Raw genomic sequence first — 55,735 nt, forward strand, 5'->3', positions numbered from 1 at the left:
ATCAGCCGGTTTTATAAGAGACTGCTGTGTTCCCAATATCAACCCGGTTACAGTGTGCTTGCCATTGAAAGTACGGTTGTAGTTGGCCTGATACTGCATGTTATAAAACGACTGAAATGAGGCAGAAACGCTGGTAGAAAGCGGCGTGTTATCAAAATCAGTGCGGGTTCTTTGATAATAAACCGAATCCCTGCCGTCCGCCGTTTGCGTATTGGGGTCGATTAGTTGTACCCAGTATTGGTACTGTTGGCTGGCATTCAGGCTGTGAATAGAACGTGTATCAAAAGAGAGCATAAACTTTGCAGAAAGCCCTTCCGTCAGAAATCCAAAGTCCTGTTCAAGCCCCCAGCTTGCTGTAACGTTACTCCGGCTCTCTCTCCGGTAACCACTTCTGTTCATTTCTGCCCAGGGCGACTCGCCGTAATTGCCACCTCCTACCATTACTTCACCACCTGGTGTTAGCGGTCCGGGAACGATGGAAGGAAAGTAATTTAAAATCCTGCTTATGATCTCTGTTGTAGCCGTACTGTTATTGAATCTGGCTTCCACAAAGGGGCCGTTTACTTTTTCCAGATATCCCGACACATTCAGAAAAGTTTTCAGGGTTTTATTTTTGTTGAGCGAAGCATCAATATTCGACCGGAAATTATAACGTCGCATGTACTGTGACGGATCGTAGGCTGTCACACCCGGATCGATATTCCATTGCCCGTTCTGATTAAGAAATCCGACATTTACAAAATATCCTATGTTAGCACCCTTTCCGTTCAGAGTAAGGTTATAGCGGGTTTGAGGTACCCACTTTTTCAGCAGGATATCTACCCAGTTATTGTTTGGATACCTTTCAGGATCATCCTGCAACCGGTAACGTTCCAAAGCATAGTCGGAATAGGGAGGCACGTTGTTAGCATCCGGATTAGGAAAATCATTTCTCCACGCCTCATTGCGAAGATTCGCCCACTCGTAAGAATTCAGCCGGGATGGCCGGCGTGTAAATGCCTGCATACCTGTTTCCACCGACAGACCAATGGTTGGAGTACTTTCGATTCCTCGCTTGGTCGTGACAAGGATAACCCCGTTGGCACCCCTCACCCCAAACAATGCCGTTGAGGAGGCATCCTTCAAAATTGTGACCGTCTCAACCTCATTGGGATCGATCGAAGTGAGTTCCCTTTCGACGCCATCGACCAATATGATCGGAGATGAGCCGTTAAGTGTACCTCTTCCACGCATGAAAAGTAAGGTTGCATCACGTCCCGGCTCCCCGGAGGTTTGCTGTGCAAAAAGTCCGGGAAGCCGTCCTGCCAGCGTAACTGCAAGGTTCGCCGCCGGACTTTGCTTAATTTCCCTGGTATTGATTGAAGCTACTGAGCCAGTCAACGTAACCTTCTTCTGCGTTCCAAAAGCAACCACAACCACTTCATTCAGTGTTCTTGTGTCAGCTGCAAGTGATATGTCAAAATAGGTTTGAGAACCGACTACAACTTCCTGAGACAGATAACCAACGAACGAAAAAACCAGCGTGGCGTCTCCCTCGGGGACTGTAAGGTTAAATGTCCCGTCTACATTTGTAGTGGTACCAGCTTGCGTTCCTTTAAGCACGACATTAACGCCCGGTAGCGCTTCCCCGGCCGTCGCGTCAACCACTTTTCCTGTAAGCGTTTGTTCTGCCGGTGCAAGTGGCACCTGGCTGCTTTCATAATCTTCCGTCTTCGTGTCGCCCCGTTGATTGTGTAGCAAAATCTGCCCGCCAATAATCCGGTAAGAAATGTTCAGAGGTTGCAGCACAATAGCAAGCACCTCAGATAGCTTTCTGGCACTCACGGAAACGTTGATGCGTCGATTGGCCTGTATGGTGTTTGAACTGTAGATAAATTTCACATTGGCCTGGCTCTCTACCATGGACAAAATTTTGTTAATTTCCGTATTTTCAACTTTTACGGTTACAGGTCTGTCGAGCAGGTCCTGGGTCCTGCCTTCGTGTGCGTATCCCAAAGAGATTCCCACACAGACGAATAGTGTTTGTAGAATCGTAATCCTCACAATATGCTGGATTAGAGAATGAAGTCGTACAGTTTTTTTCATTAGATTTGCACGTTTTGTTAACTTTTATAAAAATTTTGACAAAACCCCTCTCGCTCATCGATCTTCGATGAGAGCCATGCCAGGTTTCAAGAAAGGGCTAAAAGGGAGGCCGGAGGTGCTCGTAACACTTCCGGCTTATTTGCAAGCTTTATTTCATGCGTGATTATCGGTTTAGGTTATCGGAATTACAGCCATGACCGCTCACCAGTATACTTGTGCCGCGAACTTCATAACTGGCATCAATGGAGGAACACAAGAGATCCAGTTTGGTAAATAAAGGTTGTTTGGCAATGTCGCCGGTAAACAGGCACCCATTTAAACTTTCGTTATCAAGGACAATTTTTATCCCGTACGCCAATTCTAATTTTTCCACAATTTCGCTCAAGGGCTGATCTTCAAATTTGAAATCGGCATTTGTCAACACCGGTTGATTACCCGCTAAAACAGGAACCGGCATTTCTACCAGGCTTGTAATGAATGTGTGATTTTCCCGTAAATATTTAACACGCTGATTGGCTGTGATAACCACCCCGCTTTTTATATTCTCCCTGGCATAATCTCTATTGTTATCTTTCTGAAAAACAGACACTTTCCCCGTCACAACCGATACCTCTACCTGTTTCTTATTTCCGTGACCTTCTACCCAAAAGCTGGTGCCCAGAACCTTGGTAATTACATCTCCGGAGTGTACCAAAAATGGTTTGTCCGGATTACGCTCAATTTCGAAAAATGCCTTGCCGTTTAAGTAAACTTCTCTTTTATCACTGGCAAAATTTTCAGGAAACTCTACGCTGCTTTGAGGATTCAATACGATTTTACTACCGTCACCAAACTTATAACCAATGGGTTTAGACGTATTATTAATTTTCCTCACCATTTGGTTAGGAAGTTTTACTTCGGTGAGAACGGCAGCAGTTCCGGTACTGACTTGCTTTTGATACCTGTAAACACCCAAGAACATGACCAAGAACACAATGGCAGCAGCGGCTGCATACCATGTTTTCCAAAGGAACACTGGCTGTGTTAATGGTATTTCTTCCACATTTGCTTCTTCTTTCCGGTTGATGGCATTCCAGATCCGGTTTTCAATCTGATTATATTCCTCAGCCGAATGTGTGGGTTTATCTCCGTCGACCAGGTTGAGCCATTGCTCAATCAGCTGCCTTTCGCGCTCGTTACATTCACCATTACGGTATCTATTCAGTAAAGTATGGAAACTGGATCGGCTCATCATATCGGAGGTATAGATTAAATAGAAGACTGAAAAAACGGTTAACACCGCAAATCAAATTTACAATTCGCAAAACATTCATATAAACACACCAAAAACAAATATAAAATCTTTGTAAATTTACATTTCAAAAACAAGAAGAAGCAAAAGTGTGAAGTCTTTGAGCTGAAATTTGAGACTGCGAAGAGCCTGAGTAATGTGATATTCCACGGTCCGCACCGGTACATGAAGGCATGCGGAAATCTGACTGGCAGTCTTTCCTTCCATGCGATTTAATAGAAATATCTCCCTAGTTTTGTCAGGAAGACCGGTTATGCCATTTTGCAACGCAGTTTCCAGTTCGTCCAGAAAAATTGGGTAAGAAGTTTCATCCGATCTTTCCACGGCATCAAGATCCAGAAACACTTTCTGTTTGTAGTAATCAATTACCCGGTTCCGAACAGCGGTAAAGAGGTAACTTCTCAGATTCGATATGTGCAGGCTGTCGCGTTTTTCCCACAATGATGCAAAAAGGTCCTGAACTATTTCTTCCGCCACATGTTGATCATGTGTTTTTACGAAAGCAAAATCGTACAGAAGACGCCAATAATGTCGATAAATCGCTTCAAACTCCTGTTTGTCAATATGTTCGAAGCATTCTACTTGCCCAATTTTAGTCAAAATATTAGGTTCCACAATATTAGTGCATTAAGTGTATTGAATTGTGGTACAATTAGGATATTTTTTTGAAAAGAACCCAGTATTCCAATAGGTTGATAAAAAAATAAAATTCCTGGCTTCCACACCTGACAAACAATATGCCATTTGGATCACAAAGACCTTATTTATGCAGTTATAAAAGTAACCTCACACCAATACCTTGCCTGTTTAGCGAGAATTATGTTAGCGTGATCAGTCCGGAAAATCAATCTTAAACGCTCTATCTGATCCTGTGCCACAGATTTAGCTCATAATAAAACCAATACGCCCGCAGTCAAGGTTATGCTCCTAGAAGATCATATACTTGTAGCTGATGGATTTAGAGAAATACTGCTTAAAATCTTACCACCAGAATCGGTAATCAATGTGTTTTCATCTGTAGAACGCGCGACAAAGAGCCTCGAAACAGAAAACTATGCCATCATTACTACGGACCTGATCATACCAGTGCAAAATGTTTTGAGCTTTATTACCACCTGTAGAAGAGCTTACGATAGAATTATCATTTTGGTTATAAGCAGTGTAGTAGTAGATGCTAACCGCATCAAAGCGTACCTTGCGGCCCGCGCCAATGGCTATTTGAATAAAGCGGTTGATCCTGTGAAATTAAATATGCGTTTGATTGTACCCCAACGGTAAAAAATTCATTAGCGGAGATCTAACGGGCAGACTGGCAGACAACATTTTATTCATCGAGAATACTACGCTCACCAAGAAAGAAATGGAAGAAATACGACTGATAACAGCAGGGAAGAAAACAAAAAGTAGCGAAAATACTCTATGTAAGCCCGATCACCATCATGGGCTCATAAGAGAAACATCATGAGAAAGCTAAATCTGCAGTCCTCTACTGAATTGGTTAAATATGTCTATGAAAACAATACTAATTGAGTATAGGCTTAGACTCCCAATGGCCACTTCCAGAATTTAAAACCTCTCATGGTAAACCATCATCCGTTGCCATCTGGCGGGGGCCAAATGGGCGGTCCTGGAAAAACACAATATGGAATGAACTATTCGGATGGCTTGACCACTAGATTCCATGGCAGATTTGAGTAACACTTGCTACCAGTCAGTTATTTATACTGGTCAATTCGACCCAAAATAAAATGACTATAATTCTCGAATTGGGGTAGTCAAGGGCTCCGCATTCTCCGATATTTAGCGTTATAAGGGCTTGTTAGAGATTCCCGATTGGTAGGCATCCCATTGTTCAAATAGCCAATCGACCAGCTTATTAAGCTCCTCCTTCTCTTTTAGATCACTAGATACAGGCTTAATCAGTAGACCTTTTTCGGTTATCTCGATATCTTGGATTTCAATAAGAGCTGTACCGACCTCGTAATTTTTGTCCCAAAGCCAGTCTCGCGAGAAAAAACCCTCATCAATTTCTTTTTTACCAGTCTGTTTCTCTTGACCAGGATGTGAAAAAGGATATAAATTGTATTCCCCAGAATTGTCCCGAGGAAATCCTATAATATCAAGAACAATATCATAATTATTGACTCGAATATTTGTTAAATCAATTCCCAAACTTTTCAATTCCTTGAATACTGTTCTCTGTTTGTAGTCTTCAAGTAGCAAGTCGACTAGGTGAGGTTTTAGAAATTCAGTGCGTTTTGACATGTTTTAGGGAGTAAATCGCAAATTACTAACAAAGTCAAAATTAGACAATTTATTCATCCATGAGTTTCCTGTGTGACAATTGTTATTTCCTACGGTGTTACAATTCCTGCCGGGATCTTGTAACGTTATAGCAAGGTTGTTGAACAGGTATTCAGTTAATTATTGCTTATTACTAGTGATGCGTTAACTTTTTAAAATTACTTATAACACGTTGTATATAAATTAATTACAATCGCTCTTTGATTTTTTGATTTGATTTGACATTTAGCTTTGTGGCTTAACACGAGGCTATGAATTCAGGAAAGTACGTTTTTGCTCAGCTTTTGCATTTTATTGACCGATATGAGTTTGAAAAATGTGTATCAAAATACAATGTATCCGTCCGATAAACACCATATTTGAACGGATCTGGATATTGGGTAATCTTGCCTCATGAAGAATGAGACAGAAAGAATGCGTGAACTGTACGATCAGTGGCAGTCGCAAGGGATAAGCAAACAGGCTTTTTGCAAGCGGAATGGTATGGGATACCATAAATTCAATTACTGGGTTAAGAAATTCCGTAGCAAGAATGCGTCCATATCACCGCCCCGTGGGTTTAGTCAGATATCAGCTCCGCAACCGGAGTTGCTTTGTCAAGACCCACGGGCACTGGCAGCAATCACGTTTCCATCCGGAGCACGTATAGAACTATTCGGTTCTCTTGACGCATCATTTATCAGGAAGCTCGTTCTTTAGTATGCTTGCTTTGTCTCACAGCTGCCGGTACTTTTTGTATCGGAGCCCAACGGATATGCGTTTTGGTATTTACTCGCTTGCTGGCCTGGTCCGGAATGAATTGGGTTTTGATCCATCGAGCGGCGATGTTTTCGTTTTCTTAGGTAAACGACTTAATCAGATCCGGCTCTTGCAGTGGGACCGGGACGGGTTTGCGATGTATGTCAAAAAGCTTGAACAGGGTACTTTTGAATGGCCAAAGTCAGAAGATATAGCCATCACCAGCCATCAGTTGACACTTCTTTTACAGGGCGTAATGCTGGATTCTGTCCGCCTCAGAAAACGTTATCAGCACCCAAATCAGGTCACAAAGCAAGAAGGGGAATTCGCGAAAAAAGTGCCATATTGGCTTGTATAGGCCCATTTTAAGCCGTATCTTCGGGTTATGGAAGACACGGTGACGGACTATAAATTACTTTATGATCTAAAGGCCGAAGCGGCAGGCGATTGCTGCACATAAAAAGTCGCTGGAATTAATATCCGAAAAGGATCAGCAGATCCAGGCACTGAATTTTGAGCTTGATAAATATAAGCGGTATATATTTGGCAAAAAGAATGAAAGGTTAACTGGTGTACACAGAGATGCGAACCAAATCGACCTCTTTGAGCTGGGAACTAGCCAACAGCAGCAAGAAGGACTTTCAGAGCAAGCTGCCGACATTGTAAAGGAAAAAGCTCCCGCAAGAAAACGTGAAAAAGGAACAGGGAGAATGCTGCTTCCTGAGAACCTACGCCGTGAAATCATCATTATTGAACCAACAGAAGACGTTACCGGCTGCACTGTAATTGGAGAAGAAGTTACTGAAGTCCTGGACCTGATTCCTGCTGAGTTTTTTGTAAAGCGGTACATCCGCTATAAATATGCCCGTGCCAATGGCGAAGGTATTATAACCGGATCTCTTCCGGATCGTGTGATCCAAAAGGGTATCCCTTCCGAAGCTGTCATTGCCCAAATGGTTGTCGACAAATATGTTTTCGGCCTGCCGCTTCACCGTCAGATTGATAAATATAGGCGGTTAGGAGTAAATGTTCCTGCTTCTACCGCCTCTGATTGGATTATGAAGGGTTGGCAGCACCTGGCCCCCCTATGGGAGCTTTTAAAACTACTGGTTCTCAATCAGAAGTATTTGCAAGCCGACGAAACACCTCTAAAAGTGCTTGATAGAGATCACAAAAATGGTATCCATCAAGGCTTTATGTGGACATATAATGCCCCCTGTGACAAACTGACGCTGTTTGACTATCGGAAAGGCCGCGATCAAAGTGGGCCTAAGCAGATGCTGGAAGGGTACGCTGGTATACTCCTGGTTGATGGGTACGCCGTCTACGAAAAGCTCTTTGGTAATCATCCTGATGTTCTTTTGGTCTATTGCATGGCTCATTCCCGTCGATATGTAAAGAAGAATAATATGCAAAGTTTCCCTATTTAAGTTGCTGATATGCGGTCATTTACCTATGGAATTCTTTACATAATAAACTGGACTCTTCGTTTTGGTATTGGGTAATACTGCCCATATCATTTAAAAAGTTCAGCAATGCCAGAAGCTATTATAAAAATTCAGCCGCTGATAATCGCAGCGAATAGGCATCTGCGAGCGCAGGCCTTTTCGTCGAGCACAGCAAATAAGTACAACTCCTTATGGCGTAAGCTAGCCAAATTCATGGCTGCTTCGAATTTGGACAGCTATGACAAAGGAGTAGGCCAAGATTTTTTGGCACATCTTTACGGACAGTTTTCGTATTCCGGGCTTAGCCGTAATGAAAAATCGGTTGTCAGAAAGATCCAGTACCTTACCGAGTTTCAAGAGAAGGGCTCCGTACAAGTGAAGCGTAAAAGGCCAGGCCACCATTTTACGGGTGATATCGGCAATCTTATGGAAAGCTTCATTAAGTCCAGGCAGGAGTCGGGGTTTTCTCCAAGCACTTTGGCTTCCAACAAGCTTTATCTGCATGTTTTGCTTGTATTCCTGGAAGGGAACGGAGTCGGGCTGGCCGGTTCAATCACACCGGCCGATCTAGTGGCCTTCGTGGAATCGCAGAAAGACACGAGCGTAACTACTAAATACGGGATGTTCGGAGTGATAAGGAATTTTCTAAAGCATCTGCATAGCATTTATCCGGATACCCGCGACTTAGCGGCCATTATCCCGAAAGTCAATTATATCAGGCAGGCAAAATTACCATCTGTCTATTCTAGGGAGGAAATACAGTCCTTGCTGGCCGTTATCGACCGGGGGAATCCCAAAGGGAAAAGAGATTATGCCCTCATGCTGATTGGTGCACGGCTTGGCTTGAGGGCATCGGATATACTGGGTCTTACTTTTGCTAATCTGTGTTGGGATTCGTGTCAGATTGTACTCGACCAGAAAAAGACCGGACGGAATCTGGAGTTACCCCTAACCTCAGAAATCGGCGATGCGATCATCGACTACCTCAAACATGGCAGGCCGGTATCCCATCAGCCGTATGTCTTTCTGTGTCTGACTCCGCCATATGGCCAGTTGACCAATGTTACAGTAAGCACCATAACCAGCCATTACCTTACCCTTGCAGGGATAGATACGTCCACAAGAAAACATGGGGCGCACATACTACGGCACAGCCTGGTTGCGAAATTACTCGACCAAAAGACCCCGATCCATGTGATATCCGGGACATTGGGACACAGCTCGACGGATTCCACACGGCATTATCTGAGAATCGACACCAAGGCGATGGAACCCTGTGCATTACAGGTGCCCCTTGTATCTCCCACATTCTATGATAGGTAACCGACTTCTTTTTTTCAGGAAAGAAAAACCAGAAAAAACTATGAAAAGCTACCAAAGCATCTTCGCCCCGTTTATGGAGCGGTACATCAGCCTGAAAAAAGGACTTGGTTATAAATGCGTTGATATGGGATACAGCTATTCCCTCTTTGACCGCTTCGTCTTGATCGAAAGCGTATCTGCGGTCGGCATTACGAAGGAACTGGCAGACAAATGGGCGATGCCGCGTCCTAATGAATCCCCACGTACCAGATATGTCCGGATTGCACATGTTGCCCAACTCTGTGAGTTCCTATGTACGTTGGGATACAAATCCCATATCCCCAAGCTGCCAAGGGTCCAAAGCAGCCATGTACCTTATATATTTTCAAGGCAGCAGGCAGTAGCCATTTTTGCAGCATCCGAAAAGATGATGTTAAAATGCAGTCGCCATGAAACCTCGCTTAGCGCCATCCCTGCACTCTTCAGGGTGCTTTACGGTACCGGTATGCGTATAGGCGAGGCGTTGGCGCTTAGGGATATAGATGTAAACTTAAATGATAAAACCATTTTTATCAAAGGCGCCAAGAACGGATGTGACCGCCGTATACCGATTTCGGCTTCGCTTGCTGATGTGTGCAAAGGCTACCGTATCCATCGTGATCTATATGCATACCCAAAGCTGTCAGCACATACGTTTTTCCGTGCACACAATGGCGAAGTATGCCCCAGAAAGTCTGTTTACAATTGGTTCAGGAGAATCCTTTGTGAGTCTGAGATCCCCCATTGGGGAAGGGGAATGGGCCCTCGCGTGCATGATCTGCGCCATACCTACAGCGTCCATGCACTGGATACAATGGCCGGCGATGGACTAGATCTAAACTACGCACTGCCTATACTGTCGGCTTGCCTGGGACATCGGTCTTTGGATGCCACCGAGCAATACGTCAGGCTCACATCTGAAATGCATCCCGGACTTTTACAAGACTTAAATGCTGTTTGCAGCTATGTATTCCCTAAAAAAATAATGTTATGAAAAGTACTGGCTTTCCCAAATACCTGACCGACTTCCTGACCCGGTATCTCCCCGCAGAGCGTGGGGTTAGTTCCAATACGGTGCTATCATACAAGGACACCTTCATGTTGCTGATAACGTTTATGAAAAGCGAAAAGGGCATTACTGCCGAAAGGATTGAAATAAAGGATATAACCAAGAACAATATACTGGCTTTCCTTGATTGGCTCCACTCAGAAAGAGGGTGCAGCGATTCTACAAGGAATGCACGGTTAACAGCCCTGCACTCATTTTTCAAATATCTTCAATACGAAGATCCGATGTATTTACACGCATGTGGTCAGGTCCTCTCCATTCCGTTGAAAAAGACGGCATCACCAACAGTCACATATCTCGCGCTGGATACAATAAAGGCTATCCTGGATGGCCCTGATCTATCCCAGAAACGTGGCAGAAGGGATCTGGCACTACTCTCGATCATGTATGATACTGGTGCCCGGGTGCAGGAAATGATCGACCTGACGCCAGCCATGGTACGTCTTGACAGCCCGTGTACGGTAAGGTTGCGGGGCAAAGGAAATAAATCACGAATAGTTCCTCTGATGGACGCGCAGGTAGGGTTCCTTAGGGATTATATGGCGGAAAATGATCTTCTTGAACCTCGCGCAGCCCAATATCCGCTATTCAGTAACAGCAGAAGAGAAAAATTGACACGGGCTGGAATCAGCCATATCCTGTCAAAATATGTGTTGCTTGCTCAACAAAGAGTAAAAGACATGGTAAAAGGCGCTGTGACGCCTCATGTGATTCGCCACAGCAAGGCAATGCACTTACTGCAAGCTGGAGTAAATCTGGTATATATACGGGATATCCTTGGTCACGTTTCCGTAAAAACAACAGAAATATACGCGAGAGCTGATTCAAGGAAAAAGCGCCCTTGCATAAATTCTGATACAGAAGTTTAACAATCAGCAATGACAGCTCATTTGAGGTGTTTGATTACATTTGAAAATCATCAAAAACATACCGGATTATGGCAACTAGTACAGTGAAATTTCACAGAATAATAAAAGCACCTGTCAGTAAGGTATTCAGGGCATTTTCAAGCGCTGATGCTATGTCGTTCTGGCTACCTCCTTATGGATTTTTGTGTAGGGTACATGAAATCGACTTCAAGGTAGGTGGACGTTACAGAATGTCGTTTCACAATTTCACTACAGAGAAAAGCCACTCTTTTGGGGGTGAATATCTGGAAATCAAGCCCGATGAACTCCTGAAGTATTCTGACAAGTTTGAAGATCCTAATCTTCCCGGTGAAATGACAACCACCGTATGGCTGAAAGAAGTGATATGCGGTACAGAAATGCACATTGTTCAGGAAGGAATTCCGGAGCAGATCCCCGCAGAGTTTTGCTATTTGGGATGGCAGGAGTCATTAGAAAAGTTGATTAAACTTGTCGAACCGGTTATCAACGAATAACTCATTTCATAAACGCAACTCAGGATATGGTTACAACGCCAGAACACGACGCACGCATTGCAAAAATGACATTTTCCTCTGTATACCCGCACTATGTAACAAAAGTAGAGAGCAAGGGCAGAACCATAGAAGAACTGCATCAGGTCATGGAATGGCTGACAGGGTTTGACACTAAAAAACTACAGGAACTCATTGATGAAAAAGTCACTTTCAAAACATTCTTTGAGAGAGCCGAACTGAACCCCAAAGCCACACTGATAACAGGCTTAATTTGCGGTTACCGGATAGAAGAAATTGAAACCCCGCTCACCAGACAAGCCAGATACCTGGACAAGTTGATTGATGAGCTGGCAAAGGGGAAAAAGATGGAAAAGATACTCAGACAATAAGCCGGAGCAGAATTGTTTAAATGAGTATTGTAAAGGACTAAGACCTTCAAGGCCATTTATTGAGTTTAACCGAACGGCAACGTTTAAAATACAGAGTATATGAAAGTATCAGCAGCAACAGTAGAAGAAATGCTCGCCAATATACCCACGGATAGATCGGCGGCGTTTAACAGGCTACACGATGTTATTGTAAAGAACCTGCCGGATGGTTTTGAAGCGGCTATTAGTTATGGAGGATTGGGTTATGTCGTTCCACATACCCTTTATCCTGCCGGGTATCACTGTAAACCCAGTGAGCCGCTTCCTTTTGCCGGTATTGCTTCGCAAAAAAACTCTATCAATTTTTACCACATGGGTATCTACGCCAATCCTGAACTGCTGACATGGTTTCGCACCGAATATCCCCAACATTGCAAGCAAAAGCTGGACATGGGAAAAAGTTGTATCCGCTTTAGGAAACCAGATGATATCCCATATAATTTGATTGGTGAATTAATGAAAAAAATAAGTGTGAAAGAATGGGTCAATATCTATGAGACTCAGATGAAAAAATAACATCTAAACTCGGAATCAAGGAAAACACCCCATGGCATTAACTAACCTAAGTAAGGGAAATTAGCTATCTATTTTCGGATGCTTTTTATTTCATTGAACGAAATAATCAAAAGTGAAAGTGACCAGGCCTAGTTCATTATTAATTATACATCCCAAAACCATAACGATGTCCTTAACAAATCAATTTGCAAAAGCTGAAATGCTTATCCGAAAACCAGTTAGTGAAGTTTTTGAGGCTTTCATTAATCCGGAAATCACAACTAAATTCTGGTTTACAAAAAGTACGGGCCGGCTTGAAGTAGCCCAGCCCGTGGAATGGACCTGGGAGATGTATAATGTGACGATCCCGATTACTGTAAAGGCGATTGAACCCTTCAAAAGGATATTGATCGAATGGGGAAATCATAACGACCTAACTTCGGTGGAATGGACGTTTTCGGAACTGAGCGCAGATACTACATTTGTGTGCATAGTAAATACAATTATTGGTGATGATATAGAAAAAGCAATGGCTATGGTGAGAGATTCCACGGAAGGTTTTACGTTGGTCCTTGCGGGATTGAAAGCATTGCTGGAATACAATATTACCCTGAATCTTGTTGGAGACAGATTCCCAAAGGGTTTAAATTCGTAATTGTAAAAAATACTGACATGCAAAATGATATTGTCTGGAGCGAAGAGCTAAGAGTGGTGGCAAATATTCTTAATAAGGCTCCGTTGGAAAAGGCCATTAAATGGGGAGCACAGGTGTTCACATATGAGGGCAGGAACGTTGTGAGCTATGGAGGGTTTAAAAATTACTTTACAATCTGGTTTTACAACGGTGTCTTTTTGAAAGATCCATATCAGGTGTTGGTCAACGCCCAGGAAGGAAAAACAAAATCCCTTCGCCAGTGGCGCTTCGGTTCAATGGCTGAGGTTGATGAAAACAGAATATTGGAATATGTTTTGGAAGCTATCGAAATAGAAAAGCAAGGTTTAAAAATCATCCCTGAAAAATTTGCGCCGATGCCGCTGCCTGCTATACTGGAAGATGAACTGCAACGTGGTGCATCTTTAAGAGCCGCATACAAAAATTTAACTCCAGGCAAACAAAAAGAATATTGTATATATATCCAAGAGGCGAAACAGGAAAACACAAAAGCCAAGCGTGTACAAAAGATTAAGCCTATGATCCTTCAGGGGCTGGGGCTAAATGATAAATACAAATAGCAGTCAAAGTATTTTCTTCCAAATAAATCGGACATGGCAAAAACAGACTACCAGGATATCGACGAGTATCACAATTCATTTACGGAAGGTATACAGGCGAGAATGCAGCAAATTCGGGGAATTATCAAAACTGTTGCTCCGGAAGCCAATGAGGTGATCAGCTACCAGATTCCCGCTTTTAAAATCGGTAAAAATTTCCTGATTTACTATGCAGCATTTGCAAAGCACATTACACTCTCCAGTCCGTGGAGCGCGACATTTTTGAAGCTTTTTGAAACTGAATTAAAGGGATTTAAAGTAAGTAAATCGGTGATCCAGTTCCCTGAAACAGACGCACTTCCACTTGATTTCATCAGACGTATTGTGGAATTCAGAAAGGCAGAAATAAACTAAAAAAAATACAGACATGAGCGAATTACAACTCGGAGCATTCTCCATCAGTCTTACAGTGAAGGATATCCATGCATCCAAAGCATTTTACGAAAAACTGGGCTTTGAGCAAAGAGCCGGAAACATTGATCAAAATTAGGTCGTGTTGAAAAACGGCCAAACCGTTATCGGACTGTTTCAGGGCATGTTTGACAAAAACATGCTGACTTTCAACCCCGGCTGGAATCAGGACAAAGAGTCTCTGGACGAATTTACCGACGTCAGGAAAATTGCTAGTCAACTTTCGGTCGCTGGTATACCTTTAAATGAAACGCCAAAAGGTGAAAATGGACCGGCTTACATCATGCTCACGGATCTCGACGGCAATCCCATTCTGATTGACCAGCATAGATGAATTTTTAAGGAGTGGTGGGAGGCAATTTGCCGACGAACTTGACTTATAAAGTGACTTATAAAGTGACTTATAAAGTCTACAGGACAAATTCGGGTCCTGTAGATTTAGTATCAAAAATCCTTCTTTCAAAGTGTAATCACTCAATAATAAGCCTGGTTGTTTTCAGTATGGCTCCGATTTGCTCAACTCTGACAGTATAGACTCCGCCGGGAAGTTTTTTTACGTTTATTCCGGATTCGGATAAATAACGGGAGTTCAGTACCACCTGACCATTAGCATTGATTATTGATATCCCGATCGGAATTACGGTATTCAGACCTTTTACATACAACGCGTCAACGGCCGGGTTTGGATAAAGAGTCACGCCTATATTCTCAAACTCTACATGCTGTATATGGCTAAATGAGAAACTGCCGTCCTGATCAACCATTTTTAATCTGTAATAATTCAAGCCCAGCAGGGGTGAGACGTCCGTAGTCAAATAAGTAATGCTTCCTCTATTATTTCCTACCGCCAATTTACTTCCGATCTGGTTCCAGGTTTGACCATTTCCACTTCGTTGGATGTCAAAATGACTCGCGTTTGCCTCCTCGGTTGTCGTCCAGGTCAGAACAGTTTGATTTGCTTCTTTTAATGCACTGAACTTTTCGAGAATAACGGGAAGTGCATCGGTCTCGTCGAGGGAAATACCTATCAAAGTCACATCGTTGGATATTCCGTTGATGCTGACCCCGTACCGGGCATACTGACCCCCTTTAATTTAGGTTTTGATCTGAGAGATTCTGATGGGCTGACAATTTTACCGTTTTTTTCTTAAACTTTCACCTTTTAGTTCGATCCGGTATGAAGTATGGACTAATCGATCTAATATCGCATCAGCATTATGCTAATGTTTACATAATGCCGACGCAATTTTAGATCGAATTGTTTTTTCTTCCCACCGCATTGAGCTAGAAGGAGATTCATTAAGAAAGAAAAAACAGTTGAGTACTTAAATTTAAACTACTATATTGTAAACGGAAAGTGGCCCAATGATTCCCGAAACGCTTGGCCCTATATGCTCCGAAACGCCTGCCCCCTTATCTCCGAAATAGACAGGCTATGTGAGATACTGGTAGAACAGGGTGCCGCATTTTCACTTGTGAAAAACAACTGGAAGTACATCGAACCCGCCAAAGGACCCAAAGTCCAGGGTCTTACCAATATTGAATCCGGCACGGATGAAGCGCCTCAATTGTATGATCTCAAAAGTGACATCGGCGAGAAAAACAACCTGGCCGGTAAACATCCCGAGATTGTAAAAGAGCTGGCCGCCCTGCAAAAAATCCGGGATGACGGACAGAGTAAGTAGGTTTTAAAATATCTGATACCGTCCACCAGCAGGAATAAGTTGCGGTGGACGGTAATGAATATTGAAGTTCAGCCCAAAATTATTTTTTTGATTTCGTTGAACAAAAAAACTGATTTGTAGCATCTAAAAAAAATCCGGCAGATTCTTTAACTCTCCCTCGCCTAAAAGCATCTTGAAAGTATCCAAAACCCAATTCGGCTCAGGAACAGGTAATGTTTGGTTGTAATATTTGGAAGCGACATGGCTGATAATTGCATTTCGGCTTTGTAAATGTTTTGGTACAGAATAAGGAAGGATTTCGTGTTCACTTTTCCAGGGCGTATGTTGCGGATTGGTTTGTGCGTAGAGCACAACAATGGGAGTTTGAGTGGCTGCTGCTACGTGAATTGTGCCAGTATTGACAGAAACAACGCCATGAGCGCCATCAATCAAACAGACAAACTCGCCGACCGTAAATGCACCCGCAGTGCATATTGCCCGTTGTCCAATTGCTTTCGAAATGGTTTCAGCCAGTGCAATTTCTTTGGCTGAACCGGATATCAGCACCGGCATATCGTATTCGGCAACGATCATTTTTCCAATTTCAATCCAATGCGAAACCGGATATTCACGCTTCGCCTCTGAAACGCCTGGGTGTAAAACGATGTAAGATGTACCGGGAGGATCAGGCAATAAATCATATAGCTTTTGATAAAACAAGTGTTTACACGAAAGCTGCAAATTCAGTAGCAAATGGTCATTGCTGGTTACTGCTCCAAGCTGGTTCACCAGATTTAAATCCCGCTGAACCTGGTGCAAAATACATTCGTACGGTTCTCTGTCGGGAATCCAGTGAGTGAGTAAGTCGTATGGATTCTCCCTTGCATACGCGACCCGCACCGGAATTCCTGCCATATATAAAAGCATGGCGGTTGGCAACGCACTTTGGCTGTAAACGGTAAATATGACGGCCGCATCGAAATTCCTGCTTCTGATTTCCTCTGTAAGTTTTAACAATCCCTCTTTATCCAAACCTCCCGATCCTACCCATGGCAAATCGGTGATCATCACATCGTCCACGCAATCCAGATAGGGTGTAATTACTGCTCCTGCTGCGGATGTGAGTAATGTAATGTGGCTGCCGAAGGTTTCTTTTAGCGCCCGCATTGCCGGAGAGGACATGATCACATCGCCCATGTTGTCGGCTCTCACGCAGAGCACATTTCTGTAAGCGTTGTGTTCATGCATAGCAGCGGACCGTTTGCGAAACAATATATCTGGTGGCTTCTAAAAAATCCTTTGCAGCAAAGTCTGGCTCCCGATTAATTCCTGATAACCATTCCGATTCATTTCCGTTGTCGATTAATATGGTACGGCAACCTGCTTTGTTTCCTGCTTCAACGTCGTTCAGTATATCGCCGACCATCCAGGAATTAGACAGGTCAATGTTTAGATCGGAAGCAGCTTTATGAATAAGTCCGGGCTTCGGTTTCCGGCAAGAACATGCATTGCTACTTGTATCCGGCAAATGTGGGCAATAGTAAAAACCTGACAGAAGCAAATCATTTTCAGCAAATTTCTCTTCAAAATACCGGATCAATAAAGCCAGGTCTGGCTCGGAAAAATATCCCAGTGCAATGCCCGGCTGGTTTGAAATAATGATCAGTTTAAAATCTTCATCCTGCATCCGGCGAAGCCCGTCGAATACGCCCGACTCAAAAACCACCAGTTTTGGATCGACATTATATGGTACATCCTTGATGAGCGTACCGTCTTTGTCAAGGAAAATTGCTTTATGAAGCTGCTGATCAGGGTGTGACATAGCTAGCGCTGGTTGTTCTGCGGTGTCTTGATCGTTGTTCGGAGCGTTTCAATTGCAGCAGGTAACGCGGCAAGACATGGTGGGGGTGAATCATCCGTACGTAGAGCCTGCTCATTTCACAGGCGACCGATTCCCAGGTAAAGTTTTCATTCACCCAATGCAATGCATTTTCGCAAAGCAGCCGGTATTTGTCAGGACAGGATATTCCTTCGCGCACGGCACCAGCAAGGGCCTGCGGATCATGCGGCGGAACCAGAAAACCTGTTTCACGATGCCGGACCGTGTATTTAATACCTCCCACATTTGCTCCGATCACCGGCGTGCCGCAAGCCATGGCCTCCAAAGGAGTAATGCCAAATGGTTCATACCAGGGAGTTGAAATGAAAAAGTCCGCCGCCTGGTAGTAATATTTCAATTGCTCACGATCACGCCGACCGGTGAATTCAACGAGATCGGTAACGCCCGATTCGTCAGCAACTTCCCAAAGTCGTTTAAGCTCACTATCATTTTCAAAATCAGGAACATCAGAACATCCGCCCACAACCAGCAACCGTAGCCTGGGGATGTCTTTTAGATATTTTAATGATCTGATTACGTTGTCAATACCTTTTCGTGGCACCATCCGTCCAAGCTGCAATAATACCGTTTCGCGCTGCGCCAAGCCTAGTTTGCGTCGTGCTTCTGCCTTTGCATGCGGGTAAAATTCTTCCGCACTGAAACCGCAGGGTATAATCGTTATTTTTTCAGCATCGGCCTGATAATGTTCGATCAGATCCTGCTTGTCCTGTGGGCATTCTGCGATAATGCTATCGGCGTCATCCACAATCATTTGCTCAATATCCAGTCGTGCAGCCGGGAATGCGTCCTTATCTTTTTGATGCAACATCCTGATTTTGCCCAGAGCATGAAAAGTGATAACATATGGAATACCCAGCTGCATTTTGATACGTGAAGCCACCAATCCTGACATGAAAAAGTTGGCATGTACCAGATCATAATGAGTTCCGGATTCGACTATAAAATGCAGCATCACATTCGTGAATTCATCCATGTAATCAAGCAAAAGCTCCTTCGGAACTTCGTCGGCAGGACCGGCTTGAATGTGAACAACACGAATGTCGAGAAGCCAGTTTACGATGCGCGGCTGGTCGTGCCGGTCCATTCTTGTGAAAATATCAATGGTATAACCCTGTTTGGCAAGTGCTTTACAGATCTCGGCCACATACACATTTTGACCTCCTGCATCTACTCCGCCCAAAACGGCCAGTGGAGACGCATGCTCACTAATGAATGCTATTTTCCTTTTCATAATTGTGAAAGTTTCCCTGAACCGTTTGTTGAATAATGTCTTTCCATTCTCTGGTAAACCGGCCAATATCGAATTTATCAAGTGCAATCTGTCTTGCATTTTCACCCAATGCTTTCGCCAGCGCAGGATCTTCAATCAGCTTTTGCATGTTGTCGATCAGTTTGGAAATATTGGTATCAATAAATCCCGATTCACCGTTTTTGATCACAGTGACATACTCCGTGGTGGCCAGCGCAACCACGGGCATACCCGTAAGCATGGCTTCGCACACGGCCAGACCAAAACTGGTATGTCGGATGGGATTGAAGAAAAAGCGGTAGTGGCTGATAAACTCGGGCAATTGCGGATTGAGCACCTCTCCCAGCCCGCCGGACTGCAATGTTCCCATACCCACCAGATCCAGCGGAACGTGTTTTCGTACTTCGTCAAAAACGTCCCAGCCGGTAATTCTTCCCCGCTGTTCAATGTGGTTGATCACAACAATACCTCTCGGAATATCGCCCTGATAGGCCACCAGAGGAATGCAAACACCATGTTCGATCACATGAATATTCCTGATCGCACCATTATCCCACATCAGTTTGTTGAAATGCGTGACATGTACCATAGTGACGGCCGGATCGGTCATCACATGAAGTGAATTTGTCGGGTGCCTTTCGGGTGTATTGTGCTCTACGTACACACGCGGGAGTTGCTTTTGCCAGTCGGCCAGAATATCGTGCTGATCAATCAGGTAATTCCGCTCCGATTGGAAAAGTATACAGTCGAACTCTGCATTCCTTACCTCCTCAGCGGGTATTTCGATCACGTTCGGACCAAATGGAAAGGTTTCTCCTCGACCAAAATAACCCTCGGATTTTTCTCTTTTTACCGGGATAAAAATGTCATAATCACCTTGCGACAGGTAGTACAGATAACTTCCATGTACGTGCCAGGTCAGTATTTTAAGCCGAGGTTTTTCGTTGCGATTTACATTCATAATTTTCCACATTTGCGCTGAACAGACGCGCACTTGTAAAAAAAATATGCCATACATACAGAAACGCTCTCCTGATTACCAGACTTTTACGGTTATTTATTGAAAAGAATATGGAAACGTCTCTATCTCAGCGCATAGCCCATTTTTTTTTGGTCTAATTATGAAAGAGAAAATACCCAAAAGCTACACGAGATGATTTGGTGGCCAAAAATATTTCAATATCCCATATCCCGGTTTTTAAGATCTTTTTCACTATATGTAAACGCCCTCTCATTCACATCCCGTTTTAATAAAACTCCCATGTGGATCTAATCTGCGACTGGCATGATACTTGTGTAACTGCACGCCTGCAATTCAAACAGATACTCGCTTATGTACATCCTGGGAATAAACGCCGCGTTTCACGATACCGCTGCTGCTTTGGTCAAAGACGGAAAAATTATCGCTGCCGCCGAAGAAGAAAGATTTACGCACATCAAACATGGAAAGCGGCCGGTCCCATTTTCAACCTGGGAACTTCCTTTTCACGCGATTGATTACTGCCTGAAAACGGCGGGCATCACATTGAAGGACGTGGACAGGATCGCTTATTCATTTGCTCCGGATGGAGTGCAGGAATCTACTATTTTTGAGGAAGCACTTTTCGAAGAATCTGATACCGCTATCGCCGTTGGTGCGCGTAACAGCTGGGATACACTTTTTCTCAATTACATACGAAAAGCGCCTGATCAACTTCGGGACGGTTATCCGCATCATTTGCAAAAACGATTTGTGAATGCCGGTAACGTTGCTAACAAATGGGAATTTGTAAACCATCACATTGCGCATGCTGCAAGTGCATTTTTTCCTTCGCCATTCACCAAAGCTGCCGTGCTGACGCTTGATGGTCGCGGAGAACTGGCCACTACCGGATATTTCATTGGAGATACAAACGAGCTGAAACAAATTGACGCTGTGAACATGCCTCATTCGCTGGGCATGCTGTATGAAAAAATAACGACATACCTCGGTTTTCTGCATTCGTCGGATGAATATAAAGTAATGGCGCTCGCATCTTACGGCAAGCCCGTTTACCTGGAAGATTTCCGGTCCGTGATACATGTTGCAAACGATGGACAATACACCATTGACGATTTTGATCCGGCTGCGTTTTGGGGGCCGGGCAGAACAAAGGACGATCCGTTTGACGCGCTTCATTTCGACATTGCGCATTCGTTACAGAAAGCTTTGGAAGAAACCGTATTGAAACTGGTTCACTGGCTGTATGATCAAACCCACGCAGAAAACCTGTGCATGGCGGGTGGTGTCGCGCTAAACTGTGTGATGAATGCCGTCATTCGTGACCATGGGCCTTTTAAAAATGTATGGGTTCAACCGGCAGCAGGTGATTCCGGCACAGCACTTGGTGCAGCACAATGGATTGATGTACAACAAAATGCACTGAATCCGGATCAGCGATATACTTCCCCGATGGAGCACGTTTACTGGGGACCTGAGTACACCGACGGGGAAATAGAAAAGTTTATGATTTGGGCCAAAAATGCCATACAAACGACTTTACAATGTGGCAAAGGAAACAGCCGCAATTCTTGCTCAAGACAAGATCATTGCCTGGTACCAGGGGCGGATGGAATTTGGTCCGCGTTCGCTTGGATCAAGGTCCATTCTGGCATCGCCGATTCACCCGGACATGCAGGCGAGACTCAATGATATCAAGGACCGGGAGGATTTTCGTCCGGTTGCTCCGGTAGCGTTGGAAGAAGATGTTTCCGACTGGTTTGAAAATGCAGGCGTATCGCCGTTTATGCTTTTTGTTTTTCCGGTTAAAGACGAAAAGGCGAACGAAATTCCAGCTGTACGACATACGGATGGCACTGCCCGTGTGCAGACGATCAACAAGGATCAGCACCCTTTATACCACGAATTGATCAAAGAATTTAAAGCAATTACCGGCGTTCCGGTTCTTGTCAATACTTCTTTCAATACCCGTGGAGAACCGATTGTGTGCTCACCGCGCGACGCCATTGAATGTTTCTGGACTTCACCATTTGATGCATTGATCATTAATTCATTCATTCTTCAAAAGTGATGCATCCGCCAAAACTGAGTATTGTAATTCCGACCTACCGGCGCGTAACATTGCTGCGCCGAGTATTGGAAGCTATCCAGGCTCAAACATTTCCTTTACAAGATTATGAAGTGATCATCGTGTCCGACGGGCCGGATGAACTGACGGAAGCTCTGGCAAAGGAAATGATGCAAAACGATTTTGGCCCTCACACCCGGTTTTACAGTTTACCAAAAAAGCAAGGTCCGGCTGCTGCCAGGAATGCTGGCTGGCGAATGAGTGAAGGTGAATTGATTGTATTTACCGATGACGACTGCATTCCTGAATCAGACTGGTTGCAAGCATATCACAACGCTTATAATCTGCATGAGAAAGACTCACCTGTTTGTTTTACCGGAAAAGTATATGTTCCCGTTCGCCCATTCCCTACGGATTACGAAAAGAATGTAGCCAACCTGTCAACCGCTGAATTTATTACGGCTAATTGCGCCTGCAACCGCGAAGCTCTTACAATGGTTAATGGTTTCGATGAAGAATTTCCCATTGCCTGGCGGGAAGATTCCGATTTGCAGTTCAAATTTTTACGTAGCGGCATTTACATTATCCATGTGCCCGATGCCATTACATGTCATCCGGTGAGGGAAGCCCATTGGGGCGTGAGCATCACCGATCAGCGGAAAAGCATGTTTAACGCGCTGCTTTTTAAAAAACATCCGGACCTTTACAAAAAACGAATTTCATCCGGTCCGGTCTGGAGTTATTATCTTATCATTTTTTTGAGCCTTGTCTCCGTTTGTGCATTGCTGATTGGTGCGACAACGATATTTCTGATCAGCCTGGCAGGTTGGGCTTTATTGATCGCTTCATTCATAGTTCACCGCCTTCGTGGCACCGACAGTTCCTTTTCTCACCGACTCGAAATGGTGGTAACCTCGCTGGTTATCCCCTACTTATCGGTGTACTGGACGCTTCGTGGTTCGTGGAAGTATAAAGTATTTTTTCTATGAAATTTTCTCCTGTAACAACCCGACGGATTGCCATTTTCAGAGCATTACAACTGGGTGACATGCTGTGCGCTGTACCTGCGTTCAGGGCATTGCGGGCTGCTTATCCAGACGCGGAAATTACATTGTTAGGATTGCCGTGGGCAGCTTCCTTTTGCAGTCGGTTTTCGATGTATATAAACCGTTTCATTCATTTTCCCGGATTTCCCGGATTGCCTGAACAACCATTTAACGAAGTTGAATGGGCAAAATTCGTGAGGCAAATGCGATCTGAAAAATTTGACCTGATATTGCAGATGCAGGGAAACGGAAACATCGTAAACGCCATGCTGGAAGATTTGCAGGCGGGTTCGGTTGCAGGCTTTCATTCAGAAGGAAATTACCGGAATGACGACCTGTTTCTTGAATATCCAACAGGAATATCTGAAATAGACAGGCATTTACGACTGATTTCACACCTAGGCATTCCAGTGCTTGGTAATGAACTTGAATATCCCATTATGGATATTGAAAAGGAGAATTTATATAGCAAACATCCATTTCTACTTGATGGGGATTGTGTGTGCGTGCATCCGGGATCACGCGGTGCATGGAGACAATGGCCGCCATCGCACTTTGCACTTCTGGCCGATTATTGCGCGGGCATGGGTTTCAAGGTGGTCGTTACCGGAACTTATGAAGAAGCTTCACTTACAAATCATGTAATTGGATTGATGAAATACCCTGCGATTGATCTCACCGGGCAAACGAATTTAGGCGAAATTGGTCAGCTTATTAAGACGGCAAGTTTGCTGATCAGCAATTGTACAGGCGTCTCCCATATCGCCTCTGCCGTACGCACGCCAAGTATTGTCATCAGCATGGACGGTGAACCGGAACGTTGGGGACCGCTGAATACGGATTTGCATAAGACAATAGACTGGACTGTGGAGCAGGATTTTGAGCAGGTACTATCATTGACGCAGCATTTACTGGGCTTAAAGGGGATGGCAATTTGTAGTTAAAATTGATAGCAATAATTTGATTAATCTTTATAGTACTTAAAAATACAAAAACAATACTTGGACATTATGAGGCAAATTTTCTACTGTCACATAAAACTATTATTCACTCCAACGAGAATTGGATTTGAATGTGTAACGTTTAATCAGAATATAAGTGAAAACCAGCCCTGATTGTCTAAATCCGCCAAATTGACAATGTCAGGCACAACTTTTTAGAATATTTTCCGTGTACATCACTCCACGTTAAATATGTGTATTTAATGAAAACGATCTACCCGGCAGATGACGACAAGGATGACCGGATGTTTATTCGAATGGCAATGGAACAGGAAATCTCCGATGTGCGGATTTTGGAACTTAGCTCCGGAGACTTGCTTATTGATGCATTAGAGCAGGAAAAAGCAACTAACACACCGGCAGTCATCATCATGGACATGAACATGCCACGTATGAATGGCCTTGAAACACTTTCTTACTTAAAATCAAATACGTCATACAAACACATTCCGGTGGTGATGTTATCTACCACCTCTGACGAATATTTGGTCCGGGATTCTTACAATCGTGGGGTAAACGCATTTATTGAAAAACCGATTTTCCATCAGGATTTTGCGCGCCTTGTACAGGCTATCGATGTCTGTTTTTTGAATGCAAGCCACCCGGCAGAAAATTCACCTCAACAGTTAAAACGATCAGGAGGTATCATTATCATCGAAGATGACGAAGATCAGCTTTACTTTCTTAGGCTGGCCATTCGTGAAAGTATGCCGTTTACTAACATTTATGAATACACCCATATTCGCGATGTTTTGCTTGACATCAGTCATCATTGGTCAAAATTTACTCCGCCCCCAAAATTAATTCTTATGGATCTATACCTGCCAACCAGTAATAAAGGTCTTGATCTATTGATACAAATTCAACAGCTATTGGTTTTGAAAGGTATGGGCTCATTGCCGGTGGTGGTGTTTACCAATTCAGAAGATCCTGACGATATGAAGGCAAGCTATGCTTCCAACGCCAACACTTTCATGACTAAAAATAGTAATATGATGCACTGGAAAAATGATTTCAAAAATCTTCACCGCTTTTGGTAGAATACTGTTTTGTTTAAATAAAATTGTTAAAACCGAAAACCTGTTCACAAGATGCAAAAGGAAATTTTCATAGTCGAAGACTCTTCCGATTTCCGTCAAATCGTTAGAATGATTTTTACCCGGTTCTTGCCAGACTACCACGTAAGATTTTTTCAGGGTGTGGCAGAACTTTACAAATACATGGTATTACAGTCTGATGAAAATTACAAAGGCAGAAGACCTGCGTTGATAATTATGGATTTGAAAATGCCAACGATTAATGGATTTGAAGCTGTTAAAATGTTACGTCAGACACCATCCAATGTCGTTACTCACTGGCAAACTATTCCGGTAGTGATGTTAAGCAGCATGGCCAGCCAGGAAGATATCAACAAATGCTACCAAATTGGCGCTACATCGTTTTTTATTAAACCCGTCGATTTTGACGAATTAAAACAATTGTTGGTACACATGTGTCACTACTGGGTTGACCACAACAAACTTGCAATAACCTATACCAACACTCGTCCGTCAACAGACCGGCAGAAGGATCAGTCTACTGGTGCGGCACCGCATCTGAACTATCAATAAGTACCAATTGCTTTTCTTCCAGCGACCTGCGTTTTGAACCTTCAACCATGAAATATATTTTTTTACCAAATGCTTCCAGGTCGGAGGTGTACGGGCGCCGGTCCTGATATTTGTTCGCATCCGAAGGCAAATATCCGTATTCGGCATTAAACTCCCGGATAAAAACTGTTAAAGCATAATACATACACTCCCACCATTTTACGTCCTCCGCCCGGCTACCCATTCCCTTCACCTGGGTTCCGATGTAAACGTGCTTTGGAATATGAACACGATAGTTGTACAGTTGACCAGTTTCGAGGTGAAGCATTTTAAATATACCGGAGAAGCCGACAGGCAAGCCATCCAGCACAACCCGCGACGAAAATGTAAGTGTTTTCATTAGATGGACGATGAGTATTGTATTCAGATAGAAAATTTTCGATGAGGATTTTACAATAAATGCATGCCAGAAATCACAATAAAAAACAAAAAAGCGACTTTCGGTCGCCTTTTTGTCATGAATGATACTTTCTATAATACTATTATCAGAGTTACTGACTTTGATGCTTATTAGGCTTATCCTTAGAAGATCCTTTTGTGGTTGTGTCAATATCATGTTTTGTTCTTGTAGAATCGCTGTTCAGATTCGATTGATTTGAAGGATAACCTGACACTTCATTCTGATTATCTTCCCCAACACCCATTGCTTTTCTGCTGTCTGCTCCCGAACTGTCGTTCGGTGTAGTCTGCGATTCCGATCCGCTGCCGCTGGAATTTGTTTCAGAACCTTCTTTCATTCCGCACGACAGCAGAACGACTACCGAAAATGCGAGTATTATATTTTTAAGATTTTTCATGTTATAGATTCGTTAAGTTGGCTCGTAGGGCCAAAGAATTGTGCCTGCATAATAAATAAATTCCAATTGAAAATACCTTAGGTATCTAATCGCAACACGGAGCGCCTGTCTGGTAGCGCTCCGTATTATCATTCATTATCCTCCCAATTACTTAATTGACTCCCGCATCATAACAGCCATATCCAAATGGTGTTTTAAAGTCGGGAGTTTGCCAGATGCAAATGATTTGATCTCATTGTCGTCGCCAATGCTGGATTCTGCCTCGAACAAAGCGATTGTTTCCTGATGAGAAACCACCATCATTTTTGTGTACATGGTGTTAAATGCAGCTCCACTTGCAGAAGAAAGACTGTCGATTTTCTGTTGCTTGGCAGCACTCAATGTGGCAGGAATAGCTACCTGCTTGCGATCTGCAAGTGTCTTCAATTCCTCATTTGCTTTTGTATGATCAGTAATCATCATTTGGCCGTATGTCCGCACGCTCGTTGGGGAGGCGTGAATTACGTATCTGGCAGTATCACCTTTTGTAACGGCAAGTTCACCGGCTTTTACCTCAAACATTCCCCCGTCGGCCGCGTTTAGAATAAATGTTCTATCAGTTGCGGAAACTGCATCGGGTATGTCATTGTCGTTATCCTTCATGCAGGAGCTGGTGACAAACAGAACCCATGCAACGCAGATTATTAGATTTAACTTTTTCATGATTTTCTTATTTATGTTAATTGAAATTATTTCCTTCTCAGCAGTACTACCACCAAGGCAACTACTGCAATGCCGCAAGCTGCTTTTTTAGCTAAACCCAACGGATTATGTTTTAACTCGGCATGTCCACCCAGCTCGGTAAAAAGGTCCAGCACATGTCCTGATTTGAAATCATCAGCTACGCCTTCGAACATTTGTACGCGGTCAGCAAGCAGCAACGCAAGCCAATGCATGGCATGGGATTCACTGTATTTAAAGGCGTAACGACGGATTTTTCCGCTCACTCCCGAAGGCGGAACCGGCGTTCCAAACACAGCTGAAAGTGTGGGTCGTTCATTTGATTGCAGGATTTCCACCATCGCCGGCTGCTGGGCTGGTCTTTCCCAAATCATGCCTTTGTTGTCGTTCTCAGTCCGGTGTTTCATTGGGTAAGCCGGTACGTCACTGGGGTTTTGGTCAATCCCCCACCCTTTTATATGGCTGTAATCTTCAAGTATTTTTTTCATAATAATTTTGGTTTCCGGATGATTATGGAATCAGGACTGTTTTGATACAATTATCTAGTTTGGCAGAAAAAATGTGATACGCATCGGCGACTTCTTCCAATGGAACACGATGCGTAATAATCCCTTTCGGATCAATCCGGCCAGCTCTTACATGCTCAATCAATCTCGGTAAAAGGCGTTTGACAGAAGCTTGATTAGCTCTGATTGTGATTCCCTTGTTTACTACATTGCCAATAGGAATGATATTTCCGGTTGGCCCGTAAACACCTACAATCGAAACGATTCCTCCTTTTTTTACAGAATTTATTGCCCAGTGCAAGGCAGTTGCTGACCCTGCCTGTAACATTAATTTTCGTCCGGTAATGGTTTGAATTGCACTTCCGGCAGCTTCACAGCCTACGGCATCAATACAGACATCGGCACCCAACCAATCGGTCGTTTTTTTGATAAAAAGCACAGGATCTTCCAACGACCTGAAATTGTAGGCCTCACATTGCGCATACTTCCTGACGAATTCCAGACGGTATTCTATGTGATCGATAACGATGACACGACCAGCTCCAAAAAGCCACGCACATTTCGCTGCCATAATCCCGATTGGTCCAGCTCCAAACACCACCACCGTGTCGCCAGGTTTAATGCCGGCCATTTCTGCTGCCTGATAACCAGTTGGTACCACGTCGGTTAATAGCACCGCATCATCATGACCCAGGTCATCAGGAATGACCATCGGACCCACATCCGCATACGGAACCCGTACGTACTCTGCTTGTCCGCCATTGTATCCTCCGGCAGTGTGGGAATACCCAAAAATACCGCCGACAGCCGTTGCCTGTGAATTGGATTCGTGGCAGTTTCCGTAAAGTTCCTGCTCGCAAAACACGCATTTACCACAAGAAATATTAAATGGAACAAGTACGTTATCACCAACTTTCAGGTTACGGACATCAGCGCCAACTTCTTCTACCACGCCGATAAACTCATGTCCAAATGTAGATCCAACACGCGTATCCGGCACCAGACCATGATACAAATGAAGATCCGACCCGCAGATACAGGAACGGGTAACCTTCACAATTGCATCGCCGGAATGTTCGATCTCCGGCATAGGACTGTCGCGATCTGCGCGGATGCGATAGGGGCCGCGGTAATTCATTGCTAACATAATTCAGTATTTAAAATTGATGTTGAAAGAAATCAGATGGCGCGCTCACTTAAAAATCATGCCAATTCATTACCCAACAGGTGCAATAAATTGTTTTGGAAATACTGGATACTTGCAATCCATTTTCTACGGTGGCTACTTCATGGCACACGTTTTTTACAAGCGGACGAATTGAGCAAATTCGACCTTTCACCTTTATAAAAAAAACAATGAAACCATTCCGGAACACCCTGATATCAGCCGTAACAGCTACGTCTACAATGACACTGTTCAGCTATATCGTTTCAAAAAAAGAAGGAGAGAATTTTAAGGAGCCGAAATTGCTTGGGGATTTTGTCAAAAAATCATTTAATACCAGCGAGAAGGCATCAAAGTCTTTGGGATGGGGATTGCATTTTCTGACCGGAGTCGGCTTTGCCGGTGCTTACAAAGTACTATTGAGCCTTGGTAAAAAGCGCTCAACCGTTAAAAACGGACTTTTGTATGGCTTACTTGCAGGAGGAGCAGGAGTTGTGACATGGAGTCTTTTATTTAAAAACCATCACAATCCACCTAAAACACATCGCACAGGTTTTTACACACAACTCGTGATTGCACACGTCATTTTTGGGTTGACGCTATCAGCCTTTAAAGGTGAAAAAAAGTCGCGAAAGATATCCAAAAGCATTTAATATGACCAACGGATGAGCGACAGCTATTTTCCCACGATCCGGGAAAAGCTACATCCTGTTTAAATTTTGCCCTTCCGATCCCAATAATCTTTGAGAACTGCTCCATTTTTATCTTTGATCAAAATTCTGGAAAAGTATTCACCTCTGATCTTGCCGTCTTCTTTTCGGGTACCAATAAACAGTAAAATGGGATTTCCATCTGCGTCCGTTTTGAAACTGATGTCGTAACGCTCGAACTCATGGTGGATCATTTCTTCCGGAACGTACTTTTTACTTAACTTTTTAACCAGCTTCTCCCCAATTTTCATAAGTAAGGTGTAAATGTGTCTTCAACTTTATTTTCCAGACTACGAGAAATCAATTGCTGCCCAATATGAAGTGCGTCGGCCGATTCCTGATGTAATATGCGGCTGTATTTATCCAAAAAATCATGATCCCAAAGGCCCGAATGATGCCAGATTTCGGGATGATCCCAGTCGGGCCGATCTATGATGGGATACAAACAAACTCCGAGCAAAGGCAAATCACGCTCAATGAGTTTCACACATTCCGACGAGATCATGCTAATCCAGCGAGGCCGGTCCTCTTTTGGATGGCTTGTTTCGGATAAAATAAATGGCTTCTCATATCTGAGGTAAGCACTTTCCAGCAAGTCGGCCAGGTCACGCCAACGCGGATCGGGAATGGGGTCCGTCCAGCATAAAAACTCGTAACCGCCTATGATCCACTGGTTGTTATAGTAATAATTAAAACCTAGAATATCCACAAGATCCTCACTACCACCCAATTCCGGACACAGGCGACCACAAAGCATATCTACGGTTTGATACTGCTGCGCGTTTTCAACTTCTGCCTGAAACAGTTCTTCGGTTGTCGGATTCAGACCTGGCACCATATTCACCAGCGGCTCTGTTGTCACAATCCTGACCTGCTTGCTGATCGATTTCATTGCTTTAATCCCTGCAATGTATGCACGCACAAGTGCGTATTTTACCTTCCAGCCAGAGTCCGTGCAGTATGGTACGGTAGCGCCCGCTTCGCCGCCAAGCCACGAAATAAAACTCACTTCATTGATTGGCGTAACATACAGGATTTCGCCCGGATTATGATTTACATAAAAATGAACGAAGGCCTCACAAAGCGCCACGAATCGGGACGTAAAATGCGGATGGAAGGGGCTAAGATCAGTGGGATAACCAAAATGGCAAATGTCCCAAATCTGCTGAACACCCGTTTCTTTACCGGCCATCATCATACTCAAAACCGTGTTGAAGTTGTATTGATACGGTAAATATTCAACCACACTCCACCTGATTCCTTCCCGCACTGTCCGTATTCCCAGGGAACCGATGCGCGCGTAATCCTCCCGTATAATATCCAGATGACCGGTAATTTGAAGCAGATCCACCCTATCCCCACTTGCATTCAACTGATCGGTGCACTCAAAGCCGGCCATCCAAAAGCTTTTAAATTTTATGTTCATCTCTCCGGCTGTTTGATTCAACATAATCAACTGACGTTTTTTAAGCTTCTGACCAAAACGACTGGTTTGGATTCTTTCCAGACCTTTTGCATCAATTGCAGCATGGATGAGAATGTATCTTCCCACGATTTATCCGCAAGAAATTCATCTACACTTTTCAGCCACTGCCTATCTGCCGAATTAGTCAGTTCGTACTCGATCGCCGCTATAAATAATTCGACATCGCTGCCAATGCTTACCAACCCCATTTCCTCATAAGGGGCAACTACATCCCTGATCGCGCTGGAAACAACCGGCTTTCCGGCAGCAAGATATTCGGGTGTTTTTGTTGGGCTGATAAAACGGGTGGATTCATTGAGCAGGAATGGAATCATTGCCACGTCCCAACCAGAAAGATACGCAGGCAATTCGTTGTAACTTTTGGCTCCGAGATAATGAATGTTATCCGCAGTTGGCAACTTCGATGGGTTTATCTTAACAACAGGTCCGATTAGAATAATGTGCCAGTCGGGACGCCGATTCGCAATTTCCCGGATCAATTCCTGATCAAAACGTTCATCTATAACACCGTAAAAGCCAAGTTTTATTCCCGAAATAGCAGCCTGGTCTGCCGGTGGCGTAATGTTGTTCCTCGCCGCTCCAAAATGTACCTTATCTATACTGCTTGGAAACGCATGGATATTGTGGTGGCTATTCTTTTTTGCTTCGTAAAGACTCACTCCGCCAGTAAAAACAAGGTCGGCTTTTTGAAGAAGTTTTTGTTCCACATATTTGATGTTCGGAGGTGCAAAAGCGAATGCAGCCAGCTCGTCCATGCAGTCGTATACGGTTATTGCCGGAGCAAACATGCCTGAAAACTCATAGGCCATTGGTGTGTAATACCAAAAGATAAAGTTGCTGCAATCACGCTTCTCAAAAAAGGTAACGAGCAGTATATTCATCATTTTAATGATATCATCTGGTGTGGAACCGACAGGCAAATGAGGCAGGCAAACCCATAATCCGGCCTGTTTTTTCTTAAATGAAAGGTAAGGTTTGTCCGGGTTGTCAAACACGGGTTCTTCCAGGAAATAAACATTTCCTCTTTCAGCGAACCGTGTCATAAGGTGTTGCGGGCGCTGGAATACAAAATCCCACCTGAGGTGGGAAAAACATAGCAGGTCTTTTGGCGTGTTGGTGATCATATTTAAAACAGATTAAGTAGTAAAAAGCTGACGCCCCATTGATAAGAATTATGCCAGAACCTCATCAAATATTTCCCAATAGCGAACACGCTGTGCCACAGCATGATTAGATATAACCATCCGAAATTTTCCACAGGATATTACAACCAATAATGACCACACCTCAATTAATTCCCCAATATGTGCAGGTACGATTTTTAACAACAAGGCGCCTCACTAAAAAGTTAAACGATATGGAAAATCTGACAGATGGTACACATGGCGAGGGCAAGGTGGCCGAGGCAATTGAAGAACAAACAGCAAAATTACCATCGGATATATTCCTTTGGGCTGCCCTGGGCTCCATGGCCACATCGCTGGCATTGAAAATCGCAGGAAGAAAACATACAGCTTTGTTTGTTGGGCAATGGGCCGCACCTTTTTTATTACTTGGAGTATATAACAAGATCGTGAAAACCCAGGGACACGACAAAGATGATGAGTAAATCGTGCAGGAGATTTTGATTAATAAAATAGTTACCAGTCAAACTCCTCAATTCGCAATCTGCCTGCCGTAACGGTTCAACTGAAACATCAGTTCCGGTACTGTGGGCAGATTTTTGCTATAAGTTTTTCCCGAGATCTATTTGCACTCATAATTTATGACACGCGAAATATTTGTTGTTGACGACAATGCCGACTTTCAGTTTATTTTTTTCAAACTGCTGAAAGAATTGAAAAGGCCATATGCTGTGACGTTCTTCGAAAACGCCAAAGCCTGCCATCAGCACATGCTGACCTTACAATTGAAGAATGCGCCGGTAAGACCGTCTCTCATCCTAACTGACCTGCACATGCCTGGAATGAATGGACTGCAATTACTGAGAATGCTTAAAAGCAGTCTACCAGCTAACGATACCTCAGTATACGAACCAGCCGTAGTGGTCATGAGTAGCTATATGCCCGATGGACAGGTGTTGCAGTGCTACGAGGCAGGTGCAGATGCTGTGATCATGAAGCCGGCTGATTTTGCATTGTTAAAGATGACCGTCGAGTCCATTTGCAACTTTTGGCTCGAAAGAAAGATTTGAATTAAAATCGTCACGTTTTGATTCACAATTTTTATTTCTTCCGATGCATATCCGCCGCAGAATCTGATTTATTCGAAATAATCAGCTGCCTCACTTCCCTTTTTTGCCATGCATTGGCATCGGGATCCGGCTTTGGCATCGGAATATTCCGACGATTTTCTTTTATTTTTTGTGTTGAAATTCCAAACCGTTTGTCCCGATCTGCAAGCAATTCCGGATGCAATTGTCCTTCTTTTGTGAATCCCATCATAATCATGGGTATACCTATTGGCAACGTCCGCTCCTGATCGGTATGCCAGGTGTGAATCGTTTTCCCATAGGTTGAAACCAACTTTTCCATCAGTTCGTGTTCGACAACGAGAGGAATTCCGGGCGCGATAAGCGTGCCTGAACTCACCTCAAAACTGTGACTGTGCCATAACTTCTTTTCTTCCGAATCAAGTTTTTCAAACATCCGCGCTGTGATGATGTATTCAACTCCCATAATCTTTGCATCTTCTTCATTTCCGTCAAAAATAATTGCCTGATACAAATCCTCATTCAGCTGACTTACATAATGGTGCGCCTCCATCTGGGCGTTGATGTTACCATTGAAAAAGTGAATCCGTCAAGATAAGTACTAAATTTTTTAAGAGGCGTTTTGGATTGCAACATGTCAGCACCCGCAGTAAGCACCTTATCTTTTCCGGTTTTTCCATCTCCCGGCGCTTCTACATTAGACGAAGTATTTCCTCCACCACAGCCGAAGGAAATTGCAACGAGTATAAACAGATAAATGGCATCAGACTTTTTCATCCCAAAGCTTAATTGTAAACCGAATTGAAAAAAATTACTCAATGTCCTGAGCCTTTTGTCTTATTTGGAAACAACTCCTGAGCCATTTTCAAATGATGTTTTAATGCTGGAATTTTTGAACCTGCCCACTTTTTGAAGTCCGGATCATTACCACCACTCGATTCAGTCTGGAAAAGTCCGACTGTTTCTTCATGTGAGGCAATCATTATATTCATGTAAAGCATGTCGAATTGCTCACCAGTTGTAGCAGCGAGGCTGTCGTACACCTGCAGTTTTGCCGTGCTAAGCGACGATGGAATGGTGATCTGTTTCTTGCCAGCCAGCGCTTTTAATTCACCATTCACCTTCGTGTGGTCCGTAATCATCCTTTTAGCAAAATCCTTAAATTTTGGCATCGTCGCATTTTTGGTGGCAAGTTCACCAAGCTTTACTTCCAGCATGCCGCCATCTGCGGCAGCCAATACGAATTCCTTGTCAGGTGAATCGCTTTGGAAACGATCAGAAAAAGCCAATACCCCGGCTAGCACAATACAGGAAATAATAAGTACACTCGTTTTCATAAGATGAGTTGGTTAACTTGAAAAATTCGCAGTGGGCTAGTAAAAACTATGCCAAAGAGGAATGCCCGCTAATGCAGATTTATTGATAAATGGGGAAATTGGAATCTGTATAAAATACTTGAAGACCGTACTACGCCAACCTGCTTCTGGCACAGGAATTTACAAGTGCCCAAGCATTTTTTCTATCCTTAATTCCTGATTTTATGAAATCCAATAAATGGTTGATCGTGATAGCTGTACCGCTGCTTTTGGTTGGAGCGGGTTTTTGATGGTGGAAGTCGCCGGGATCTGACAAGGCGAAAGATAAAGCAGTAAACAAGGTGATGCCAACAATTGGGGTTGCTTCTGCTCAAATTACAGATAGCGATGCGGACCGAATTAAAGTAATTAGTAAAAACACGGTCTTCAATCCGTTGACATTGAAACAGAAAAACTGAACTACACGATTTACATAGATTCTGTGAAGGTGATTGAAGGTGCCTACGAAAAGCCGATCAGCATTCGTTCTTCCGGCAGCTCAACTTTGACGCTGCCAATGCAATTACTGTCCAAACCGATGGCAGAGGTCTTGAAATACTTTGAGGACAAGAAATAGATAGTGCGAATTACAGCATTGAAGCATCTTTCGAAGTGGACGTGCCCATTGCCGGCGAGCGTAGGTTCACAATGAACGTCACCAAAAGACTCCCTGCTTTCAGAATTCCAAGATCAAGGTAAAATATGAGCGGAGTTTTGGAAAAGATTATAAACATCCTCGCCAAGGAAGTCAGGATGTTTCCATGCATGCGAGGGTTACGGACGGAAACATGCTAAAAACGGGCTGGAAAATGCTGACGGATAAAAAGGATACGAAATTCACAGGGGCGCTGGATTCTGAGAATAAAATGTTAAGCAAAAGCAAAATGTCTACAATAATCACCGGCACGCTTGATGAAATTGTAAATGCCGTTAAGAAAGTGAAGTGATAGCTTTAATAAAAACCAAATTCCTTACCTGCCGACATCATCTCATTATTCGTCAATTGATCGTTTGTGGTAAGGTTTATATCTTCTCTACCTAAAACACTGTAGTCCAGTAGCGTACTAAATATCCTGCCGGTTCTTGAAAGAAATGCGCCAAGGTATCTTCTGCGGCTTAAATCTCCTTGTTTAAGTAATTCTTCTGACTTATCAATTTTCTCCATTGCTCTGTAAATCACGTAAATTTTTGTCTTCTTATACTCTGCGGAGTCATCGGGTAGCTGCACATCAGATATAATCCTTTTGAAAAATACCGGTTGCCAGTTGGCAACCCAGGCATCGTCCGGCAGGTGTTCAACCACTTGCGGCTGGCAAAATGTCAGGGCGTATGTGAAAGCAAGTAAACCTGCTGCAAATCTGATACATGTGCACATTTCATAATTGTTCGTTTTTTTAAAATCGCCGTGCACCAATAAAAATCCTGCCAGAAGCGCCCTGAAAATTACTTCATACTAGAACTTGTTCAATTCCCCACAAGTGTAGAATAAGTATTCTCACCAGGCCGCGATTCCAATGGCACAAGTTTTTACAAGGGGCGGGATTCTCATTTGAAAAACCAAACCAATTACACCATGTTTTATCACGTAAAGGAATTACAATTCAATGCGCGGGTCTCGAAGCCGGACCCGAAATTTGCACGTTTGCTACTCGAACAATTTGGAGGAGCTAACGGAGAGCTCAAAGCAGCAATGCAGTATTTTGTACAGGCATTCAGCGTCAAAAATCCGTATCCGGACAAGTATGATTTGTTGATGGACATTGCTACTGAAGAGTTCAGTCACCTGGAAATTGTTGGCGCTACCATTCAAATGTTGTTGAGCGGCGTGAACGGTGAGCTCAAAAATGCTTCCGACGAATCAGAGATTATGAAACTGCTGGACGGACAGGAGGCGAAAGAAGACTTCATTCACGAAGCAATTATCAACCCGCATTTTGGAGTACTTACCGGTGGCGGTCCTGCGCTGACGGACAGCAACGGAATTCCCTGGACGGCGGCTTACGTTACTGCAAACGGTGATCTGACGGTGGATTTGAGGTCTAACATCGCTTCGGAATCCCGTGCCAAAATCGTCTATGAATATCTGATGAAGTTCACGGATGACGAGTATGTAAAAGAAACACTTCGCTTCCTGATGACTCGTGAAATTGCACATTATCAGATGTTTGAGGCGGCACTAGCCACGATTCAACCTAATTTCCCTCCCGGCATTTTGCAAGGAGATCCGCGTTACAGCAATACTTACTACAACATGTCGAGCGGTCAGGATGCGACTGGTCCGTGGAATCAGGGCATCAGCACACAACTTGGCGAAACCTGGCAGTATATCGAAGATCCATTGCAGCAGGTATTGGAAACGGAAGGATTGACCAATCTGGCGCCAACCGGGACCGACCGTACTCAAAAAACTATAAAAGAGCTGGAAAAAGAATTGAGCAAGCTGCGTAGTGAAGAAATCATAAGTGCAACTGCCGAAATCGACCAGCAGTGGAGTACTTACGACAAATTCGGCGGCATAGCCACGGAACTTTAACCAACACTAAATTGGATTTATCGTCACATCAGGCGGATCGGGTAAAAATTGTTTTTTACACCGATCCGCTTTGTTGCTGGAGTTGGGCATTGCAGCCTCACTGGCAACGTTTCATCGAAAATTATAAACATCAAATCACCTACTTTTACTGCATGGGTGGGATGATTCCGGATTGGAAGAAATTCAACGATCCGTTCAATTCTGTAAGCCGACCTGCACAAATGGGACCGATATGGATGGAAGCGCAGCACAAAACGGGAGCCGAAATCAACGATTTGATCTGGATTGAAAATCCGCCTGCTTCCTCCTACCCTGCCTGCATTGCTGTAAAAACGGCAGGTTTGCAAAGTTTTGAAGCATCGGAAATGTATCTACGGGCAGTTTGGAAAGCTGTGATGGTCGATTCGCTGGATATATCGAAAAAGGAAATTTTACTGAAAATCGCAGGTGATTTAAATATAAGTAAATCCGTAGCTTTTGATTTTGACCGGTTTGAAAATGAATACAACAATGAGCTGAGCCGGGATGCATTCCGTAATGATCTGAGGCAGATTAGCTACAACAAAATCGGACGCTTCCCGACAATGACTTTAACAAAAGCAGGCAAAGGATTGATCATGACCGGTTACCGGCCGTACGAAGCACTGGTGGAAGCATTTGATCAGTTACAGCTGATTTGTGAAGAGCAGGTGGTATAAAATGGAAAAGAGTGAAGCACCTTCCGGTTGGTTGGGTGCTTCACTCTTTTCTCAATGTCTCTCATCCGAATTTATCGTATCACGCCCTGGGGTTGCCCGCTTTTGCTCATCGCTTTGCTCAATGTGGTCGCGCACATCCGCAGAAGTTGTGTCTTTACCAATCACTGTTGAATCGATCGGTGTGCCTTGGTCAGCTCATTCTGACTCTTCTCGTTTTGGGAACATCCCAGCTGTAAAATGGCTGCGATGCCAAGGACTGCGAAAGTTTTCGATTTCATAATCTTTTGTTTTAGGTGAAAGTTTTGCTACTGGCTCAACGTGCGCCTGTCTTATAAAAGTTGTTTCAAAACCGCGTTCAGTTGGCACGAAAATTATTACTGCACCCATCCGATTGACAAACTCAACACATTAAAAATTTAAAAAAATCAATGTTATGGAAAGGCGTATAGAAAATGAATTGCTGGAATCACCGGTAGACGACCAGGTGCTGACATTACCCGGCAAGCCGTATCCTTTGGGTGCAACGTGGGATGGAAAAGGAATTAATTTCGCTGTTTTTTCCGAGAATGCGGATGGTATAGAACTTTGCCTTTTTGAAGAAGAAAATGAGTCCGACGAATATATTAAAATCAAGATTGAGGAAGTAACACACCACATCTGGCACGTGTATGTTCCCGGACTTAAACCCGGACAGCTTTTTGGATATCGGGCTTATGGTCCATATGAACCTGAAAACGGGCATCGCTTCAACGGAAATAAGCTATTGCTTGATCCTTACGCAAAAGCCATTAATGGGACCATAAATTGGGGAAATGCGGTTTTTGGTTATCAGATCGGAAGTGAAAAGGAAGATCTCAGTTTCAGTGACACTGACAGCGCGGGATTTATGCCAAAAGCTGTGGTTATCAATCCGGAATTTGACTGGCAGGACGATAAACGTCACGATATTCTTTATCATAATACAGTTATTTACGAGCTTCACGTAAAGGGATTTTCGAAACTGAATGAAGAAATTCCGGAGGAAATACGCGGTACCTACGCAGCCATTGCGCATCCTATCTCAATTAAATATTTGAAAGACCTGGGCGTTTCCGCTGTTGAACTGATGCCCATACATCATTTTGTGGAGGATCAGCATTTGCTGGAAAAAGGGCTAACCAATTATTGGGGTTACAATTCTTTGGGTTTCTTTGCCCCTGATCCAAGATATAGCAGCAACCGGGAGCCAGGCGCACAGGTTACCGAATTCAAAGAAATGGTTCGGGAGCTACACAAAGCGGGAATTGAGGTAATTCTGGATGTGGTATACAACCACACGGCGGAAGGAAATCATCAGGGACCAACTTTGTCTTTCAAAGGATTGGATAATGCGTCTTATTACCGGCTGGTGGAAGACGATAAGCGACACTACATGGACTACACCGGTACGGGCAACACACTGAATGTGCAGCTTCCGAATGTACTGGCATTGATCATGGACAGTCTCCGCTATTGGATCACGGAAATGCATGTCGATGGTTTCCGCTTCGACCTTGCAGCTTCCCTTGCACGTACGCTGCATGAAACTGATACCCTGAGTTCATTTTTTAGTATTATTTATCAGGACCCGATTATTTCCCAGGTCAAAATTATTGCTGAGCCCTGGGATATTGGTGATGGTGGTTATATGGTTGGTAAATTCCCTCCTGGCTGGGGTGAATGGAATGGTATGTTCCGGGATCAGGTTCGAAACTTCTGGCGCGGGCGCGATATTAAAATGACTGCTTTCGCGCATCGATTTACAGGAAGTCCCGATTTATACCAAAACGATTACCGTAGACCAACGGCCAGTGTGAACTTCATTACTGCGCACGACGGCTTCACGCTCAACGACCTTGTGAGCTACGATGAGAAACACAATGAAGCGAATGGCGAAGACAATAAGGATGGTGAAAATAATAACCATTCGTGGAATTGCGGTGTGGAGGGGCCAACCGACGACCCGGATATCAAGGCTCTTCGTGAAAGACAAAAAAGAAATTTGCTGACCACCATGTTCCTATCACAAGGTGTACCGATGCTGGTTGCCGGTGACGAGTTCGGCAGGACGCAAAATGGAAATAACAATGCCTATTGTCACGATGATAAAATATCGTGGCTCGACTGGCAAAATGCGGATTGGAACCTGTTCGAGTTCACCAAATCCCTCATTCACTTTTGCGAGGAGCATCCTACTTTCAGGCGCCGCCGCTGGTTTCAGGACTTGCCGGTTGCCGGTTCGGATGTTAAAGACATCATGTGGTTTCGGCCGGATGGACATCAGATTCCCGATCAGCAGTGGGACGAGGATATTGCGAGATCTTTTGGAGTGTTTCTTAACGGAAGAGGTATAAGGTGTGTAGATCTAGAAGGAAAGAGAATTCAGGATGACCACTTTTACATCATTTTTCATACCGGCGGAGATCACACCGACTTCGTACTTCCAAGCGAAGAATGCGGATCTGAGTGGCGCATTGTGATCAATACAGCAGAAAATTTTATCGGGGAGGGCGATCAAATCATTGGAACTGCTGATACCGTAAATGTGATAGGCCACGCTGTGGTTGTATTGAAATGCCTTGCCGCAACTTCACCTTAATGATTAAAATATGGAATTCATAGACGGATTCGGTTTGGTTGCCGTTATTTGCACTTCCTCCGCAGTGATACCGCAGCTGGTAACAACAATCAAAAAGAAAAAGGCAAGTGAGGTTTCCATGGCCATGTTCATTGTGTTGCTCACCGGTAAGGCGCTGTGGGTTTATTATGGTTTTGAAAAAAAGACATTCCCATCATCCCCACCAACATTTTCACAATATGTTTAAACATAGCCATGCCGTTTTTAAAGTATAAATACAAAGACAATAAATAAAGCTGTGAAAAATGCGATTGCCCGGAAAGAGTAATCCTTCGGGTAATATCGCGACATCATCTAAGACACTATCCCAACTTCTTAATGCTGCCGGCTATCGCGGACGACCAGTCGAAGGCCGAAAGCCGACTGCAAAAGGCAACCACCATATCAACTACGCTAAAAATTGAACTTCTATGGAAAAAAATCAAAACACCCGCGACGGACGAAACGAAAGTTTGTGGCAAAAAAATACCTCTGCATTAACTCCTGCTTCAGAATTTAATCCATCTAAAATTTATGATGTACTCATCGTCGGAGCCGGCATTACGGGCATTACAACTGCTTTATTGGTTCAAAAAGCAGGCTTACACTGTGTGATCGCAGAAGCTCACAATCCCGGGTATGGCACCACGGGAGGCACAAGTGCTCACATCAACACCTTTGCAGACACGACTTTTGCCGAGGTTGAAAGCGCGTTTAGCAAAGATGCAGCAAAACAGTTTGCCAACTCCATCGTCGAATCTGTGGAGCTGATCCACGAGCTGGTGGAGACCTATAAAATTGACTGTGATTTCGAATGGAAAAAAGGATATGTGTATTCACAAACCGACGATGAAACCAAGGAGCTTGACGATATTCTTGAAAGTTCTATCCGGGTTGGCGTTGAAGTTGTCGTAACCACTCAGGTTCCGGTGAATGTAGCTTACCAGAAAGCAATTGTTTTTAACGGGCAGGCGCAGTTTCATCCATTGAAATACATTTACGCACTGCAAGCTGAGTTTATAAATCTCGGTGGAGTGCTGATCGAAAATATACTTATTCAGGATATAGAATCCGAACAGGATGTGCACACTGCCACATCGGATTCCACACAAATTAAGGCAAAAGCTGTGGTGTATGCGACGCATATTCCTCCGGGTGGCGTGAACGTACTGCATTTCAGAAATGCCCCATATCGCAGTTATGTTATTGCCGCAACTTTGACAAACGATGCATATCCGGAAGGCTTGGTTTACGACATGCAGGAGCCTTATCATTATTTCAGAACGCATGTTATTGACGGGCAAAAATACCTTGTTGCGGGGGGACATGATCATAAAACGGGACATGGAGATCCGGAACAGTCTTTCGCAGATTTGATTGAGTTTACTAAAAAATGTTATCCCGTTAAGGAAGTTTTCACCCAATGGTCGGCGCAGTATTTCGTCCCGGCAGACGGCCTGCCCTACATTGGCAAATTACCCGGAGCACCGGACGGAATTTACGCCGCTACAGGTTTTAACGGAAACGGAATGATTCTTGGCACCGTTTCTGCAATGGTTTTGAGCGACTTGATACTTCAAGGCGAAAGCGAATATGAGGCACTGTTCAATCCTGGCCGCATCAAGCCGATTGCAGGTTTTACTGAAATCGTTAAAGAGAATGCGGATGTTGTTGCGCGTTTTATTGGTGACCGTTTTGGGGTGGAAAAAATCGAATCTGTTTTCCAGTTACCGACCGACTCGGGTGATATTGTGGAATATCATGGACAAAAACTTGCAATTTACAAGGACTCCACCGGCAATGTGCAAGCACTTGATCCTGTATGTACACATGCGAAGTGTATTGTGAACTGGAACAATGCTGAAAAAAGCTGGGATTGTCCCTGTCACGGTGCGCGTTTTGATACTGACGGAACTGTTCTGACCGGACCGGCACGAGAGAATCTCAGGGAGATAAATCTGAATGTTTTAACTGAAAATTGATTCTTCAAACACGCATCAGCTACACATTTTTTCTGGCCTCCACTGGCATGATATTTTGTAAAGTATGCTGCGATAAATCAACGCTTACCATTTAAAAACTCATTTTATGAAAACGACTAAAAGCAAAACCACCGCCAAAAAACAGATCACAGAACAAGACGGTGAAAAATTAAAAGAATTGTTCGTAGACGGTCTTAAAGACATTTACTGGGCAGAGAAAAATCTGGCAAAAGCACTTTCCAAAATGTCAAAAAACGCAACTTCGGAAGAATTGAAATCAGCTTTTGATCTTCACAAAACGCAAACTGAGGAGCATGCTGCCACACTTGAGCAAGTATTCGAAATCATCGGAGAAAAAGCGCAGGCAAAAAAATGTGCGGCAATGGAGGGACTGATTGAAGAAGCCAATGAAATCATCGAAAGCACAGAAAAAGGAACTTTGGTTCGTGATTGCGGCTTGATCATGGCTGCCCAAAAAGTAGAGCATTATGAAATCGCTTCTTACGGCACACTTCGTAACATCGCCAGAACACTGGGTCACGAGGACGTTGCTTCGCTGTTACAGCAAACGCTGGATCAGGAAGGAGAAACGGATCACCTGCTAACCGAACTTGCCGAATCGTATGTAAACGAGCAGGCAAGCGTAGAGTAAAACAAATCGGGAATGAGTAAAAAAGCTGACTAAAATTTGGTCAGCTTTTTTTGTTTTACATGACATCTTATTTACCAGTTTCTGAATGGGGCGCGTCAACCGGTTTTGACTCGGGAGAACCCTTCTGCCTCAGAAAAATGGTGAGCAGAACGATGCTTGCAATTGAAAGAAATTCACTCTGCCAGTTCTGAAAAGTTTCAAACCAAAAATTAGCCTGCGTCAGGTAATTTGCCACACTATCCTGCGGATTCCCATTGAGTACATTTTGCTCATTGTGGTCAACCCAACTTCCATAAAGATGCAATCCCCAGCTGATCAGGAAGAGAATCATGAATGCTGTAAAAAGTGAATTTTCATACAATTTGAGAATAAAACCACCCTTCCTCACAGGCCACGGCGCATCAGGACGAGCCACTGGTTCCCGATCCACATCCTCGGGCTCATCCAGCGACTTGGACTCCGCGGAGCCTTGCTGGCGAAGGCCTACCGTAAGCACCACATACAGCGCCATTTGCAAAAATTCACTTTCGAAATTTTCGAATGTAGCTGAGATAAAATGCCCGCTGTGCAGGTAATTCCACATTCCCACAGCCTCTACTCCATCCTGTTCCAATCCCGAATTGTACTCATGCCATCCAGTAAAGATCTGGCCTACTAGCGCGATCCCAAACAGGGAAAGGACGACAATTCCCAAGCCGTTTTTATAGAAAAATGAATGATGTTTAGTCGTTGCATTCATAGATATCTGTTCTAAATTATTGGTGAACCTAACCCAAGACAGTTTTGCTATCGCCTGTCGGCAGACTGTCCGAAATTTCTCTGTTGAATAGACCTGATAGCCGAAGGTCGGGCAGCCCCACCGATAGCCGATTGCCAATAGCTGATTGCACTAGACAAGAATCAGAAAGCTTCGTCAAACTATGGAATGTGCAGGAATGTCTTTAACAATCAATTGCGGAATAACCTTCTGCCCAAAATCCTCAATAAATTTCACCTGATTCAAATTCACATTATGAAGATAAAGCTGGGAAACCCCGGCTTCAATATCCCGGGACAGCCACTCCACATGTTGATCGGCACTATCGGAAATTCTGACACCAGACTTCATATCCTCCGGTCTTACCATCGCTCCCGCAGCGTCAAAGCCGATCGGGGAACGGATATCAGATAATAGTGATGATGAAAATACATTGTTTTTCCACTGCTGGTGAGCACCTTCCACAGCTTTTCCCATGGTCATGTCGTACGACAACTGCACTTTCAAGTACACAGGTTTGCCTTCTCCTCCACCCTCTCTGAATGCATCCACCATTTGTTTCAGTTCCTCCTGCGGGCGCGAAGTAGTGATCATGGCATCTGCCCAGCTTCCCACCCATTTGGCCGTTTGCGTGGTAAGTGCTGCACCAACGATTGAAGGAATATAATTAGGTAACGTATATAGTTTTACGTCGTAAACATCCACCAGCCCATTGTGCGTAACAGCCTCACCAGCCCAAAGTGCACGCATGATATCGACACATTCTTTGAGCCGCTGGTTTCGCTCCGTTTTGGATGGCCATTTTTCCGCCGTAATGTGTTCATTAAGAAATTGTCCGCTTCCCACCGCGATCCAGAAGCGTTGCGGGAACATTTCACAAAGGGTAGCAACTGCCTGAGCGATAATAGCAGGATGATAACGCTGGCCGGGCGCATTTACAATTCCGTAATGCATGTTTGTGGCCTGCATGGCCGCACCAAGCCAGCTCCATGCAAAGCCGCTTTCCCCCTGGGTTTCTCCCCAGGGAAAAAAGTGGTCAGAACTAAGCGCATTTGTAAAACCCGCCTGCTGTGCTAATTTCACATAGTTGGTAAGTTCACTTGGCTTGAACTGCTCATGAGAAGCATGGTAACCGATTTCAACTTTTGTCATATCGTTTAAGAATTCAGTTCATTGATAATGGTTTTGGCAACAAGGTCCGCGGTGAGCAGCACAATTTCCTCAGGCGCACCTTCAAATACTTCCCTGACTGCAACCGAACGATCCTTAATCACTATGTGAATAAAGATTGTCCCCACAGGTTTTTCAGGAGTTTCGCTACCACCCGGTGTGGTAAGGCCAGTTATGGCAGCTTGTACGTCGGACTTGATCAGGTTTTTCAATCGTATGGCGAGCTCTTCTGTTACTTCCTCAGACTCAGCGGTGTATTTTTCAATAAAATCCGCGTCAATACCAAGAACGTCTGTTTTTACCTCGGCATCATAGCAGACAAGCCCTCCTTTCAGTACGCTTCCCGAGTTTTCGGTTAGTGAAAATTCCGCAGCAAGCCGTCCCGCGGTAGCGCTCTCCGCAAAGGCAATAGTCAACCCCTTTTCTTTCAATGTTTGGCTACATTCGGTGATGAGTTTTGATGGCATATTTGTGAACATATAGTGATGTAAATTATCCGCATGAAATTGCCCCGTCATAGATCCAGTTAGCAGATTTCGATGCGCGATCGTATAAAAAATATGCCAAAACCTGCTGACTATCGGGTCAATCTGAAATCTTTATTTGAGGCTTCTATCTTAATTTACTTTTAAGTTCTTAACCGCAAGTTTTGATTTGCATTACCACCACTGATTGGCATAGAATTTTATTAATGCAGCCGATTCACTTAAACCGGATATCTAATGAATAACTACGCGTTAATTACAGCAGGAGCCAGTGGCATTGGTTACGAACTTACCAAATTGTTTGCCGGAGATGGGTACAATCTTAGACTGGTTGCACGTAATCAGTCCGAGCTTGATCAGGTTCAACAGGTACTCTCTGCAAATGGTATTGACGTGATCACACTGGCCAAAGACTTATTTATTAAGGAGCAGGTGTTTGAAGTATAATACGAAATACAAAGCTGAGGGCTCACAGTTGAAGTATTGGTGAACAATACCGGACAGGGTGTGAATGAACTTTTTGACGAAGTAGATATAGAGCGTGAGTTGAACATCATCAATTTGAATATTTCCGCGCTGGTCATTCTGACCAAATGTTTTTTTTGCAAAATATGGTTTCACAAAACTCAGGCAAAATTCTGAATCTGGCATCCATTGCCAGCAAAGCTCCCGGACCTTGGCAAGCCGTTTATCATGGTACAAAAGCATTTGTACTTTCGTTTACAGAAGGTATCAGAGAGGAGTTAATAGATTCCGCTATCACAGTTACGGCGTTGCTTCCAGGAGTCACGGATACGGATTTCTTTAACAAAGCAGATATGTTAGACAGCAAAGCGATTCAGGATAAGGACGCAATGGCTGACCCGGCAGATGTGGCCAAGGATGGATACGAAGCGCTTATGGCTGGGAAAGATAAGGTAGTATCCGGACTTAAAAATAAGCTACAAACGGCGATCGGAAATATAACGCCTGATACCTTGCAGGCACGCCACATGGCTGAGCAGCAGAAGCCTGTTTCTGAGGACTAGTGAGATAAAGGCTGTGCCCAAAGCAGGTTTTAAATCTGAATTGGCACAGCCTGTATTATTCTATGTACTACTGTAATAAACTATTCCACACGATAAAAAATCAAGAAGAACCGGCATTTAATTGCTAGTGTGGCGTAAACGAAATATTATACTGAAATTGTGTGCAAAGTGCAGGTATGGTCTTATATTCTGTTGTGCCTACTCCTATTTTTGGTTTCCCTGGTTTTCACATTTATAAAAAATATTCAAACTACTATGGACATTTTTACCCAGCCGTTTAGTTTGCAGACCCTGACAATCCTGCTGGTAGACGATGACGCGGACGACATTTTGGTATTTAAAGAATCAATTTCAGATTTTCAAATCACAATAAACTTAAAACTCGCTTACAATGGACTGGATGCGATTTCAACGCTCACACAATTCCAGGATTTCGATATTATTTTTCTGGATATCAATATGCACCTTATGAACGGTTTTGAATGTCTTGCAGAAATACGGAAGCAAAGCTGGACATTTCCGGTAATTATGCTATCCAGTTCAAATACCAACCACTACATATCTCAGTCCAGAACACTGGGTGCAAATGGTTTTATAACAAAGCCTATTTCGCTGATCCAGTATCAGCAAACTGTAAAAAATGTGCTTTCTACGGACTGGACAAAAAAAGAAACCGAATTCTATTTAGATGTCAGATGACCGTAAAATGTTGTTCACACCAGTCTTTGAAATCAATTGACATCACATTTTTCAGCAAAGACATAGTTGGAGGATCATTATTTCTTGGAATGAGCGGGATGGGTTTGCCTTGTAAAAATCAAAAGTCCTACCCTGCCGAACTTGAAGGCAAAAGCCGGATTGTGGTCTGCGGTACTATTTTCAATACCATAAAAATGCTTTTGTAGCTAACATGTTAAATGGAGGTTATTCATTTTTCTGCTTGGTATCGCGTTTATCCTTTTTGTCGGCGCGCTTTTCTTTCAGGTTTTTGGCAGGAGCTTTCTTGTCGCCTTTCTGCACGGTTTTTTCCTTTGTCATGATTTTTTTTATTTTGTTAAAATTAAATTTTACCTCTGCTTCTCAATCGCATCAAGTAGTTTTTGAAACGGCGCATTGAACTTTTCAATGCCCTCGTCTTCCAGCTGTTTTGTTACTGCAACCAAATCGATGCCGGCTGCCTTTATCCTTTTCAAAACGTCGCTTGCTGCTTCCACATGATCTTCCAGTCTGCTTGCCGGATTGCCATGATCACGATATGCTTCCAGCGTGTCCATCGGAATCGTATTCACAGTATTTAACCCGATCAGCGCCTCTACATATTTGGTATCCTTAAATGCAGGGTTTTTGTTTCCGGTGCTTGCCCATAACAAACGCTGCGGTACAGCTCCTTTTTCGGCCAGTTTTTTCCAGCGATCCGTACTGAACATGCGTTTGTATATCTGGTAGGCAAGTTTTGCGGATGCGATAGCGACCTCGCCTTTCAAATCTCCCAATCCCTTATCATCCAGAAACGGATCGACCAAAATGTCGATTCTGCTTAAAAAGAAACTTGCTACAGAAGCCACATGATCTACGGGCAATCCCGTTGCTGCTCTTTTTTCCAGACCAGCGATGTATGCCTCCGCAACGGCTTCGTAACGATCCAGACTGAAAAGCAAAGTGACGTTGATGTTGATTCCCTCGCTAATGGCTTCTTCAATTGCAATAAGTCCGGATTCGGTACCCGGAATTTTGATCATCACGTTATCCTTGCCAACTTCTTCCCAAAGCTGGCGTGCCTGTTTTATAGTCGCTTGTGTGTCCTTCGCTAAAAATGGCGATACTTCCAGGCTCACGTAACCATCTGCACCAACCACACCTTCCTCGTCATACACCGGCACCAGCAGATCGCAGGCCAATTGGATATCGGCCACGGCAAGACCAAAAAATATTTCCTCGTTCGATTTCCCACTCATCGCCAGCTCAGCAATATCGGCGTCATAATCGGAACTGCTGCTGATTGCTTTTTCAAAAATAGCCGGATTGGATGTAACTCCTCTCACACCATCTTCTTCCACCAATTTTTTCAAGTCGCCAGAGAAAATGATTTTGCGGTCAATAAAATCCAGCCATATACTCTGGCCAAAGTCATGTATCTGTTTTACTTTACTTATATTCATCATCATCGCTTTTTACAATTTGATAATTTGGTAATACACCCATTCCTGAAATATTGAATGACCAAAATATGATCCAGTATTCATTCCTTGTCATCATTGGAAGCACCCAGTTTCAACGCTGAAGACAATGCGGAAAGCAAGGATGGCATTTCCCCTTCGGCGCCGACGTCAGGTGCAATCAATAATACCTTGGCGGCGATTACGGCCATTTTACCGACAATACTTGTTGAGTCCGTAGGACTTGCGAGAAGCAGCGCTTTTAATTCACGAAGCTCCTGCGCGATTGGTTGCAGGTTATCACTTTCCGATAGTGGCACGAGCCACTGATCGATTAAAGCTACACCAAGCTGTGGCGTAATGGTGTTTTCGTCGGTTAATGTATTCGTAGTGTTTTCCAGTAATTCTGTTGTATTTGCAAGACTTTTCATATTCGAAATTTCGTTTTTAGCTGTTCAAGCCGCCTAGTTATTCAAGAATCGTTCCAACAATCATCGTCGCGTATTGGCTACTTAAGTATACAGGAATGAAGACCTGACATCAACCAAGCCACATGCTCATGCATTGGAGGGGAATCAGTTACCGATAATGAGGAGATCAATAATGCGAGGGCATAAACCATCGCTGAATTAATTGGTTAATACCCCCTTTGGAATATTTATCAAATTCGATTGTACAACCGTGTCCAAAGCTTCAGCTGTTTTTCCGCTTCACTGGTTAGTTGTCCCGGTAGCAAACACCATGTCCAGTTGTCTTTACCTGATCCGGGGCTGTTCATTTTGCAGAATTCATCCAGACCGAGTACATCCTGTATCGGAACGACAGCCATTTTTGCAACTGAAGAATATGCCAGCCTGATCATTACCCCGTTCACATTGTCTTCATTCACATTGCAGCCGACGTACGCTTCTAGTCTTTCCCGGGCTTCTTTGTCGGCCTCAGTTTGGAACCAGCCCTTGATCGTGTTGTTATCATGCGTGCCTGTGTAAGCCACGAAGTTGGTCGTGTAATTATGTGGAGCAAACTCGGATTCAGCCATACATTCATCGAATGCAAATTGCAATACTTTCATTCCGGGAAGGTTGAATTCGTCCCTCAGTTCAAGTACAACAGGACTTATTTCCCCCAAATCTTCCGCTACAAAAGGAAGCCCGCCCAAAGCTGCATCTAAGGTTTTAAGAAATTCTGAACCGGGTCCCAACTTCCATTCACCTTTTACGGCCGTTTTTTCATCGCCGGACACAACCCAATAATCTGCAAAAGCACGGAAGTGGTCCATGCGGGTAAGATCATACAGTTCGATGTTTTTCTGCAACCTATTAATCCACCATGCATATCCGTGCTCCTTATGCGCTTCCCAATTGAAAACCGGCATGTCCCAAAGCTGTCCGTCTTCCGAAAATGCATCTGGCGGAACACCTGCAACTCCTGAGATTTTTCCATTTTCATCCAGTAAAAACAGATCCCTATGCGACCAAACATCCGAAGAATTGTAGCTCACATAAAACGGCATATCGCCAATAAATCTGATATCCCGTTTGTTGCAATAGGTACGAAGCGACTTCCATTGTTTGTCAAAAATGAACTGTACCCATGTAAAAAAGCGGATTCTTTCAGACTCAACTTCGACCAGTGTTTTCAATGCTTTTGCGTCACGAAGTTTAAGCGGCTCTTCCCATTCCGTCCAGGTTTTCCCATCATGCTTTTCCTTGATAACCATGTACAAAGCGAAGTCAACCAGCCATTCCGCATTCTGTTTGCAGAATTCATCAAACTCTTTTTCAGGAAATAACTCCGGGTTATTTTTGAATGTTTCAAATGCCTTTTCAAGCAGCTCACTTTTGTTTTTTTCTACTTTTTCAAAATCAACTTTGCCATTTTGTGGAAGGTGATATTCTGCCAAATTTACACCTATGAGCAGGCCTTCATGCGCCAACAGTTCCGGGCTGATCAGCGAGGGATTTCCTGCACGGCTGGATAGCGCACTATATGGCGAATTCCCCTGTGCTACCTCGGTAGGGTTTAGCGGCAGCAACTGCCAGATTCGCTGGTTGCTTCGACTCAAAAAATCAGCAAAAGCAAAAGCTTCCGGCCCCAAATCGCCTATTCCAAAAGGAGACGCAAGAGATGAAATGTGTATCAAAATACCCGCACTCCGCTCATTTTCGGTTCTTTTCCCTTTTAAAATCACAAACGGAAGATTCTTGAATAATCCTGCAAGCGAAATTTTCCTTTCGAATTCCTGATTTTCTCCTGTCAGCAGATTTTCCCATTTAGGCGTAAGTCTCACCGGCAATTCTATATTTGTATTTTTCCAATCAATCTTATACAGATCGACTTGCTTCGTAACTGTTGCTAAATGTAAAGGAACCACGACGATCAAAACCTCCTTTTTATAAATCCGTGCAAACGCAAATACATTGTCTTTTAGGCTGCCTTTTACCTGCAAAGGAACATATTCCCCTTCTGAAAAAAGATCAGGATTTTGTTTCCGTAAGTTGAACAATTGCTGTGTAAGCCAAAGTTTGATCTGCGCATCATTTCGGTCATTCCACAACTTTTCAAGAAGCGCGTCCCGGTCGGTTTTGTCAAACTCGTTGAGCCAGTTTTGCCTTTTCTCATAATCCACTTCCCTCCTGTTATCGGGGTCAACAAGGCTCAAATCCCACAATTCGGTTCCCTGGTACACGTCCGGAATGCCAGGACATGTAAATTTCAATATGAGTTGAGACAGCGAATTGATGATACCGAAGTCAGAAATTTCTTTTTGAAATAAAATGAAGTCTTTCCAAAAATCACCCTGTTGGTTCAGTAATTCGCCTGCAAATTGTTGTGTTCCCTTTTCGTATTCTTCATTAGGTTCAGCCCAGGTTGTATTCCTTTTAGCTTCGCGTAATGCCTTTTGCAGATATTGCTCCAATCTCGCAGCGAAATCGTCATCATCCTGTCCGGGCATTGGATAAGCACCGATCAGGGTTTGGTAAATCAGGTATTCATCATTTACGTCAGGCGCAGCCAATTTTTCTCTGATTGGAGCATTGATTTCCTGCCAGCGTTTTACCCGGGCAATCCATACTTCCGGGATATCGGTAAGCACGTTTAGGTTAGCGCGAACATCTTCTCCACGTTTGGTATCATGGGTCGATGTGGTATTCAGCGAAAGCGGCCAATTTTTATGGCGCTTGATCATTTTCTTATGAAAATCTTTCGGTGTTATCCCGAAACTTGCAACAGAATCGCCCACGTCATTGTGTCCTATAAAACGTTCATACGTGTACATGAGCGTGTCCTCTACGCCCTTCGCCATCAATGGGCCGGTGAATTGCATCGCCCTGTGATAAAATTCGAGCGCGTTATTATTGAAGTCTTCGTCAGCCTCCAAAGGTTTTACCAAAAGTGCATTTTCAAGAAGACCAACGGCATCTCCCAGATCAGGATGGGCTTTTTTGACCTCGTCAAATATCATCTGCACGGAGGCTATTTCCTTCTCTTCAAGTGGCATCTGGTTGCCGTAATAGCGATATACCGGACAGTGAATTAAAAACTCACCTATTGCTTTCCTGACCTGCTCCTTACGCACCCGATCCAGATCCTGTTCATCGATCAGATTCAGTTCTACAAGCAGCTGATATAGATTTTCCAGTTCACCACCCATGTGTTCAAACAGAACGTGGGCTTTCTTTTGCAGCAGTTGCTTTTGTATTGGCTCGTTTTCACCAGTCAGATTCTGGTAAAATGCAGTGAAGGCTTGCTCCGACTTATTATTGGTAAATAAATTATTGACTGTTGCCAGAAACTCATAGCCCGTTGTGCCTTGAATTGGCCACTGTTGTGGCATCTCTTCATGCTGTTCAAGAATTTTTTCCACAACTACGTAAGTCTCAACTCCCGATAGTTGGCGGATGTCGTCCAGATAACCGGAAGGATCATAAAGACCATCGATATGGTCAATTCTCAACCCTTGAAAAATGCCTTCGTCAACCAGTTGTTTAACCAACGCATGGTAATTGCTGAAAACGTGTTCATCCTGGATGTTCAGACAAATCAGCCCGTTAACGGTAAAAAACCGCCGGAAATTAATTTGCTGATCTGTGTCCTGCCAGTTACACAAAACGTAAGTTTGCTGGTCAATAATTCGCCTTATTCTTTCCGGATTATTATTGGTTTCTTGCAGCAGTTCGTCAACCAATTCCTGCTCATTTGGGTTTTTCATCAACGAGGATAACTGCAACAACAGCTCGTTCCATCTTTCTGCAAAAACTGCCGGCTCTTCCACGTCATCAATCTCCTTGCATTGCATTCCGATCTGCGCAAGCGCCTGGTTTTGCTTTACAATATCCGATTCAAAAAGCGTAGAATATGATCTGGGATTAAGGGGATAATTTGCGCCTTCGTAAGTCAACATCAACCGGTTAGACTCACATGAAATGATTACTTTCCCGTTCCCGATTTCTTCGTCAAGATCTGTTCTAAGAAAGGGAACCATCAGTTTGCCATGAAAAAGACGGCTGTTCCATGCAATATCAAAAAATTTGGCGTATGCCGATTGGGCGCCTTTTTCCAGTACATCCATCAACCAGGGATTTTCAGAGTGAAAGGCCATGTGGTTGGGAACAATATCTTGCAACCAGCTCATCTGGTTCTCCTTTAACGTGTTGCTGATGGATTTCAGTTGATCAATACTACCAATTTCGGGATCGATTTCATTGGGATTGACTCCATCATAACCATGTGTGCTACCTGGTGTGGATTTGAAAACCGGCGAAGCATATATGGTGCTTACTCCCAATTGACTCAAATATGGGATCAATTTCTCTAAATTTTGAAAAGTAACCTCCTTGTGGAATTGTAGGCGGTATGTAGAAACTGGATTATTCATACTGATTTGAGTAAAGTGTAATAGATTCTGGTGGCAATATCAACGCCAATTCACCTGAAACCTGAGCGGGCATGTCCTGAGAGCCGCCCCATTGCAAGTCTGAAGAACCAAGTAATTTACGCCAGCTGGCGGCATACAAGGACACTTCAACTTCCTGCATTTCCGCTGAAAAGTTCATCAGACAAATGACGTCCTGCACTTTATGCTGACGGCGCAGCACGATCACCTGCGTAGCCGTATTATGCTCCACCGAAACCTTCTTGCGGTTTAAAACACACAAAGGTGGCTGGCTTTTTCGAGTGGCTATCAGCTCCTTGTAATAATTAAGCATGGTTTGATGTGGCTCCTTTTCAATTAACTCCCAGTTGAGTTTGGAGCGTTCAAATGTTTCCTCCAATACCGGATCAGGTGCTTCTCCGTCCATATGAAATGCCTCAAATTCCTTTTTACGTCCTTTTCTTACCATCTCGACAATCTCTGGATCGGTGTGGCTGACGAAATACTGAAAAGGATTTTTCTCTCCATATTCTTCTCCCATAAATAGCAAGGGCAAATACGGACTTACCAGCACGGCTCCGGCAAGTACTTTTTGCATTTCAAAACTTACCAGCTGACTGGTACGCTCGCCCAACATGCGGTTACCGACATGGTCATGGTTTTGAGAAAAGACAACGAATTGTTCTCCGGAATTTTCCGTTTTCATGCCAAAGACTTTCTTGCGGTGCTCAGAAAACGCACCATCATATACGTAAGCATCCTCGTACGATTTTGCCAGTGATCTTATCCCGTCGAAGTCCGAATAATAGCCAGTCTTTTCCTGTCCCGAAGTAACCCGCAAAGCATGGTGGAACTCATCGATCCATTGCGCGTCCATGCCATATCCTGCCTTGCTAACCGGATTGATAAAGCGTGTGTCATTAAGGTCCAGCTCAACAATGAGATAATGCTTGCGGCCCGTTTGTTGGATCAATATATCCACCTGCTGTTTGATTTTCTGCAAAATGTGCTCCGGACTGAAATCCTTGATGGCATGTACAGCATCCATCCGAAGCGCGTCGATGTGAAAATCACGAAACCACATCACAGCATTTTCTATAAAGAAATCACGAACGCCATCACACCAGGCGTCATCGAAATTGATGGCGTTTCCCCATGGCGTACGGTATTTTTCGGTAAAATAAGGTCCAAACTCTTCCAGATGATTTCCTTCCGGACCAACGTGATTAAATACAACATCAAGAATAACCGCCAGACCTTTACTGTGACAGGCGTCAACCATACTCTGTAAACCTTTGAGACCTCCGTAAGAATGCTGGACACAGAAAGGATAAACACCATCGTAACCCCAGTTTCTGTTGCCGGGAAACTGGGCAACAGGCATGATTTCAACGGCTGTAATACCCAGATCTACCAGGTAATCGAGCTTCATTTCGGCTGCGGCAAATGTACCTTCGGGTGTGAAAGTCCCGACATGAAGTTCGTAAATGATATAATCTTTCAACGGGAAGTGCTGCCAACTGTCGTCCTTCCACTGAAACGAATTGATATCAATGGCTCGCGAAGCACCGTGTACGTCATCAGGCTGCGAAAGAGATGCCGGATCCGGCAGTTGTTTTTTACCATCAAGTTCAAAATAATACAGATCACCAGATTGCAGATCAGTGGTTTGTGCAATCCAGTATCCCAGGTCTTTGCAAGTTAAAGAGACGGTTTTGTCTTTGCCGGGAATCAGCAATTCGACCTGATTGGCATCAGGCGCCCACAGGAGTACCTGCGCTTCTCCAGATGCAGCAAAGTTGACCCCAATTGTTCGCTTGCGTGTATTTATATTGGTCATGAATTTTAATTTTGTTGAGTTGTGGTGTCGCATTGTTGTTAAATAGTATGCCAGCGTACGGTTGTCCACAATTTCCGCATTGTCCGTCAATCTCGAAAAAAGTGAGATCGGGTATCACTCCCTGTATTTGATAAACTTCTTGTCACCACA

66 protein-coding genes and 2 pseudogenes (1 of these 68 cut by a window edge) are annotated in these 55,735 nt (G+C 43.8%); 39 read left to right on the forward strand and 29 right to left on the reverse strand.

Going from position 1 to position 55,735, the window contains the following annotated elements; translation table 11 throughout:
* The 3 genes from LZG71_RS20700 to LZG71_RS20710 all read right to left on the reverse strand — a co-directional run.
* Positions 1 to 2,085 carry the 5' portion of a TonB-dependent receptor gene (locus LZG71_RS20700; RefSeq protein WP_233823595.1) on the reverse strand. It extends 1,353 nt beyond the left edge of the window, so only the first 2,085 of its 3,438 coding nucleotides appear in the window; it begins with the start codon at positions 2,083 to 2,085; its stop codon lies off the left edge, out of view.
* Between the two features lie 163 nt (positions 2,086 to 2,248).
* Positions 2,249 to 3,319, reverse strand: a complete 1,071-nt coding sequence (locus LZG71_RS20705; RefSeq protein ID WP_233823597.1) for a FecR family protein — start codon at positions 3,317 to 3,319, stop codon at positions 2,249 to 2,251.
* Between the two features lie 117 nt (positions 3,320 to 3,436).
* Positions 3,437 to 3,991, reverse strand: a complete 555-nt coding sequence (locus LZG71_RS20710) for an RNA polymerase sigma-70 factor (protein ID WP_233823599.1) — start codon at positions 3,989 to 3,991, stop codon at positions 3,437 to 3,439.
* Positions 3,992 to 4,297: 306 nt separating this feature from the next.
* Between LZG71_RS20710 and LZG71_RS20715 the strand changes: the two genes are divergently transcribed.
* Positions 4,298 to 4,654 (forward strand): response regulator, encoded by a 357-nt coding sequence (locus LZG71_RS20715; protein WP_233823601.1) that lies wholly within the window; start codon positions 4,298 to 4,300, stop codon positions 4,652 to 4,654.
* 528 nt (positions 4,655 to 5,182) lie between these two features.
* On the opposite strand, the gene LZG71_RS20720 is transcribed toward LZG71_RS20715, so the two are convergent.
* Positions 5,183 to 5,641, reverse strand: coding sequence for a hypothetical protein (locus LZG71_RS20720; RefSeq protein ID WP_233823603.1), 459 nt, complete (start codon positions 5,639 to 5,641; stop codon positions 5,183 to 5,185).
* 290 nt (positions 5,642 to 5,931) lie between these two features.
* Here LZG71_RS20720 and LZG71_RS20725 point away from each other — a divergent pair, with 290 nt between their 5' ends.
* From LZG71_RS20725 to LZG71_RS20795, 16 genes and pseudogenes are all read left to right on the forward strand, one after another.
* Positions 5,932 to 6,030 (forward strand): DUF4372 domain-containing protein, encoded by a 99-nt coding sequence (locus LZG71_RS20725; RefSeq protein WP_233823605.1) that lies wholly within the window; start codon positions 5,932 to 5,934, stop codon positions 6,028 to 6,030.
* Positions 6,031 to 6,073: 43 nt separating this feature from the next.
* Positions 6,074 to 6,379: an IS66 family insertion sequence element accessory protein TnpA gene (gene tnpA, locus LZG71_RS20730; RefSeq protein WP_233823608.1), complete on the forward strand. Its 306-nt coding sequence runs from the start codon at positions 6,074 to 6,076 to the stop codon at positions 6,377 to 6,379.
* A gap of 1 nt (position 6,380) precedes the next feature.
* Positions 6,381 to 6,776 carry an IS66 family insertion sequence element accessory protein TnpB gene (tnpB, locus tag LZG71_RS20735; RefSeq protein ID WP_255713137.1) on the forward strand — a complete coding sequence of 132 codons (396 nt, stop codon included), beginning with the start codon at positions 6,381 to 6,383 and terminating at the stop codon, positions 6,774 to 6,776.
* 181 nt (positions 6,777 to 6,957) lie between these two features.
* Positions 6,958 to 7,104, forward strand: a pseudogene (locus LZG71_RS20740) (hypothetical protein); the annotation flags it as partial.
* A gap of 24 nt (positions 7,105 to 7,128) precedes the next feature.
* A complete protein-coding gene (gene tnpC, locus LZG71_RS20745; RefSeq protein ID WP_233823611.1) occupies positions 7,129 to 7,848 on the forward strand; it encodes an IS66 family transposase in 720 nt (239 codons plus the stop codon).
* Between the two features lie 105 nt (positions 7,849 to 7,953).
* Positions 7,954 to 9,189, forward strand: a complete 1,236-nt coding sequence (locus LZG71_RS20750; RefSeq protein ID WP_233823613.1) for a site-specific integrase — start codon at positions 7,954 to 7,956, stop codon at positions 9,187 to 9,189.
* Entirely contained in the window at positions 9,179 to 10,201 is a 1,023-nt protein-coding gene (locus tag LZG71_RS20755; RefSeq protein WP_233823615.1) for a tyrosine-type recombinase/integrase, read from the forward strand. Before LZG71_RS20750 ends, LZG71_RS20755 begins: the two co-directional genes overlap by 11 nt.
* Positions 10,198 to 11,145, forward strand: a complete 948-nt coding sequence (locus LZG71_RS20760; RefSeq protein WP_233823617.1) for a site-specific integrase — start codon at positions 10,198 to 10,200, stop codon at positions 11,143 to 11,145. Before LZG71_RS20755 ends, LZG71_RS20760 begins: the two co-directional genes overlap by 4 nt.
* 68 nt (positions 11,146 to 11,213) lie before the next feature.
* The gene (locus LZG71_RS20765) at positions 11,214 to 11,660 is read left to right on the forward strand and encodes an SRPBCC family protein (protein WP_233823619.1); all 447 of its coding nucleotides are present in this window, start codon (positions 11,214 to 11,216) and stop codon (positions 11,658 to 11,660) included.
* A gap of 26 nt (positions 11,661 to 11,686) precedes the next feature.
* Positions 11,687 to 12,049, forward strand: coding sequence for a DUF2200 domain-containing protein (locus LZG71_RS20770; RefSeq protein WP_233823621.1), 363 nt, complete (start codon positions 11,687 to 11,689; stop codon positions 12,047 to 12,049).
* A gap of 99 nt (positions 12,050 to 12,148) precedes the next feature.
* Complete coding sequence (locus LZG71_RS20775) at positions 12,149 to 12,604, forward strand: DUF1801 domain-containing protein (RefSeq protein ID WP_233823623.1); 456 nt, start codon at positions 12,149 to 12,151, stop codon at positions 12,602 to 12,604.
* Between the two features lie 166 nt (positions 12,605 to 12,770).
* A complete protein-coding gene (locus tag LZG71_RS20780) occupies positions 12,771 to 13,238 on the forward strand; it encodes an SRPBCC family protein (RefSeq protein ID WP_233823625.1) in 468 nt (155 codons plus the stop codon).
* 17 nt (positions 13,239 to 13,255) lie between these two features.
* Complete coding sequence (locus tag LZG71_RS20785; RefSeq protein ID WP_233823627.1) at positions 13,256 to 13,816, forward strand: YdeI family protein; 561 nt, start codon at positions 13,256 to 13,258, stop codon at positions 13,814 to 13,816.
* A 33-nt stretch (positions 13,817 to 13,849) separates the two neighbouring features.
* Positions 13,850 to 14,209 carry an iron chaperone gene (locus LZG71_RS20790; protein ID WP_233823629.1) on the forward strand — a complete coding sequence of 120 codons (360 nt, stop codon included), beginning with the start codon at positions 13,850 to 13,852 and terminating at the stop codon, positions 14,207 to 14,209.
* A gap of 13 nt (positions 14,210 to 14,222) precedes the next feature.
* Positions 14,223 to 14,345: a hypothetical protein gene (locus LZG71_RS30625; RefSeq protein ID WP_310587769.1), complete on the forward strand. Its 123-nt coding sequence runs from the start codon at positions 14,223 to 14,225 to the stop codon at positions 14,343 to 14,345.
* A 6-nt stretch (positions 14,346 to 14,351) separates the two neighbouring features.
* Positions 14,352 to 14,600: a hypothetical protein gene (locus tag LZG71_RS20795; protein WP_310587770.1), complete on the forward strand. Its 249-nt coding sequence runs from the start codon at positions 14,352 to 14,354 to the stop codon at positions 14,598 to 14,600.
* 136 nt (positions 14,601 to 14,736) lie between these two features.
* Here the strand turns inward: LZG71_RS20795 and LZG71_RS20800 are convergent, their stop codons facing one another.
* Together LZG71_RS20800 and LZG71_RS20805 are read right to left on the reverse strand one after the other, a co-directional pair.
* Positions 14,737 to 15,297 carry a T9SS type A sorting domain-containing protein gene (locus LZG71_RS20800; protein ID WP_233823631.1) on the reverse strand — a complete coding sequence of 187 codons (561 nt, stop codon included), beginning with the start codon at positions 15,295 to 15,297 and terminating at the stop codon, positions 14,737 to 14,739.
* Between the two features lie 102 nt (positions 15,298 to 15,399).
* A pseudogene (locus LZG71_RS20805) lies at positions 15,400 to 15,480 on the reverse strand (ATP-binding protein); the annotation flags it as partial.
* Between the two features lie 31 nt (positions 15,481 to 15,511).
* On the opposite strand from LZG71_RS20805, the gene LZG71_RS20810 reads away from it, so the two are divergent.
* Both LZG71_RS20810 and LZG71_RS20815 read left to right on the forward strand, forming a co-directional pair.
* The gene (locus tag LZG71_RS20810; RefSeq protein ID WP_310587773.1) at positions 15,512 to 15,595 is read left to right on the forward strand and encodes a hypothetical protein; all 84 of its coding nucleotides are present in this window, start codon (positions 15,512 to 15,514) and stop codon (positions 15,593 to 15,595) included.
* Positions 15,596 to 15,657: 62 nt separating this feature from the next.
* Positions 15,658 to 15,951 (forward strand): hypothetical protein, encoded by a 294-nt coding sequence (locus LZG71_RS20815; protein WP_233823633.1) that lies wholly within the window; start codon positions 15,658 to 15,660, stop codon positions 15,949 to 15,951.
* Between the two features lie 123 nt (positions 15,952 to 16,074).
* On the opposite strand, the gene LZG71_RS20820 is transcribed toward LZG71_RS20815, so the two are convergent.
* Genes LZG71_RS20820 through LZG71_RS20835 form a run of 4 tightly spaced genes read right to left on the reverse strand, consistent with a single transcriptional unit; the run spans position 16,075 to position 20,040 of the window.
* Positions 16,075 to 17,178, reverse strand: coding sequence for a glycosyltransferase family 9 protein (locus tag LZG71_RS20820; RefSeq protein ID WP_233823635.1), 1,104 nt, complete (start codon positions 17,176 to 17,178; stop codon positions 16,075 to 16,077).
* On the reverse strand, positions 17,171 to 17,752 hold the full coding sequence (locus tag LZG71_RS20825) for an HAD-IIIA family hydrolase (protein WP_233823637.1): 582 nt from the start codon (positions 17,750 to 17,752) through the stop codon (positions 17,171 to 17,173). The genes LZG71_RS20820 and LZG71_RS20825 overlap by 8 nt, the downstream gene beginning before the upstream one ends.
* Positions 17,739 to 19,061 carry a glycosyltransferase gene (locus LZG71_RS20830; RefSeq protein ID WP_233823639.1) on the reverse strand — a complete coding sequence of 441 codons (1,323 nt, stop codon included), beginning with the start codon at positions 19,059 to 19,061 and terminating at the stop codon, positions 17,739 to 17,741. Before LZG71_RS20830 ends, LZG71_RS20825 begins: the two co-directional genes overlap by 14 nt.
* On the reverse strand, positions 19,036 to 20,040 hold the full coding sequence (locus LZG71_RS20835) for a glycosyltransferase family 4 protein (RefSeq protein WP_233823641.1): 1,005 nt from the start codon (positions 20,038 to 20,040) through the stop codon (positions 19,036 to 19,038). Before LZG71_RS20835 ends, LZG71_RS20830 begins: the two co-directional genes overlap by 26 nt.
* 372 nt (positions 20,041 to 20,412) lie before the next feature.
* Here LZG71_RS20835 and LZG71_RS20840 point away from each other — a divergent pair, with 372 nt between their 5' ends.
* The 6 genes from LZG71_RS20840 to LZG71_RS20865 all read left to right on the forward strand — a co-directional run bounded on the left by LZG71_RS20840 (position 20,413) and on the right by LZG71_RS20865 (position 25,783).
* Positions 20,413 to 21,750 (forward strand): carbamoyltransferase N-terminal domain-containing protein, encoded by a 1,338-nt coding sequence (locus LZG71_RS20840; RefSeq protein WP_233823643.1) that lies wholly within the window; start codon positions 20,413 to 20,415, stop codon positions 21,748 to 21,750.
* Entirely contained in the window at positions 21,668 to 22,129 is a 462-nt protein-coding gene (locus tag LZG71_RS20845) for a carbamoyltransferase C-terminal domain-containing protein (protein WP_233823645.1), read from the forward strand. The genes LZG71_RS20840 and LZG71_RS20845 overlap by 83 nt, the downstream gene beginning before the upstream one ends.
* A complete protein-coding gene (locus LZG71_RS20850) occupies positions 22,129 to 23,115 on the forward strand; it encodes a glycosyltransferase family 2 protein (protein WP_233823647.1) in 987 nt (328 codons plus the stop codon). The genes LZG71_RS20845 and LZG71_RS20850 overlap by 1 nt, the downstream gene beginning before the upstream one ends.
* A complete protein-coding gene (locus LZG71_RS20855; protein ID WP_233823649.1) occupies positions 23,112 to 24,116 on the forward strand; it encodes a glycosyltransferase family 9 protein in 1,005 nt (334 codons plus the stop codon). Before LZG71_RS20850 ends, LZG71_RS20855 begins: the two co-directional genes overlap by 4 nt.
* A 260-nt stretch (positions 24,117 to 24,376) precedes the next feature.
* Positions 24,377 to 25,213, forward strand: a complete 837-nt coding sequence (locus LZG71_RS20860) for a response regulator (protein WP_233823651.1) — start codon at positions 24,377 to 24,379, stop codon at positions 25,211 to 25,213.
* 51 nt (positions 25,214 to 25,264) lie between these two features.
* Positions 25,265 to 25,783, forward strand: coding sequence for a response regulator (locus tag LZG71_RS20865; RefSeq protein WP_233823653.1), 519 nt, complete (start codon positions 25,265 to 25,267; stop codon positions 25,781 to 25,783).
* Here the strand turns inward: LZG71_RS20865 and LZG71_RS20870 are convergent.
* The 5 genes from LZG71_RS20870 to LZG71_RS20890 form a co-directional block, all read right to left on the reverse strand.
* Positions 25,749 to 26,162, reverse strand: a complete 414-nt coding sequence (locus LZG71_RS20870; protein WP_233823655.1) for a hypothetical protein — start codon at positions 26,160 to 26,162, stop codon at positions 25,749 to 25,751. The two genes, LZG71_RS20865 and LZG71_RS20870, sit on opposite strands and share 35 nt — an antisense overlap.
* Before the next feature lie 151 nt (positions 26,163 to 26,313).
* Positions 26,314 to 26,619, reverse strand: coding sequence for a hypothetical protein (locus LZG71_RS20875; RefSeq protein WP_233823657.1), 306 nt, complete (start codon positions 26,617 to 26,619; stop codon positions 26,314 to 26,316).
* A gap of 147 nt (positions 26,620 to 26,766) precedes the next feature.
* Positions 26,767 to 27,321, reverse strand: coding sequence for a DUF4142 domain-containing protein (locus LZG71_RS20880; RefSeq protein ID WP_233823659.1), 555 nt, complete (start codon positions 27,319 to 27,321; stop codon positions 26,767 to 26,769).
* Between the two features lie 26 nt (positions 27,322 to 27,347).
* Positions 27,348 to 27,827, reverse strand: a complete 480-nt coding sequence (locus LZG71_RS20885; RefSeq protein ID WP_233823661.1) for a hypothetical protein — start codon at positions 27,825 to 27,827, stop codon at positions 27,348 to 27,350.
* Positions 27,828 to 27,849: 22 nt separating this feature from the next.
* On the reverse strand, positions 27,850 to 28,992 hold the full coding sequence (locus LZG71_RS20890; RefSeq protein ID WP_233823663.1) for a zinc-dependent alcohol dehydrogenase: 1,143 nt from the start codon (positions 28,990 to 28,992) through the stop codon (positions 27,850 to 27,852).
* Positions 28,993 to 29,201: 209 nt separating this feature from the next.
* Between LZG71_RS20890 and LZG71_RS20895 the strand changes: the two genes are divergently transcribed.
* On the forward strand, positions 29,202 to 29,663 hold the full coding sequence (locus tag LZG71_RS20895; protein ID WP_233823665.1) for a hypothetical protein: 462 nt from the start codon (positions 29,202 to 29,204) through the stop codon (positions 29,661 to 29,663).
* 59 nt (positions 29,664 to 29,722) lie between these two features.
* Here LZG71_RS20895 and LZG71_RS20900 read toward each other — a convergent pair whose 3' ends face one another.
* From LZG71_RS20900 to LZG71_RS20910, 3 genes are read right to left on the reverse strand one after another with little or no spacing between them, the layout of a single operon-like run.
* Positions 29,723 to 29,971, reverse strand: coding sequence for a hypothetical protein (locus tag LZG71_RS20900; protein ID WP_233823667.1), 249 nt, complete (start codon positions 29,969 to 29,971; stop codon positions 29,723 to 29,725).
* A complete protein-coding gene (locus LZG71_RS20905) occupies positions 29,968 to 31,272 on the reverse strand; it encodes an amine oxidase (protein WP_310587771.1) in 1,305 nt (434 codons plus the stop codon). The genes LZG71_RS20900 and LZG71_RS20905 overlap by 4 nt, the downstream gene beginning before the upstream one ends.
* Complete coding sequence (locus LZG71_RS20910; RefSeq protein WP_233823669.1) at positions 31,173 to 32,330, reverse strand: glycosyltransferase family 1 protein; 1,158 nt, start codon at positions 32,328 to 32,330, stop codon at positions 31,173 to 31,175. The genes LZG71_RS20905 and LZG71_RS20910 overlap by 100 nt, the downstream gene beginning before the upstream one ends.
* Positions 32,331 to 32,563: 233 nt before the next feature.
* Here LZG71_RS20910 and LZG71_RS20915 point away from each other — a divergent pair, with 233 nt between their 5' ends.
* Together LZG71_RS20915 and LZG71_RS20920 are read left to right on the forward strand one after the other, a co-directional pair.
* Entirely contained in the window at positions 32,564 to 32,815 is a 252-nt protein-coding gene (locus LZG71_RS20915; protein WP_233823671.1) for a hypothetical protein, read from the forward strand.
* A 156-nt stretch (positions 32,816 to 32,971) separates the two neighbouring features.
* The gene (locus LZG71_RS20920) at positions 32,972 to 33,400 is read left to right on the forward strand and encodes a response regulator (RefSeq protein WP_233823672.1); all 429 of its coding nucleotides are present in this window, start codon (positions 32,972 to 32,974) and stop codon (positions 33,398 to 33,400) included.
* Between the two features lie 31 nt (positions 33,401 to 33,431).
* Here LZG71_RS20920 and LZG71_RS20925 read toward each other — a convergent pair whose 3' ends face one another.
* Genes LZG71_RS20925 through LZG71_RS20935 form a run of 3 tightly spaced genes read right to left on the reverse strand, consistent with a single transcriptional unit; the run spans position 33,432 to position 34,755 of the window.
* Positions 33,432 to 33,971: an OBAP family protein gene (locus LZG71_RS20925; protein WP_233823674.1), complete on the reverse strand. Its 540-nt coding sequence runs from the start codon at positions 33,969 to 33,971 to the stop codon at positions 33,432 to 33,434.
* A complete protein-coding gene (locus LZG71_RS20930; RefSeq protein ID WP_233823676.1) occupies positions 33,950 to 34,195 on the reverse strand; it encodes a hypothetical protein in 246 nt (81 codons plus the stop codon). Before LZG71_RS20930 ends, LZG71_RS20925 begins: the two co-directional genes overlap by 22 nt.
* 38 nt (positions 34,196 to 34,233) lie before the next feature.
* Entirely contained in the window at positions 34,234 to 34,755 is a 522-nt protein-coding gene (locus LZG71_RS20935; RefSeq protein ID WP_233823678.1) for a DUF4142 domain-containing protein, read from the reverse strand.
* 779 nt (positions 34,756 to 35,534) lie between these two features.
* On the opposite strand from LZG71_RS20935, the gene LZG71_RS20940 reads away from it, so the two are divergent.
* Entirely contained in the window at positions 35,535 to 35,720 is a 186-nt protein-coding gene (locus LZG71_RS20940; protein WP_233823680.1) for a hypothetical protein, read from the forward strand.
* 5 nt (positions 35,721 to 35,725) lie between these two features.
* On the opposite strand, the gene LZG71_RS20945 is transcribed toward LZG71_RS20940, so the two are convergent.
* A complete protein-coding gene (locus LZG71_RS20945) occupies positions 35,726 to 36,148 on the reverse strand; it encodes a hypothetical protein (RefSeq protein WP_233823682.1) in 423 nt (140 codons plus the stop codon).
* A gap of 198 nt (positions 36,149 to 36,346) precedes the next feature.
* Here LZG71_RS20945 and LZG71_RS20950 point away from each other — a divergent pair, with 198 nt between their 5' ends.
* From LZG71_RS20950 to LZG71_RS20975, 6 genes are all read left to right on the forward strand, one after another.
* A complete protein-coding gene (locus tag LZG71_RS20950) occupies positions 36,347 to 37,306 on the forward strand; it encodes a manganese catalase family protein (RefSeq protein WP_233823684.1) in 960 nt (319 codons plus the stop codon).
* An 11-nt stretch (positions 37,307 to 37,317) separates the two neighbouring features.
* Entirely contained in the window at positions 37,318 to 38,004 is a 687-nt protein-coding gene (locus tag LZG71_RS20955; protein WP_233823686.1) for a DsbA family protein, read from the forward strand.
* A 433-nt stretch (positions 38,005 to 38,437) separates the two neighbouring features.
* Entirely contained in the window at positions 38,438 to 40,621 is a 2,184-nt protein-coding gene (gene glgX, locus LZG71_RS20960; RefSeq protein WP_233823688.1) for a glycogen debranching protein GlgX, read from the forward strand.
* 10 nt (positions 40,622 to 40,631) lie between these two features.
* Positions 40,632 to 40,847, forward strand: a complete 216-nt coding sequence (locus tag LZG71_RS20965) for a SemiSWEET family sugar transporter (protein ID WP_233823690.1) — start codon at positions 40,632 to 40,634, stop codon at positions 40,845 to 40,847.
* 223 nt (positions 40,848 to 41,070) lie between these two features.
* Positions 41,071 to 42,621 (forward strand): FAD-dependent oxidoreductase, encoded by a 1,551-nt coding sequence (locus tag LZG71_RS20970; protein WP_233823692.1) that lies wholly within the window; start codon positions 41,071 to 41,073, stop codon positions 42,619 to 42,621.
* 106 nt (positions 42,622 to 42,727) lie between these two features.
* On the forward strand, positions 42,728 to 43,273 hold the full coding sequence (locus LZG71_RS20975; protein WP_233823693.1) for a ferritin-like domain-containing protein: 546 nt from the start codon (positions 42,728 to 42,730) through the stop codon (positions 43,271 to 43,273).
* Positions 43,274 to 43,340: 67 nt separating this feature from the next.
* Here LZG71_RS20975 and LZG71_RS20980 read toward each other — a convergent pair whose 3' ends face one another.
* From LZG71_RS20980 to LZG71_RS20990, 3 genes are all read right to left on the reverse strand, one after another.
* A complete protein-coding gene (locus LZG71_RS20980) occupies positions 43,341 to 44,012 on the reverse strand; it encodes a DUF6766 family protein (RefSeq protein ID WP_233823695.1) in 672 nt (223 codons plus the stop codon).
* 174 nt (positions 44,013 to 44,186) lie between these two features.
* Positions 44,187 to 45,182: a TIGR03885 family FMN-dependent LLM class oxidoreductase gene (locus tag LZG71_RS20985; RefSeq protein ID WP_233823697.1), complete on the reverse strand. Its 996-nt coding sequence runs from the start codon at positions 45,180 to 45,182 to the stop codon at positions 44,187 to 44,189.
* 5 nt (positions 45,183 to 45,187) lie between these two features.
* A complete protein-coding gene (locus LZG71_RS20990) occupies positions 45,188 to 45,667 on the reverse strand; it encodes a CinA family protein (protein ID WP_233823698.1) in 480 nt (159 codons plus the stop codon).
* A gap of 255 nt (positions 45,668 to 45,922) precedes the next feature.
* On the opposite strand from LZG71_RS20990, the gene LZG71_RS20995 reads away from it, so the two are divergent.
* From LZG71_RS20995 to LZG71_RS21010, 4 genes are all read left to right on the forward strand, one after another.
* Positions 45,923 to 46,132 carry an SDR family NAD(P)-dependent oxidoreductase gene (locus LZG71_RS20995; protein WP_233823700.1) on the forward strand — a complete coding sequence of 70 codons (210 nt, stop codon included), beginning with the start codon at positions 45,923 to 45,925 and terminating at the stop codon, positions 46,130 to 46,132.
* A gap of 164 nt (positions 46,133 to 46,296) precedes the next feature.
* Complete coding sequence (locus LZG71_RS21000) at positions 46,297 to 46,713, forward strand: SDR family oxidoreductase (protein ID WP_233823701.1); 417 nt, start codon at positions 46,297 to 46,299, stop codon at positions 46,711 to 46,713.
* 255 nt (positions 46,714 to 46,968) lie between these two features.
* Entirely contained in the window at positions 46,969 to 47,412 is a 444-nt protein-coding gene (locus LZG71_RS21005; protein ID WP_233823703.1) for a response regulator, read from the forward strand.
* Between the two features lie 26 nt (positions 47,413 to 47,438).
* Positions 47,439 to 47,618: a hypothetical protein gene (locus LZG71_RS21010; RefSeq protein WP_233823705.1), complete on the forward strand. Its 180-nt coding sequence runs from the start codon at positions 47,439 to 47,441 to the stop codon at positions 47,616 to 47,618.
* A 162-nt stretch (positions 47,619 to 47,780) separates the two neighbouring features.
* Here the strand turns inward: LZG71_RS21010 and tal are convergent, their stop codons facing one another.
* The 4 genes from tal to treZ all read right to left on the reverse strand — a co-directional run bounded on the left by tal (position 47,781) and on the right by treZ (position 55,585).
* Positions 47,781 to 48,878: a transaldolase gene (tal, locus tag LZG71_RS21015; RefSeq protein ID WP_233823707.1), complete on the reverse strand. Its 1,098-nt coding sequence runs from the start codon at positions 48,876 to 48,878 to the stop codon at positions 47,781 to 47,783.
* Between the two features lie 74 nt (positions 48,879 to 48,952).
* Complete coding sequence (locus LZG71_RS21020; protein ID WP_233823709.1) at positions 48,953 to 49,300, reverse strand: hypothetical protein; 348 nt, start codon at positions 49,298 to 49,300, stop codon at positions 48,953 to 48,955.
* Between the two features lie 230 nt (positions 49,301 to 49,530).
* Positions 49,531 to 53,748 carry a malto-oligosyltrehalose synthase gene (gene treY, locus LZG71_RS21025; protein WP_233823711.1) on the reverse strand — a complete coding sequence of 1,406 codons (4,218 nt, stop codon included), beginning with the start codon at positions 53,746 to 53,748 and terminating at the stop codon, positions 49,531 to 49,533.
* A complete protein-coding gene (gene treZ, locus LZG71_RS21030; protein ID WP_233823713.1) occupies positions 53,741 to 55,585 on the reverse strand; it encodes a malto-oligosyltrehalose trehalohydrolase in 1,845 nt (614 codons plus the stop codon). The genes treY and treZ overlap by 8 nt, the downstream gene beginning before the upstream one ends.
* Positions 55,586 to 55,735: the final 150 nt, after the last annotated feature.

It is taken from the genome of Dyadobacter sp. CY312 (assembly GCF_021390535.1).
GTDB lineage: Bacteria > Bacteroidota > Bacteroidia > Cytophagales > Spirosomataceae > Dyadobacter.

Bases quoted from the DNA above. Each gene is read 5' to 3' on its own strand.
- LZG71_RS20705 (WP_233823597.1), bottom strand. From the start codon at position 3,319: ATGATGAGCCGATCCAGTTTCCATACTTTACTGAATAGATACCGTAAT.
- LZG71_RS20715 (WP_233823601.1), top strand. From the start codon at position 4,298: ATGCTCCTAGAAGATCATATACTTGTAGCTGATGGATTTAGAGAAATA.
- LZG71_RS20720 (WP_233823603.1), bottom strand. From the start codon at position 5,641: ATGTCAAAACGCACTGAATTTCTAAAACCTCACCTAGTCGACTTGCTA.
- LZG71_RS20725 (WP_233823605.1), top strand. From the start codon at position 5,932: ATGAATTCAGGAAAGTACGTTTTTGCTCAGCTTTTGCATTTTATTGAC.
- tnpA (WP_233823608.1), top strand. From the start codon at position 6,074: ATGAAGAATGAGACAGAAAGAATGCGTGAACTGTACGATCAGTGGCAG.
- tnpB (WP_255713137.1), top strand. From the start codon at position 6,381: ATGCTTGCTTTGTCTCACAGCTGCCGGTACTTTTTGTATCGGAGCCCA.
- tnpC (WP_233823611.1), top strand. From the start codon at position 7,129: ATGCTGCTTCCTGAGAACCTACGCCGTGAAATCATCATTATTGAACCA.
- LZG71_RS20750 (WP_233823613.1), top strand. From the start codon at position 7,954: ATGCCAGAAGCTATTATAAAAATTCAGCCGCTGATAATCGCAGCGAAT.
- LZG71_RS20755 (WP_233823615.1), top strand. From the start codon at position 9,179: ATGATAGGTAACCGACTTCTTTTTTTCAGGAAAGAAAAACCAGAAAAA.
- LZG71_RS20760 (WP_233823617.1), top strand. From the start codon at position 10,198: ATGAAAAGTACTGGCTTTCCCAAATACCTGACCGACTTCCTGACCCGG.
- LZG71_RS20765 (WP_233823619.1), top strand. From the start codon at position 11,214: ATGGCAACTAGTACAGTGAAATTTCACAGAATAATAAAAGCACCTGTC.
- LZG71_RS20770 (WP_233823621.1), top strand. From the start codon at position 11,687: ATGGTTACAACGCCAGAACACGACGCACGCATTGCAAAAATGACATTT.
- LZG71_RS20775 (WP_233823623.1), top strand. From the start codon at position 12,149: ATGAAAGTATCAGCAGCAACAGTAGAAGAAATGCTCGCCAATATACCC.
- LZG71_RS20780 (WP_233823625.1), top strand. From the start codon at position 12,771: ATGTCCTTAACAAATCAATTTGCAAAAGCTGAAATGCTTATCCGAAAA.
- LZG71_RS20785 (WP_233823627.1), top strand. From the start codon at position 13,256: ATGCAAAATGATATTGTCTGGAGCGAAGAGCTAAGAGTGGTGGCAAAT.
- LZG71_RS20790 (WP_233823629.1), top strand. From the start codon at position 13,850: ATGGCAAAAACAGACTACCAGGATATCGACGAGTATCACAATTCATTT.
- LZG71_RS30625 (WP_310587769.1), top strand. From the start codon at position 14,223: ATGAGCGAATTACAACTCGGAGCATTCTCCATCAGTCTTACAGTGAAG.
- LZG71_RS20815 (WP_233823633.1), top strand. From the start codon at position 15,658: ATGCTCCGAAACGCCTGCCCCCTTATCTCCGAAATAGACAGGCTATGT.
- LZG71_RS20820 (WP_233823635.1), bottom strand. From the start codon at position 17,178: ATGCATGAACACAACGCTTACAGAAATGTGCTCTGCGTGAGAGCCGAC.
- LZG71_RS20825 (WP_233823637.1), bottom strand. From the start codon at position 17,752: ATGTCACACCCTGATCAGCAGCTTCATAAAGCAATTTTCCTTGACAAA.
- LZG71_RS20830 (WP_233823639.1), bottom strand. From the start codon at position 19,061: ATGAAAAGGAAAATAGCATTCATTAGTGAGCATGCGTCTCCACTGGCC.
- LZG71_RS20835 (WP_233823641.1), bottom strand. From the start codon at position 20,040: ATGAATGTAAATCGCAACGAAAAACCTCGGCTTAAAATACTGACCTGG.
- LZG71_RS20840 (WP_233823643.1), top strand. From the start codon at position 20,413: ATGTACATCCTGGGAATAAACGCCGCGTTTCACGATACCGCTGCTGCT.
- LZG71_RS20845 (WP_233823645.1), top strand. From the start codon at position 21,668: ATGGAATTTGGTCCGCGTTCGCTTGGATCAAGGTCCATTCTGGCATCG.
- LZG71_RS20850 (WP_233823647.1), top strand. From the start codon at position 22,129: ATGCATCCGCCAAAACTGAGTATTGTAATTCCGACCTACCGGCGCGTA.
- LZG71_RS20855 (WP_233823649.1), top strand. From the start codon at position 23,112: ATGAAATTTTCTCCTGTAACAACCCGACGGATTGCCATTTTCAGAGCA.
- LZG71_RS20860 (WP_233823651.1), top strand. From the start codon at position 24,377: ATGAAAACGATCTACCCGGCAGATGACGACAAGGATGACCGGATGTTT.
- LZG71_RS20865 (WP_233823653.1), top strand. From the start codon at position 25,265: ATGCAAAAGGAAATTTTCATAGTCGAAGACTCTTCCGATTTCCGTCAA.
- LZG71_RS20870 (WP_233823655.1), bottom strand. From the start codon at position 26,162: ATGAAAACACTTACATTTTCGTCGCGGGTTGTGCTGGATGGCTTGCCT.
- LZG71_RS20875 (WP_233823657.1), bottom strand. From the start codon at position 26,619: ATGAAAAATCTTAAAAATATAATACTCGCATTTTCGGTAGTCGTTCTG.
- LZG71_RS20880 (WP_233823659.1), bottom strand. From the start codon at position 27,321: ATGAAAAAGTTAAATCTAATAATCTGCGTTGCATGGGTTCTGTTTGTC.
- LZG71_RS20885 (WP_233823661.1), bottom strand. From the start codon at position 27,827: ATGAAAAAAATACTTGAAGATTACAGCCATATAAAAGGGTGGGGGATT.
- LZG71_RS20890 (WP_233823663.1), bottom strand. From the start codon at position 28,992: ATGTTAGCAATGAATTACCGCGGCCCCTATCGCATCCGCGCAGATCGC.
- LZG71_RS20895 (WP_233823665.1), top strand. From the start codon at position 29,202: ATGAAACCATTCCGGAACACCCTGATATCAGCCGTAACAGCTACGTCT.
- LZG71_RS20900 (WP_233823667.1), bottom strand. From the start codon at position 29,971: ATGAAAATTGGGGAGAAGCTGGTTAAAAAGTTAAGTAAAAAGTACGTT.
- LZG71_RS20910 (WP_233823669.1), bottom strand. From the start codon at position 32,330: ATGATCACCAACACGCCAAAAGACCTGCTATGTTTTTCCCACCTCAGG.
- LZG71_RS20915 (WP_233823671.1), top strand. From the start codon at position 32,564: ATGGAAAATCTGACAGATGGTACACATGGCGAGGGCAAGGTGGCCGAG.
- LZG71_RS20920 (WP_233823672.1), top strand. From the start codon at position 32,972: ATGACACGCGAAATATTTGTTGTTGACGACAATGCCGACTTTCAGTTT.
- LZG71_RS20925 (WP_233823674.1), bottom strand. From the start codon at position 33,971: ATGGAGGCGCACCATTATGTAAGTCAGCTGAATGAGGATTTGTATCAG.
- LZG71_RS20930 (WP_233823676.1), bottom strand. From the start codon at position 34,195: ATGAAAAAGTCTGATGCCATTTATCTGTTTATACTCGTTGCAATTTCC.
- LZG71_RS20935 (WP_233823678.1), bottom strand. From the start codon at position 34,755: ATGAAAACGAGTGTACTTATTATTTCCTGTATTGTGCTAGCCGGGGTA.
- LZG71_RS20940 (WP_233823680.1), top strand. From the start codon at position 35,535: ATGCATGCGAGGGTTACGGACGGAAACATGCTAAAAACGGGCTGGAAA.
- LZG71_RS20945 (WP_233823682.1), bottom strand. From the start codon at position 36,148: ATGTGCACATGTATCAGATTTGCAGCAGGTTTACTTGCTTTCACATAC.
- LZG71_RS20950 (WP_233823684.1), top strand. From the start codon at position 36,347: ATGTTTTATCACGTAAAGGAATTACAATTCAATGCGCGGGTCTCGAAG.
- glgX (WP_233823688.1), top strand. From the start codon at position 38,438: ATGGAAAGGCGTATAGAAAATGAATTGCTGGAATCACCGGTAGACGAC.
- LZG71_RS20965 (WP_233823690.1), top strand. From the start codon at position 40,632: ATGGAATTCATAGACGGATTCGGTTTGGTTGCCGTTATTTGCACTTCC.
- LZG71_RS20970 (WP_233823692.1), top strand. From the start codon at position 41,071: ATGGAAAAAAATCAAAACACCCGCGACGGACGAAACGAAAGTTTGTGG.
- LZG71_RS20975 (WP_233823693.1), top strand. From the start codon at position 42,728: ATGAAAACGACTAAAAGCAAAACCACCGCCAAAAAACAGATCACAGAA.
- LZG71_RS20980 (WP_233823695.1), bottom strand. From the start codon at position 44,012: ATGAATGCAACGACTAAACATCATTCATTTTTCTATAAAAACGGCTTG.
- LZG71_RS20985 (WP_233823697.1), bottom strand. From the start codon at position 45,182: ATGACAAAAGTTGAAATCGGTTACCATGCTTCTCATGAGCAGTTCAAG.
- LZG71_RS20990 (WP_233823698.1), bottom strand. From the start codon at position 45,667: ATGCCATCAAAACTCATCACCGAATGTAGCCAAACATTGAAAGAAAAG.
- LZG71_RS20995 (WP_233823700.1), top strand. From the start codon at position 45,923: ATGAATAACTACGCGTTAATTACAGCAGGAGCCAGTGGCATTGGTTAC.
- LZG71_RS21000 (WP_233823701.1), top strand. From the start codon at position 46,297: ATGGTTTCACAAAACTCAGGCAAAATTCTGAATCTGGCATCCATTGCC.
- LZG71_RS21005 (WP_233823703.1), top strand. From the start codon at position 46,969: ATGGACATTTTTACCCAGCCGTTTAGTTTGCAGACCCTGACAATCCTG.
- tal (WP_233823707.1), bottom strand. From the start codon at position 48,878: ATGATGATGAATATAAGTAAAGTAAAACAGATACATGACTTTGGCCAG.
- LZG71_RS21020 (WP_233823709.1), bottom strand. From the start codon at position 49,300: ATGAAAAGTCTTGCAAATACAACAGAATTACTGGAAAACACTACGAAT.
- treY (WP_233823711.1), bottom strand. From the start codon at position 53,748: ATGAATAATCCAGTTTCTACATACCGCCTACAATTCCACAAGGAGGTT.
- treZ (WP_233823713.1), bottom strand. From the start codon at position 55,585: ATGACCAATATAAATACACGCAAGCGAACAATTGGGGTCAACTTTGCT.